Source organism: Mycoplasma collis ATCC 35278, from assembly GCF_000701825.1.
GTDB classification, from domain to species: domain Bacteria; phylum Bacillota_I; class Bacilli_A; order Mycoplasmatales; family Metamycoplasmataceae; genus Mesomycoplasma_A; species Mesomycoplasma_A collis.
Genome location: NZ_JNJY01000001.1, coordinates 57,672 through 115,342, shown reverse-complemented (window position 1 = coordinate 115,342; position 57,671 = coordinate 57,672). Strand labels below are relative to the sequence as shown.

Below are 57,671 nucleotides of genomic sequence, written 5' to 3'. Positions count from 1 at the left end.
ATAGAAAAAGGTATTGTATTAAAATACATTGTTGAATCTGGTGATAAAAAACATGAAAACGTAGTTTATGAGGAAAAATTTGATTTTAACACCATTAAAAAAGATGATAAAAATACTAAATATAATAAAAAATTTAGCCTTGAATTATCTAATGATAATAAAACTTCTTTCATGAAATTTTTAAATGAAAAAACAAATTATAATACTGCAAAAGCTGATGAAGAAATAAATTTATATTTATCTACCGACAGCACTTTATTAAATTTTTTTGATGAAATTATAGGTGAAAAAGCTAAAGAAGAAAAGAAAAATGAAAATAAAGATTGAACCGACGATATATCTCTTTTAAGCAAAGACGGTAAAAACAAAGTTGTATTTATCCATTCAAAATTCGTAAATTCAACAACAACTCATCCAAGATTTAATCTTAAACTAGAAAAACCAAACCCTACAAAAACATTGCAAAAAGAAGAAATTATAGCTTTAGAAGCTCCTTATTATGCAAAAAATGATCAAGTAGGAAATGATAATATTATAAAAAATATTACGCTTCAAGGCCCAAGTATTTTTGGAATGCACTCTAATAAAGAAGAAAATTTAGCTACACTTAAATTTTTAAAATGAATGTTAACCGACAAATATGATTGATCTAAAGATGATAAAGATTTTAAAGAAAATAATAAAAAAATTACTGAAAAAATGACAGCAATGAATTATTTTGTTAGAAAATCAGGATATATTCCATTAAGTGCTGATAGACCAAAAGTTGAAATTAAACAATTAACAGGTGCTGAAAGTTTTGCAACAATCGGTAAACAAATGTTTGAAAAAGCATTTAAAGATCCAAGTAAATATCGATTAAACCAAGACGCGGTTGAAGTTAGAGCTGATGCTTTCAGAAGTGCGATAGATGATAGTTTTGCAGATCTTAAAAATAGATTAGATTCAACAATTGATTCAAACGAAACTAAAGAAGTTAAAGATAGTAAAATAAAAGAAGAAGGAAAATTCAAAGAATTTCTAAAAAAATTCAAATTAAAATTAGGAACTAGATTTAAGTAATCAATATATGAAAAAAAAATTTTTAAAATTCTCACTTATTTTATCATTACCATTAGTGAGTGCAGTTGCTTTTGCATCTTGCGGTTATAATAAACTAGATGAAAAAGAATATGACGTTCAAAAATTAGAAGGTGTAAGCGCACTAAAGGCAAAAGTGATAAAGTGAATTGATGGAGATACATTAACAATTGAATTTTTAGATGATTCACTAGCATTTAAAAAAGGAAATAAAAAGAATGTAAGAATTGAAGGGATAGACACTCCTGAAAAAGGTATTGTAAGTAAAACGGGCTATATACCTACTGAAGGAATAGAAAAAGAATATGCAGACAAAGTCACAAAATTTGCTGAAAAATTAATTCCTAAAAATTCAAAAATTTTATATGTATTTAACGGAACTAAACCAGGGGAAACTTTTGATAGAATAGTTGGTCATATTTATTTCAAAGACAAAGATAATAAATATAAAAATTATTCAACAAAGATAATTAAAGAAGGTTATACCGTTCCAAATTGAGATAGAAAACTTTTTGATAGTGATGAAAAAGTTGGCTATTATGAAGCGCCTTTTGCATATAATGCATTTTTTGAAGCTTGAAAAAATCAAAAAAACATGTATAAAGATACAAAATTCTTGGATTTTTTATCACTCGATACAAAATTAAAAAAAATATATGTAAAACATGGTTATGGTAACGGTTTAAGTTATATGGATAAAAATCAAGAAGACAATTTTTATTCTGATTATAAATTTATAGAAAAAATTTTAAATGAAGAATAATTTAATTAAAATTAAATTTTTACTAAAAAGGTAAGTTATGAATCAAGAAATTGAAAATAATAAAAAAATAATAAAAAAAATTAAAGAATCAGCTGATGAAAGATTTAAAATAAGAAAGTCAATCAATGCAATAGAAATTAAAGATTTAGTTGTTGATTTTGGAGAAACAATTGCTATTAATAATGTTAATTTTGAAGTTCAAAAAGGTGAACTAGTTACTTTATTAGGACCTAGTGGTTGTGGTAAAACTACAATTTTAAATTCAATAGCTGGTTTGATAACTCCAACTAGCGGTCAAATTATTTTTGAAGGAATTGACGTTACTAAAGCATCGCCACAAGAAAGAAAAATTGGTGTTGTTTTTCAAAACTACGCTCTTTATCCCCATCTTAATTGTTATGATAATATAGCATTTCCACTTACAAATGATAAAAATTGAAAAATTAGTGTTCAAGAAAAATCATTAACAAGTTTTCACAAAGCTAAAGCTTTGGTTTACAAAAAAAATGGAGCAAGTGAGCAAGAAATAAATGAGTACAACAATGCTTTATATAACTATTTAGATGTATACAAACAATTAGAAATCGAAATAAACAATATCACTTCAAATTTATATAGACTTTTAAGTTACTTAGAAAAATTAAAAGAAATGATTCCACTACATAAGCAAGCTTCAATTGATAAAGAAATAGAAAAAGTAACAAAAACATTAAAAAATTCAACATCTGTTGAAGAAAAAAGTAAAATTAAAGCAATTTATAAAGAAAATATTATTAAAATCAAAAATAAATTTAAAAAACAAAAAGAATTTATTAAAGATCAAATAAAAGTTGAAAAAAATAGAATTAAAAATTCAAAAGAATTAGAAGAATTAAAACAAAAGAAAAAAGATTTAAAAATTTTACATAAATTTACAAAAAAAGAATATTTTGATTATGATAAAAATCTTAAAAATAAATATTCATTAAATTTAGATAAATTAGATCAAGAAGAATTAAAAAAATATAATGAATTAATGTTAAATAATAAAAGTGTTTCTAAATCAATCGAAGAGAGAGTGCTAGAGGTTGCTTCTAAAGTAGAAATAACAAAACAATTAGCAAAAAAACCAACACAACTTTCAGGTGGTCAGCAACAAAGGGTTGCTATTGCTAGAGGAATAGCTAGAGAGCCTAAAATTATATTATTAGATGAACCTTTATCCAATTTAGATGCTAAACTTAGGGTTCAAACAAGAGCTTGAATTAAGAAATTTCAAAAAACTTTAGATCTAACAACAATATTCGTTACTCACGATCAAGAAGAGGCGATGTCTATTTCTGACAAAATTATTTGTATGTCTAACGGTTTAATTCAACAAATTGGTTCACCAAGTGATTTATACAATAAACCTAAAAATGAGTTTGTTGCTAAATTCTTGGGAGTTCCAGAGATGTCAATTTTTGAAGCTTCTGTTGAAAACAATGAAATTAAAGCAAATAATATTATTATAAAAAAATTAAATAAAGACATAAAATTAGATAAAATTCATTTTGGAATTAGTGCTGAACATATTATCGAAGATGATAATGGCGAATTAGAAGGTCAAATTTTAAATGTTGAATTTTTAGGTAAAGAAATTTTCGCTAAAATCGAAGTAGAAAACATCGGTGTTTTTAACGCTTTTTTAAGAAAAAAAGATTTTTATAATGAAAATGAAACTATAAGATTTAAACTTTTAGAAAATAAAATTCATTTTTTTGACACAACAACAAAAGAAAGAGTGGAAATTTAAATGAATTTAAAAGATAAAATCTTTTTATATTGAAAATTTAAAAAATCCAAAAAAACTAAAGTAAATAACTTAGGTATCTTAAATAAAAAAGTATTTTTTGGTATTCCATTTAGTTTATTATTACCATCAATTTTAATAATTTTATTATTTACTATTTTTCCCTTTATATATTCTATTATTAAATCGTTTAGTTATAATGATGATCTAAATGACGCTTTTTCAGTAAAAGTTGGTTTTGAAGCTTATAGAATTGTAGCTAATGATCCATTTTTTCAAATTGCTGTAAGAAACTCATTAATATATGCTATTCTTGCATTGCCTTTATCATTGATTTGTTCTGTATTAATATCAGCTGTTATAGCTAATTTATATAAAAAATGAGCAAAAGGTTTTTGACAAACTGTTTTCTTTTTACCTTATGTAACTAATGCGGTAGCTATATCATTAGCCTTTGTTTATTTATTTGATCATGAAGTTGGAATAATTAATAGTGTTTTTGGATTAAATACAAAATGATTAGCAAGTGGAGAAAGCGCTTCGTATAAACCAATAATTATAATTTTAATTTATGGTATTTGAAAAAATTTAGCATTTCAAATTTTAATTATTACAACCGCAATGTTAAGTGTAAGTAAAAGCATATATAAAGCGGCAACTGTAGATGGAGCAAGTAAACTAAAACAATTTTTTAGAATAACACTCCCTTCTATTAATAAAACATTTAATTTTTTAATTACAATTGGAATTTTAGGTGGTATCAAAGTTTTCCCGTTAGCAATTTTTGAAAATAATATATCTAAAGCTGAAAGTAATGGTGGTATGACAATTATGTTATACATTTATAAAGCTGTAAAAAGTGGAACATATGATCTAGCGGGAGCTACAACAGTTATTTTGTTCTCGCTTGGAGTTGCCTTTTCAACAGTTTTAAAAAATAGTTTTAAATTAATAATTTACACATCTAATAAGTTAGGAGAAAGAAATGTTCTGAATAAAGTTAAAAATTCAAAATTCGTTTTCTAACTATATCAAAAAGAAAAAAACAGAAAAAATATTAGAAGAAGTAAAAAACACTTCTAAAGTTAATATTATTGCTGCTATTTTATTTAAATTGCTAGTTTTATTAACATTTGGTTTCATCATTTTAATTCCTTTTTACATAATGATTGTTTTATCAATTTCCCCTGATGATCAAGCCAATGATGTTTATCCTGTTATTATTCCAAATTCTATTAATTTTAGCGCTTTTAGTCGTGCTATTCAAGAAGATTATTGAAAATCACTTGGTTGAACATTTTTAATAACTGTTATTTCAGTTATTGTAAAAATATTCTTTTCATCAACATTTGGTTATGCCTTTTCAATTAGAAAATGAAGATTTAAAAAATTAACATGATTATTCTTTTTATCAGTGTTAATTTTACCAGAGGTTGCATTATTAATTGGGCAATATAGAACTATTATCATCTTACAATGAGAAAAAGAGCCAACATTTTTAGCACTAGCATTAATGATGCCTTTTGCTGCTTCAGTTTTTTCAGGTTATATGTATAGAAATGCTTTTGAAGCAATTCCTGATCGTATTAAAGAAGCTTCCATGGTAGATGGTTGTTCTGGAATTAAATACTTTTTTAAAATAGCTTTACCTATGGTAAGTCCTACAACTTGAACAGTAGGAATTTTAACAGCATTTGCTGCTTGAAATTCATTTTTATGACCATTATTATTATTAGGAAAAGATTCATCAATTAAACTAATTAATATTTATTTATTAGATGTAGGTATTAATCCAGATAATGATTCCCCAATTCAAGTGTTTAAAAATGTAAAAATGGCGGGAGCTATTATGGCGATACTTCCAATGTTTATAGCATATTTCTTATTTAGAAAAAGAATTTTAAACGCAATATCAAGACAAGGTTCAACAATTAAAGGATAATTATGAATTTAATTAAATTATTTAAATTAAAAAAAAGAACAAATAACATTTTTTCAATAATTTTAATTTCTATTGTTTTGATAATTGGATTAATTCTAACAGCTGTAGCACTTTATGGTGTCGGCATTATACTTAATTCAATTTTTACGGGTCAATTTTTATAGATATTCTTATTTTACAACCAAGCTTAAGCTTGGTTTTTTTATTTTTTTAAATAAAAAATAAACTTTACTTAAATGTTGTAATTTTAGTATTAAATAAATAATTTTATAAAAGAAATTGATTAAATTTTAATCATAAAAAAAAGGAAACATTTTTACAAATGAAAGACATAAAAAAAACAAATATTTTTTCAGATTTTGAATTATTTTTAAACAACAAAATTAAAATTTTTAAAAAGAATAATCCAAAAAATTTAGAATTAAAGTTAATTCTTAAAGGTAGTTATGTCTTAAAAAAAAATAATCAAATAAACAGAAATTTTAACGATATTGATATTTGCTTTTCGCACAATACAAAACAATCTACTAAAGAAAAATTTTTATTATTTTTGAAACAAGAAATCAAAGATTCTACTTATGATGAAAACTTGTTTGTTTTTTATTGAAAAAATATAAAAATTGAGTTTATAGCTTTAGAAAATATAAATTTAAAATTTTGTAAACAAATAAAAAACTCTGATTTATTTTTTCTAAAATTAAATTTCCATATTTTTCAAGTGTTTTTATCTTTAGCATATATTATGGTTCCTGTTTTTCAACATAATAGGGAACAAAAAATTTTAAATATTGAAAAAGATTTAACAAAGATTTTAAATTTTAATACATTAAATTTAAATATAAATGAAAAAATTAATGAAGAATTTTTAATGAGTCAAATTTATACATCTACAATTATTTCTTTTCACTACAATTATAAATATTTACCAATAAACAATTTTTTAAATAATTTTAAAAAATTTAATTTTTTAGAAAAAATTTTGAATTTTTGAGATTCTATTAATGTAAATATAAAATTAAAAAAAATAATTTCAAATTCAAATAATTTTCTATACATTTTATCTAACGAAAAAGAAAATATGATTGATTTTTTAAAATTTCCCAGTTTACCAGGTTTTGAAATCAGCATCATAAATAAATTTTTGAATAAGTTAGATTCATTAAAAGATAAAAATACTTATGATGTAGAAAATATCAATAATAATTTTATTTTGCTTTCTAATCAAAAAAATAAAATTTTATACACTATCAACAGTGATGAAGTAGGTGGCATTTTATTTAATAATAAAATTTATGATTTAGGGAAAATAAATTGAGGTTCTAAACCAATTTGCATTTACGACCAAAATAGTAATTATTTAAAAACAATATTAAGCAAAAAACAAAATGACGATATTTTTTCAGCAAAAAAAATTAAAAAAATAAATAAGTTTAATTTGCTTTTAACGAAAAAAAATGATTTTAAAAAAAACGAAATTTATCAAATTTTACCTGAAAGCAAATTTGATATTAATTCAAAAGAATTGTCATCAAGAAATTTAGATAATAGATTAAATTTACTTTTATTTTATTATTTTTTCATAACAAAAAAAGATTTTGTTTTAACAACTAAAAAAGAAGTAGGCTCAACCCCTTTTAAAGATGTTGAATTTAAAAATAAAATCAACGCATTTAACAAAATAATAAATTTAGAAATTTTCGAAATTCCTGATTGAGATACTGAAAAAATTTTAATAAAAGTAGCTGATAATTTTAGTGTTGCAAATATGAAACTTATCAATGAAATTAAAAATTTTTTAGATACATATTACATACCATATAAATTATTTTTCGACACTAAATCTGCACATATTACCGAATTTCAAAATTTCAACAATTCAATAACAATATCAATTGGAGCGAATAAAATTCATTCAACCTTTTCAAAAGCAACGCTTAAAAACTTTTTATATTTAATGAATTTTATTTGAGAATATGAAAGCTAATTTATTTAAATATATTTTTGCTATTTTTATTTCTTTAATAGGATCTGAAAGTTTTAAATTAGGATCTTCATTATATATATTTAGATTTCAAGGCAGTCAATGTTTTATTGTCTTAATGTATTTATTAATACAAGTACCCGCTTTTATTATTTATATTTTTAGTAAAAAATTATCAAAAATTAATTCAAAATTTTCATTAATTTTATCTGATATTTTGTCGATTTTTCTTTTATCTTTATCGATTGTTTTCTTTTTTACATTATCAAAAAATTTTGAAAAAGTTTTTTCAATTTCACTTATTGTTTTGAATTCTGCTTTAGCTTTTGTACACTCTTTTAGGTTTATACATTTAAAGAATATTTTATATTTTTGTACTAAAATTGAAGAAGAAGTAAAAAAATATAATTATGTAACTACATGAGCAACATCAATTGCATTTTTAATGTTTCCATTATTTTCTTTATTTTTCAATTATTTTAGCTATTATTATTTAATCTTTTTTAATATATTTACTTATTTATTAAGTGCAATTCTTTATTATTTAATTAAATTAAATAAAAACCCTATTATATTTTCAGAATTGAAAAAAGGGAATATAGTTAATATTAAAACAAACAAATATAATAAATGATTTTTCACAATATTTTTTTCAATAATTATAGGAGTTGTTTTATATCCAAAGCAATCGGGGATGTTTCAATATCTAGGTTATTCTAAGTTTGAATTCATTAGTTTAGAAACAGCAACTATAATCATTTCGATGGTAAGTTCCTTTTTTGGCTTTTTAGGCGCTATAGTTATTCAACTTTTAAATAAAAACAAAAAAAATGAATAATTTAATAATTTTTGTTTCAAGTTCATTAATAATGTCAATGATAGGGATTGTGTGAATTATTTTTGTAAAACAAAATAACTCATTAAACTCTTTTATAACTTATATTTTTGTTATTTCATTACAGCAATTCTTTTTTTCATTGTTGATTTCACTATATTATAATTACAATTATAGTTTTTTCACTAGAGAAAATAATTCATTTCAATTAGGAATTTCAATTATATTTAGATCTATAATTAGTTCACTAATTATATTTTTATTTACATTTTTTTCACAAAATTATAATTATCGAATTGCGTTTATTCTTTATATAATTATATTGATTTTTTTAAGCATCTTTACAAATTATTTTTTATATAAAAATATAAGTAAAAGAAAAAATAAAAAATGATATTAAAAAAATCCTCCACTTTACAGGAGGATTTTTAATTAATTATTCTTCGCTTGGTATGATGTGAATATGAGTGTGGAATACAACTTGTTTAGCTTCCGGTTCATTATTTACAATTAATCTAAAACCTTTAACATTTAATTTTTTGATTTGTAATAAAGCTAATTCTCTAGCTTTTAACATTGCATAACTTAAATCTTCGTCACTTATTGTAATTAAATTTCTAGAATAATTTTTAGGAACTACTAGAAAATGTCCTTTAGTAACAGGAAATTTATCCATGAAAGCAATAACTTTATCATCTTCATAAATAATTTCAGCAGGTAGTTCTTTTTTAATTATTTTTAAAAAAAGTTTATCCATTATTATTTCCTTGATTATCTTTATTTTGTTCTTCTAATTGTTTTAAAACACTATCAACTAATTCTAATTTATAACCTTTTTCTTCATAAAATTCTTTAACTTCATTAAATAAGTTAATTTCATCAGCTAAATAAAGATTATGGATTAATTTTTCTTTTTCTTCTTTAGTATTTCATGGTGTTTCATTGAATGAAAAATAAATTTTCTTTATTTTATTTTGAGTAACTTCTTTATTAAATAAAGGAGTGATAGGTAGAATATATGATAATGATAAGAAAGAATTATCGTTTTGTTCATCGAAAAATGAAACAAATTCAGGTAATTTAGATAATTCTTTTCCATTTTCTGGATATTGTGTGTTAGTAAAAATTGTTGTTGAATTTCAACTTAATCCTTCAGCTCAATAATAATTATTATATGTTTTTCCATTGCTATCAATAGTCATTTTAACTAATGCATCCACAACATTTGAAGAACTTGCGATAGGTACAATTCTTTCAATTTCGTATTTTACACCACTAACATCTGAAGAAGTTTTAATCTCTAAATCATCTTTAGTAACTTCACTACTTGTCTTTGTTAAATTAAAATTACTTTTAATTTTAACAGGGAATGCTTTTTTATCTTTTCAAAGATTGGCGGATTCTAAATCTTTCTTAGATACAAATTTTAAAGTATTTGTATCTAAAAACCCACTTTTAATATATGGTTGTTTTTTTAATTCGTTTATTCTGTAAGAAACACCATATTTAGAAAAACCATTTTGATTATATAATAAACCTTTATAACCAAAAAGTTTTTTAACATCTATACTATCATTGAGTTTGTATAATTCAAAATCTTTAATTAATTTAGTAGTTTCTAAATTTTGTTTATCTTTGGGAATAAAAAAGTTAAAGTCATTCTCATCTTTAACAGTGACAAATTTTAATGTATGAACATCTGATGGATCCTCAGATTTATATGATCAAGTTTGAGCAACTTTTTTATTTAAAAGCAAATTAATTAAGAAAAAATCTTTGGAATTTATATCAATGTTTTCAAAAATTTCTTTTTGATTAAATTGATTTTTCGTTTCATCAAAAGCATCTTTATAAATTTTTGAACTTTGAATATCTTCTTTATTAATATTTGATAGATGATTCAAATTCAAAAGCATTTTATTTATCTTGCTACTTATTTGACTTTCACTTATGTTAAATAGAATTTTAAAACTATTTTCGCTAAAAATCTTTTGTGGTCCCGCATCATTTAATAATGTTTGAATTTCATTGTCTTTTACAAGGTTTTTGCCGATTAAATCAGTTATAATTTTAGATGTAAAATTATCGTTGGTTTTTAAATTGAAATTTTGATAATATTCAAAAGCATTTTTAGCATCTTTATAATATTGACTGTTTGAATCTAAAAATTGCTGAGCTAAATTTTTATCGCTTTTGTATCATTTATCCATTAATATTTGTTCAACAACTTTGTTTTCTAAAAATTCTTTTACTTCATTAGATTTTAATTTTTCATCTTCTATTATTTTTGAAGATGAACTTACAGTTTGTGAACAAGAGGAAAGAATAAAAGGAGTTAGTAAAATTCCAGAAACAAAAATTTTATTTAATTTATTTTTTTTCATTTTCCCCCTTTTGTAATTTTAATTTATTTAGAATTGCTTCATAATTTGAGCGACTATCTAAAGTGTTAGGTTTATTTATAAACTGTCAAATATTATTTTTAAAAATTAAATCTTTTGAAGAATTATTTTTTTTCAATTTTTCAATATGATTATTAACTTTATCAGAGAAATCAATCCCTTTTAAAGTGTAAAAAGATTCTATGAAAACATTAGTTTTTCTTTTTAAATTATTAATGTATTTATCTTTTGTTTCAGGAGTTTGGTTTTTTAACAATTTATCTCTAATATGATTATCAAAACTTTTTTGATTTAATAAATTAGCAACAATTATTTCATTTTTTTCAATATCTTGGAAAATTTTATTTAAATTTAATCTTGGGTTTTTTGAAGTTTTAAAATTGTTATTTGCATCAACTTGTATATCATCTAATATTGCCTTTTGAATGTCGTTAAATTTATTTATTATTTTTTTGTTAAATAAAACAACTTGATTATTTACAATCGCCATATATAAATTATTTTGTTTATTAATTAAATATAATGTAGCTAATTTGGTATTTTCTTTAAATGAAAATGCCTCTTTAAATATTTTTCCAATTTCTTCTAAATTTTCATTTGTTAATGAATTTATAAATTCTACTATTTTATCATTATAATTTCTGATTTCATCAACATCTTTACCTTTTAATTGATCAACATCAACTAATAAATCTTCTTTAGCGTATTTTTTAAAAATATTCTCTTTAATTTTCATTAAAATAGTTTGGCTAAATACTTTTTCTTTTTCTTCAGCTTTGAACAATTCGTCCAAGAGAATAAAACCATTTTCAACATTTTCATCAAAAATTTGAATTATATTTTTAAAACTTTCTTGACCTAAATTTCTTCCATTTTTAGAATTTAAATCTTTACTTATTGTATTTAATAAAATTCTATCATTAGCATTATCTAAAGCTTCGTTAGATTGCGCCCCTTTAAAATTTTCAATTAAATCAAAAATAGTTTTTACTTCTTGAACTTTGTTCTTATCATCTAATTTAATTATTGAATAGCCAAGTAATTCTTTCAATGTTGTTTGATCTATTTTTCAATTTTGTTTTGGATTTAAAATATCAGCTGTTATTTTTAAATTAAGTTTTGAAATGTTATAAAATTCTAATTTATCTTTAAAAATAGCTTTATCATTGAAATAAAATTCATTAATTAAGTTAAAAGCATTCATATATTTTTTAACAAAAGATTCAGACATGAAAGCGCTTACAAAAGCATTTTCTATTATTTTATTTCTTTCATCTTCTGTTTTAGCATTATTCTCTTCACCTAAATCAGTTGCTAGTTTAGCATTCATAGGCGCTGTCGAATCGTTTGTATCGCTTAAAACAATAATATCTTTAAAAAGTCTTTCGCCTTGTTTAAAAATAACATTATTTTTATCATCTACTATATCTTTTTTTAAAACTCTATATTTAATATCTTTTAATCTAAAGTTCTTGCTGATAGAAGTTTTAAATCTAGAAAAAGCTTTATTTTTTATTTCTTCATTAACTAAAAAATTAATAGCTTGTTCTTCGCTTATTGCTTTATTAAATCTTGGATCAGTAGCTAAAAATTTATTAAATTCAGTTTCTCAATTATTGAAACCAAAAGTCTTTTGAATTCTTTCTTTTTCATCATCTATAATCTTTTGTTTTTGTGCTTTTATTTCATCTAAGCTTTTCAATTTTGTTTTAAAATCATCATTAGCACTAGTTTTGTTTTCAACAAAAGAATTATCTCATGCCTCTTTAAATTTTTGTTCAGCTTTTAATTCTTCATTGTATAAAAAAGTTACAAGCTCTTGTTCTACTTTGCTAAATTCATCATTTTCAATATTTTTTTCACTTTTTAAAAGTTGATGTAAATCAGCCATTATTATATTTTTGCCATTAACTTTAGCTACAATATCATTATCGCTTCTTTGTTCAATAACTTTAACTTTTGTATTTGTTACACCAAGTGGGATTCCAATACCCAATCCTAAAATAGTAGCAAAAGCTAATGTACCTAAAATAATTTTAATTTTTTTTCTTCTCTTTTTTTGCTCAGGAGTCAATTCTTTCTTTTCTTTTTTTTCAATTTTAGAATTTAATCTAGCTATTTTTTTCTTTCAGTTTTCTTTTCCGGCCATTTAATGCCTCCTATTTTTAAAATATTTTTTTTAAAACAAATATTATTAATAATTTAAAATTTAACCTATTTATTAAATATATTAAAAATTTTAACAAAAAAACAAAAAATTATAGTTTTTTATTTTTTATTATAAAAAATTACTTTATTAATAAAATATAATAAAATGAAAAATTGAATATAATGTTTTATATTAAATAAATTTATAAATTTTATTGAAAAGGGGAGAGATGTATAAAAAATTTTATAAAGGAATGATAGAGGTTATTGTTGGGCCTATGTTTTCTGGAAAATCTGATGAATTATTAAAAAGAATAAGAATTTTGAAATATGCAAAAATTAAAACATTAATTGTCAAACATTCTTTTGATAAAAGATTTTCAACAGATAAAATAATTTCAAGAACAGGAGCTGAAATTAAAGCTTTTAGCGTTTCTAATGCTGAAGAAATTGAAGAATTATTTTTAAAAGATAAATATAAAGCTATAGCAATAGATGAAGCGCAATTTTTTGATAAAAATTTAATAAAATTTATTAGTCAAAAAGCGGATGAAGGTATAAGGGTTTTAGTAAGTGGTCTTGATATGAATTATTTAAGGGAGCCTTTTGGAATAATGCCATATATTTTATCTATAGCTGAAAATATAACAAAATTACAAGCAATATGCTTGAAATGTTATAATGCAGCTTCTACAAGTTTTAGAAAAATTCCTGATAAAAATTTAAACATGCTTGGAGATAAAGATGAATATGAAGCAAGATGTAGAAGATGTTTTGTAGAAAGTTTTAGCAAGACAAAAAAATAAAAAAACATAAAAATGTGATTTTTCACATTTTTTTTCTTTTTTTACTTAAAAAAATAAGTTTTTTATATAAGAAAATATGAACAAAAAATTATTTAAATTTTTATTTTCTTTTTTACCTTTAGTTTTTAGTCCTTTTTTAATAAGTAGCTCGTATAACAATATTCCATACAATTCAAATAGCACTTCTGAAACAATGAAAGAAGAAGAAATCATTAATTTGGAAAAATTAAAAAGTAATATAAATTATGTTGATATTAAGTCAAATAATTATAATGCTGAAAATGCAAAACTAACTATTTTATACAATGAAAATGAATATCAATCAAGTAATAAAAATATCTTAAATTATAAGTTAGAATTTTTAAAAAAAATTTTTAATATATTAAATAATAAAATCCAAATTACTTTCTTACCATTTAATAATCAATTTGAATATGATGAACAAATAAAAACAATAGAAAAAAATAAAACTAAATATATTTTACATTTATATAAAAATATTGATGCAAATCAAAGTTCTGATAATGAATCGATTTCACTTTCTTATTTAAATAAATTAACAGTGGAAAATAGAATTATTAACTTTAGCCCCTGAACAAATGAAGAAAACATCTTTGATCATTTTTTAAACTTTTTTTCCATTTCCGCGCTTAATACTACAAAAACAACAGAAAATTTAAACAAAATTACAGTCCATGAATTTAAAACTCCTATAGAAACTAAATATAACAATTTTTACCGAAAACAAAATTCAGACATTAGCGTTAATATAGATGGTGTTATAAATAACAAAGTAAATCATAGTGCAAATGCTTCTTTTTATGCTTCGGCAATATTTATAAGTTCATTTTTTGACTTTTTAATTTATTCTAAATCTTCAAACATAAATAGTGATATCAAAATCATAAATTCATTCTTACTTTCTGCAAAAAAATATGATTTTTTTACTGAAAAATATTTTAATAATCAATATATAGGAATAGGTTCTGGTTTTATAGATTATGAAAATGCATGGAATACATATAATGATTTAAATTCATTTAGTATTAAAAAAACTAGAGAATTTTTGGAAAATGAAGTTATTTTAGAAAAAGACTTTTCCTTAAAAAAAGATGAAATAATAGCAATTAACACAAATTGGTTTTTAAACCTTGTTAATTTTAATTTCAGAACCGTCCATTTTGGAGAAATATTTTTAGATTCTTTGAACATTTTAACAACTATAGATATTTTAAAAAATCGGGAAAATAGTGAATTTATAAAAAAACATCTTAAAAGTAATGAACATACTTTTTTCATTGAAAATAAATTTAATAATAATCTTGATCTAGTATTAGAATTTTTTGATAATGACTGAAAAGTTGTTGCAATTTCTGAAGCTACAATTAAAAATTATGAAGAGATCAAATACAAAGTAAAATACGATGGTAGATATAAAATAAAATTAATCGCAAAAACAGATTTACCTTCAATAAATGAAATTCATCTAAATTTTGTACAAAAAAAATCAGATTCATAATTTAATCTGATTTTTTTAAATTATTAATGACAGTGTCCATCACTATGACAATGTTTTCCGCCTATAATTTTATTCATGCCATCAGCCATATCAGGAGTATCATGTGTATGGAATGCTAAAAGCATTACAGTAAGGATGATTCCTATTCCAAAAAAGACAAGCGAAAGATATCATTCTTTTTTACCACTATTCCTTAAGTGAATAAATTCAGGGACTAATTCAATAATAACAGCAAATGCCAATATCGAACCACCAAATGCATTAACAACTGGTAAAATTCATCCAGTTTGAACTGAACCTCTTAAATATCTATTAATATAAGCTCCTACAATCATAATAGGAATTATTAAAGCGATTGTAACAATGTTATATAAAACTGCTTTTTTAATAGTTTGCCCATATTGTACTTGTCTATAATGCACAATTAATATTTCAATAATAATATGAATATTAAAAGTAATAACCAATCCATAATTTAATTCTCTACCTTCAGAAACTCTAGCTACAGTAGCTCCTAAAATAAAACCATCAATAGTACGATGAGAAAGTAATAATAATATTGCTAATCAAGCGGCTTTAGGATTATCAATATCATTAAAACTTATAATATGATCATGATGACCATGTTCTTCATGATTTTTATGTTTTTCAATTTGAAAATGTTTTATAAAAATATGTCTTACTAAAAATAAAGTAGAAACCCCAAGTAATGAACCAAAAGTTACAATTCCAGCCTGAATTAATTGTTCATTAATATCAGTTAAATTAATAACATTTTTTTCACCCAAAAGATGTGCGTATTTTTCACCTTCTTCAAAAGCTTCTTTAAGTAGACCAGTGGTGGCAATCATTATTAAAATTCCAGAACTTAAAGCATATAAATAAGTATTTGTGCTTTTTTTAATTCGTGGTTTTACAAAAGCAACAAATAAAGCTAAAATAACTGGAAATGCTAATAAAACAAATATATATATTAGCAAATTTAAAGTAATGGCCACATTTAAATCGAAATTTGATTTAGTAAATGGAAACATTTTTTTCTTTCTACATATAAGTTAATTAATCATATACAATTTATATTATACATTTTTAAATTTAAAATACAAATTTAATCAAATATTTTTATTAAATAGAAAATAGTGTATAATGGACAAAATGGAAAATGTTAAAGCACTATTTTTAGATTTAGATGGCACTTTACTAGATGTAGGAATAGGCAAATGAGCAAAAATTAGTGATAATAATAAAAATGCAGTACTAGAATTTTCGCAAAAAGGAAAAGTAATAATTTCTACTGGAAGATCATTTAATTTAGAAGTTAAAAAAATAGCTCAAACAGTAAACGCTAGTTTTACAGTTTGTCAAAATGGCAGTCAAATTTATGATCAAAATTTTAATTTAATTAAAGATCTAAAAATATCTTATCCGTTAGTTAATCAGGTTTTTGAAATTGTAAAAGAGTGAAAAGCATCTTTTGTTGCTAATTCATCTATTTTTATTTATGGACCTTTTTTTTGAAATAAATTATTTTCGTTGTTTAGCAATTTTAAAGCAAAAAAATATAAATTTTTTAATGCCCATGATAGTAATAAAATTTTGATTATTCACAGAAATAAAACACAAGTTAGAAAAATTCATCAAAAAATTAATGAAAAATTTTTTAATGATTTAAAAGCTGAAATTGTGGGAAAAAACTGAGCAATAGAAATAACTGAAAAAAATTGTACAAAAGGTAAGGCAGCTGAATACATTTTAGATCTTTTAAATATAAACGCTAATAATTCAATTCACATTGGCGATTCAATGAATGATTCATCAACTAGCGGTATTGTAGGTAAATTAATTGCAATGAAATCCGGTTCAAATAAATTAAAAAAAATAGCTGATGAAATTGGTGAAAAAAGAAAAAAAGCCGGAGTGGCTAAAATTTTAAAAAATTTATCTTAAAAAAACTAGTTTAATATATAATATTTTTTATGGCGCCATAGCCAAACGGCCAAGGCATGGGTCTGCAACACCCTGATTACCGGTTCGAATCCGGTTGGCGCCTCCATGCGCCCGTAGCTCAATAGGACAGAGTGTTTGGTTACGGCCCAAAAGGTTGAGGGTTCGACTCCTTCCGGGCGCGCCAAATGTAAAAAACACCTTATTATATTGATATAAAAAATGTTCTACAATGTTATTTTTAACATTGTTTTTTTTATACTTTTTTCAAAACACAATTTCAGTTTTTAAACAATTTTTATATTTTTTATATAATTAAAAAATAAAATTAAAGGAATAAAATGACAAAATTTATAAATTTAAACACTCATACAGAATATAGTTTTTTAGAATCAACAATTAAAATAAATTCGCTTTTTGATTATGCTATTAAAAATAATTTAACAACTTTGGCAATTACTGATAGAAACAACATGTTTGGAGTACCCTTTTTTCTAAAAAAAGCCAAAGAAAATAATATAAAACCAATTATTGGAGTAGATTTAGATGTTGAAGATTATAGATTTATTTTATTAGCTAAAAATTATGCAGGGTACCAATTTTTATTAAAATTAGTTTCTAAAATTAATAAAGATAAAAAAATTGAACTTAGCGAAATTTATAATGAAAATATTTTTATTATTGATCATCCAGATTATGGAATTTTTGCAAAAACTGAAGAATCACTAAACTTTTCAAATTATTATATTTCTACAAATGATATAAATATTAATAATTCTATTTATTTAAATGAAACAAAAATATTAAATAATGAAGAAAAAGAGGTTTTAGATTTATTAAAATCTATTTCTAAAAAAGAATTTAACACAAATAAATATTTATCATTTGAACCTGTAAAAAAAATTGATGATATCATCATAAATAGAATAAATAAAATTATTTCAGAAATAAATATAATCTTTCCCGAAAAAGAAAATTTTTTACCTAAATTTGCCAATGATGAAAATTTAAGTTCTGATGAATATTTGAAAAAAATAATTTTTACAAATTTAAAAACTAAAGAATCAGAATTAAAAAAATATAAACAAACAATGGAAAGATTGAACTATGAATTTAATGTAATTAAAAACTTAAATTTTAGTGATTATTTTTTAATTATTTGAGATTTAATAAAATGAGCTAAAGAAAATAATATTTTAGTAGGTCCAGGGAGAGGAAGTGTTTCAGGGTCGTTAATTGCTTTTATTTTAAATATAACTGAAGTCAATCCGTTAAAATATAATCTATATTTTGAAAGATTTTTAAATCCAGAAAGAATTTCTATGCCTGATATAGATATTGATGTAGCTGATGATAGAAGAGATGAAGTTCTTTTATATCTTAAAAATAAATACGGTTTTGAGAATTTTTCTACTATTATAACTTTTCAAACATTAGGGGCGAAAATGTCTTTAAGAGATACTGCAAGGGTTTATAAATTACCAGTTTCTGAAGTTAATGAGCTTACAAAAAGGATGTTTAATGATTCATCTTCACTAGAAGTGAATTATGAAAAAAATGCTAAATTTAAAGCTAAAATCAATTCAAATGAGTTATATTTTAAAATATACAACATGGCTAGAAAAATTGAAAATTTACCTAGACAACACGGAACACATGCTGCCGGAATAATAATTTCAAAAACTGAAATTGAAAATGTTATACCCACTTTAATTAACGATAAAAACTTTTTAGAAACGCAATTTTCTATGGAATATTTAGAAGATTTTGGTTTTTTGAAAATTGATATTCTAGCATTAAAAAATCTTTCAATTATTAATGAAGTGTTAAATTTAATTAATGAGAAAAATAAATTAAATTTAACATTTAAAGATATTCCTTTATTTGATTTAAAAACTAATGAATTATTAACACAAGGAAAAACTGTTGGAATTTTCCAACTAGAATCTCCAGGGATGAAAAACACATTAAAAAATGTTGGTATCTCGTCATTAGAAGACTTAGCGTCTGTAATTTCTTTATTTAGGCCGGGGCCGATAGAATATATAAATGAATATGCTAAAAGAAAAAAAACTAATTCAGTGCCTCAAGTATCAGAAGAATATGATGCAATTTTAGCATCTACTTACGGAATAATTGTTTATCAAGAACAAATAATGGAAATATGTCAAAAAGTAGCTAATTTTTCATTTGCACAAGCAGATATTTTTAGAAAAGCTATTTCTAAAAAAGAATCAAATGAAATGTCAAAATACAAAGATATATTTATCGCTAATGCAATTAAACAAAATTATGATGAAAAATTAGCTTTAAAAATTTTTCGTGATATTGAATATTTTGCTGAATATGGTTTTAATAAAGCTCATGCTATTTCTTATGCTATGTTGGCGTATAAAATGGCCTACTTAAAATCCAAGTTTCCATTGTTTTTTTTCGCATCATTAATAAATAATGCAAGAGGCTCACAAGAAGCTATTAAAAAATATATAGATGAAGCAAAAGAATATAATATTAAAATACACTCTCCATCTGTGAACGCGTTTTTTAAAATTAATGATAATTCAATAATTGAAAATGATGAAATTTTTCTTCCTCTAATTACTATTAAAGGTTTAGGAAATGTAGCAACTAAAAAAATATTAGAAATAAGAAAAGAAAAAAAGTTTAGTAATTTGCAAGATTTTTTAATTAGAATGAATGAAAATAAAGTAACTAAAAACATTATTAATATTTTAATAGAATCTAATTCATTAAGAGAATTTGGAGTTCAAAAATATATTAAATCAATATTAAATATTTTTGATAATGAAGAAACAAATTTAGATTTTGATAAAGATCCAAATTTAGTAAAAGAGTATTTAGAAACCTTTAAAAAAGAAGCTATTTTTACTGAAGTAAACGATGAAAAAGATATTGAAGAAATTCAAAAAAATGAATTAAATTATCTAGGAATGACATTTACCACAAATTATAAAAAAAATTATGAATATGAAACAAGATTAATCGATCTTAAAAATAATAACAAATATGTTCTGCCACTAAAAGTTTTAAAAATCAGCCCTTTTTATGATAAAAATAAAAGATTGATGGCTAAATTAGAACTAATGGATAGTTCCAAACAAATAGTTGCTTTCATTTTTAGTAGTTATTGACAAATAATTGAAAATAAAATTGATGCAAATAAAATATATGAATTTGAAATAATGTTAAATTCTAGAGGTTATACTATATATAAAATGTTGAAGGAAATATATGAAAAATAAAATTTTATTAGTTGATGCTAATTTATTATTATTTAAATCATTTTACGCCAGCTATTCAATGCAACAAAATTTATTTCTGGATGAAATAAGCAGTGAATTTTCAGCGAATACTGTGCATATTTTTTTTAGTTCACTTTTTAATGTTTTAAAAACTTATAAGCCAACACATTTATATTTAGCTTTTGATTCAGCGACCAAAACTTATAGGCATAATTTAAATGAAAACTATAAAAGTAATAGAAAAAAAATCCCTGACGAAATTTGAACTCAATTTGATTGAATAAAAAAAATCCTCAGTTTATTAAATGTTAAATATGAAAATATTCCTACATTTGAAGCAGATGATTTAATTGCTAGTTTTAATTATAAATATAAACAAGATAATGCTATTATGGTTTGATCGGATGATAAAGATTTATTACAACTAGTAGATGAAAATACTTCTATTTTGTGTAAAAAACAAAACAAATTTTTTATAAAAAATTATAAAAATTTTGAAGAAGTGGAAGGAATTCAACCTTCTCAAGTAGTTGATTATAAATCTATGGTAGGCGATAAATCAGATAATTTAAAAGGAATAAATGGTATAGGTGAATTAACAGCTAAAAGACTTTTAAAAAAATATTTTTCTTTAAACAATATTTATAATAATTTAAATGACTTAACCCCTTCATTACAACTTAAGTTTACAAGTTATAAAGAAGAAGCTTATTTGTGCCAAAAATTAACAAAATTATTAATTGATGCACCAAGTATTTATGATTTAAAAGCGATAGAAATTGATTTAAAGTTTTCCCAAGAGCTCGAAAATTTATTAGTTAAATTAAATTTAAATAAAGTTTTATCTCAAATTAAATCTTTTTTAAATGATAGCGATAACAGGTAAATATGGCTCAGGGAAAACAACATTATTAAATAAAATTGCTAAATATAATTATAAAGTTTTGAATTGCGATGATTTTATAAAAGAATGTTATAAAAAAAATAACTTATGTTATTTAAAAATTAAAAAAAAATTGGGCGAAGATTTTATAAATCATGACGAAGTTGATAAAAATAAATTAAGAGAATTTATTTTAAAAGATAAAAGCAATATTAATATTATAGAGAAATTAGTTTACCCAATTTTAGAAGAGCATTTAAAAAATAATAAGTATGATTTTGTTGAAATAGCAAATATCAAAGGAGCAAATTTAGATTTTTCAAAATATTTTACCAAGATATTTGTTTTAATAACACCTGAAGAACAAAGGCAAAAAAATATAAATTCTAAAAGTGTCGATAAAAAAATTCAAAATATAAATAACTCTTTAAACAGTGGAATTGTAGGCGTTCCTACTGTTAATATAATGTGGAAAGATGTTGATAAAGAAAACTTTTTTGTGACTTTTTTTAAAAAAGCATTTGATATGTAATAGAATAATTTCACTAACAAAATTTAATAATTTTATTGGAGTAATTATGGAAAAGTTTAATGTAAAAGTGTCTAAAAAAATATCTGAATTTGATTTAGAAATAATTAATGATTTTTATTTACCTATTATAGGCGCAACATCATTTGTTGTTTATTTAAATCTTTATAATCAATTTAAAAAAAATAATTTTAAAATTTTTGAATTAAATTTAAAAACTTTTTTAAAAAAATTGAAAATTTCAGAACAAGAATGAATAGAAACAAGATCAACTCTTGAAGCCGTTTCTTTATTTCAAACATATTTTGACCAAGAAAATAATGAATTTTATATTGTATTGCAAAAACCATCTGAATATTCTTCATTTTTAAAAAATAGTTTGCTAAATTCCCAAATAAAAGAAAAAATTTCACAAGATGAATTTAAAAAATTATTATCAAAATATGATGAAGTTAATATCATTAAAAAAAATTTTAAGAATATAAGCAAAAAATTTTATGAAATTTTTAACTGTAATTTTAAAAAAGAAGATTATATTCTAGAAAATAAAAACGAAAATAATTTTATTATTAGTGAAACAAAAGTCACAAATAATTCAAAAAAAGAAGTGTTAAATACATCTAATTTTTTAAAAACTCTCACCAATAAAGATGCAAAACCTTCTTTAGTTAAAGCTGTAGACACATTTTTAGATAAATTATCTCAAGATTCAATAAATGAAATATTAAAATTTTGTTATTTATCAGATGGAAATAATCACATTTCTATTTCATATTTTAAAAAAATAGCTCAAGATTTAATAAATAAAAATGTAATTTTAGCAAATGAAATAAAAATTGAATTAAGCGAAACATTAATTTATAAACAAAGAAAAAATAAAAACCAAAACCAAATTAATGTTTTAGAAAGCGTTAACGATAAATTTTCTAATGTCTTTAATAATTCTCAACCTAAAAAAAGAAGAGTTTTAGATGAAACATTTAGCGGAGTTATAAATGAAGATTAATAATTTGAATGTAAATTCGTTATTTGATGAAAATCAATTAAAAAATGAAGATTATAAAAAAATAATAATAAAAAAAATATACGAAAATAAAAGAACGAAAAAAATGATTGATGATGAAAAAATAACTTATGATGAAGTATTGGAAAATATTTCGACATTCATACAAATGTTTAAAAGAAGATTTGAGTACTTTATTTATCTTAAAAGGCAAGAAGATGGTAAATTAAAAAAAGTTATTTCATTAAGCAACGAATTTAAACAAGCTTCATTTAAAAACAATTTTTGATTAACAGAAATAACAGAAATTAATTTCGATAATAAAATAGAAATAGTTATTGATAAACTTAAAAATTCTGCTATTAAAAATTTATTAAAATCATCTGATATTTTAAAAAGTTCTTTTTATTTATGTGGTGAAACAGGAAAAGGTAAAACATTAATTTTAGAAGCTATAGCTATCGAAAGAGCAAGAAAAAATAATGAAACTATTGCATTTATCAATATGAGCGATTTATTTTCGTTTGCATTTAAAAATATGATAGGCAAAAATTCATTATTTTTTCCAATAATAGAAAAATTTAAACAAGTAGATGTTTTGTTTTTAGATGATTTAGGCTCTGAAACACACAACAACTGATTTTTAAATTCGTTACTTACTCCTATCTTAAAATATAGACATAAGTTTAATAAAAACACTTATTTTTCATCTAATTATTCGCAAGATGATTTATTTAAATTATATTCATCAGATACAAAGAAAATAAGTCCCGAAGTAGTTAAAAGGTTTGTTTCAATAGTTAAAGATATTTCAAAAATTGAACTTTTTACAGAGTAAAAAAATTAATTTTAATATATAATAAAAAAATATGAATTTAAAGGTTTCACGTTTTAATAAATGAAAAAAATATAGAGAAGCTATTTATGGTTTATCTTTTTTTTATAGTTCTTTTTTAAATAAAGATAAAGCTAAAAAAAATAACTTGGAATTATTGACAAAAAACATTAATGATTTCAATTATGAAAAAATTATAAATTCTGAAGAAATAATAAATGATTTTCAAAAATCTTTAACTATAAATAAAATCCATTTAGAAAAGTGAAAAATTCCTGATTTAAAAAATAAAATTCAAAAATTGAATAAAGAATTTGAAAAGAATTTTTCTTTTTTTGAAGAAATTGAATTTAATTTTGATTTTTTTATTAAAGAAAAAGAAAGAATTAATAAAATAAAAATTCAAAAATATGAAAAGGAAAAAAATGAAAAAAATTAATGTAGCAATTGATGGACCTTCAGGTGTGGGCAAATCAACTATTTCAGAAAAAATAGCTAAAAAATATAATTTTATTTTTGTAAACACGGGTACTTTTTATAGAACAATTGCTTTTTATTTTCTTTCAGAGTTTAAAAATGATTTAAATGTAATTAAAAATAAAGATTTTGTTTTAAAAAATTGAAACATGGACAAAATAACATTAAATGAAAATAAAGAAGTTTTATTAAATAAAGAAAATCCCTCTGATAAACTAAGAACAGATATTGTTTCTCAAGGCGCTAGTATCATTGCTACATATAAAGAAATTAGAACACAAATTGTTAACTTTTTAAAAAACTTATCAAAAAAAGATAAAGGTTTTATTATGGAAGGACGTGATACAACTTTTTCAGTTCTTCCTCATGCTGAAGTGAAAATATTTTTATGAGCATCTCCAGAAGTAAGAGCTAAAAGAAGAGTTCAACAAAATAAAGAATTAGGAATAATAGAAAATTATGAAGATGTATTTTTAGCTATTAAAGAACGTGATTATCTTGATCAAAATCGTGAATTCGATCCTTTACATCAAACGCCAGATTCTTGATTTATCGATTCAAGTAATATGACAATGATGCAAGTTGTTGAAGAAATATCAAAATTAATAGAAAAAATTATTTATGAAAAATAATGTTGTAGCAATTGTTGGAAAACCTAATGTTGGAAAATCAACTTTTTTCAATAAATTAGTAGGAAAAAGAATATCTATTATTCACGATTCCCCAGGAATAACTAGAGATAGAATTTATGAAAATGTACAATGAGTAGGTAAAACAATCAAAATTATTGATACAGGTGGAATTGAAATTGAAAACAAACCTTTTCAAGAACAAATAAGGATTCAAACACAAATAGCTATTGAAGAAGCGCAAATAATTGTTTTAATGATAAATGGAAATTTAGAAATTGATAAAGATGATTTATTTGTGGCTAATTTATTAAGAAAAACTGGTAAAAAAGTTATAGTTTGTTGCAACAAATTAGAAAATAATAAAGGTATGGATGTAAGTATATATTCTTTAGGTTTTGATAAATATTTTAAAATATCAGCGATGCATTCTGAAGGAATTGGTGATGTTTTAGATGAGATTGTAAATAATTTAAATTTCACTGAACAAGAAGAAAAAAATGAATTTAAATTAGCTATTATAGGTAAGCCAAATGCAGGTAAATCTTCATTATTAAATACACTTATCAACGAACAAAGAGCAATAGTTTCGCCAATAGCCGGAACAACTAGAGATTCAATTGTTTCAAAAATAGTTTTAGAAAATCAAAAATTTGATATTATAGATACGGCTGGAATAACAAAAAAGTCTAAATTAGTAGAATCGGTTGAACATTATGCTTTGATGAGAGCTATGTTATCACTTGAAAATTCTAATTTATCACTTCTTGTTATTGATGCTACGAATGAATTAAGTCATTTCGATCAAAGACTTGCAGGATACGCGTTTGAACTAAATAAACCAATAATAATTGTTATCAATAAGTGAGACTTAATTAAAAAAAATTCTAAAACAATGATTGAGTTTGAAAAAGAAATAAGAAAAAAATATAAATTTCTTGCATGAGCTCCCATTGTATTTATTTCTAGTTTGTATTCTCAAAGAATTAACACTTTAAAAAAAACAATACTAGAAGTAAAGAAGAATTTAGAAAAAAGAATTTCAACAAATTTATTAAATGAAGCTATTATTGAAATTCAAATAGTGCAACCAGCACCTACATTAAAAGGAAAAAAATTAGAAATATCTTTTATTAAACAAGTAGAAGGAAAAATACCAACTTTTATTTTATTCGTAAACAATAAAGAGTATGCACATTTTACATATTTAAGACATTTAGAAAATAAAATAAGAGAATATTTTGATTTTACTGGTACTCCTATAAAATTTATACTAAAAAATAAAAAATAATAGTAGTAAGGAAAAAATGAATAAAAAAGAACTTATTTTAGAAATATCAACAAGAATTAATCAAACTCAAAAAAATGTTGAAGAAGTAATTGACTCATTTGTTAAAATAATTGCCGAAAAATTATCTGAAGATGAAAAGGTTAGTATAAGTGGTTTTGGAGTTTTTGAAAGTATTTGAAAAGAAGCTAGAGAAACTACATATTGAAAAACTAAAGAAGTTTTCAAAATCCCAAGACAAAGAGTACCTAAATTTAAACCATCTAAAGTTTTAAAAGAATTAGTTTTACAAGAAAAAGAAAAATAATTTAAATAATCACTACAACCTTTTTAATAGTGGTTATTTATTTTTTTTCTTCAATAATATCAATAAAATTTAAAATACCAGGATAATGTATCTCTAATTCATAACCATTATTTTTTAAAAATAATAAATCAATTTTTATTTTTTTAATATTCATTAAATTTTCGACAAAAAGTAAAAAAAATTTATCTGTATTTTTAAATAAAATGATAAAAAAAGCTATTCCACCCATTTGGTGAATTTTTTTTAAATATTTAAATTGATGTTCTTTAATATTATTTCAAGCTAAATAATTATCATTAGTACTTTTCGCTTCAAAGCAAACAAATTTTCCTTTATAAATTCCATAATAATCTACTGTGCTTTTCTTAAAAATAACACCATTTTCAATTTTTTTATTTTTTCCAACATCTTTAAATTTAACATCTAAATTTTTTTTATGAAAAATAGCTACATTATTTTCTTCATAAAATTTTATTGTTTTATTTATTAATGTTTCTAAAATCATTCCTCTATTTTTAGTTATCATAGTTAAAAATGTTTAATAAATAAAAAAATAAATAAAAAAAAACTAAAATATGAAAAATATTTTTTTTAATAAAAAATAAGATATTATATAATTTTTTAATATTATGGTAGGAATAGATTTAACGAATGTTTCAAGATTTGAAAAAATCACTTTTAAAACAATAGAAAGATTTCTTTCTAAAGAAGAAATCATAACTTTTAAGCAAACAGAAAATAAAAATAAATTTTTAGCTACAAGATGAGCTATAAAAGAAGCAATATTTAAAGCCGATAATTCGGAATATTCATTTAATAAAATAAACATTGAGAAAAAAAATAATATTTATGTTTATAAAAATTTTATTATTTCTACATCTTATGAAAAAGACACTATAATTGCTTTTGTTATAAAAAAGGAGAATTAAATGTTACCAAAAATTAAATTTTTACTATTATCACCAGTTTGATTGTTTAGGTTAAATAAAATTAGAAAAATAGCTAAAAAATATAGAAAAAATAAATTAGAGTGAAATGCGCAAGCAAGAAATAACTTTATTTTAAAATACTCAACAAAAATTTTAAAAATTTTCAATATAAAAATAAATGTTATAAATAAAGAAGCGATATCAAAAGGACCTGTTATGGTTGTATCAAACCATTTATCTAATGCTGATGCTTTTATATTATTTAATGCATTGCAAGCAAGTTTAGAAACTCCAGATGAACCTAAAAAAATTTTAACTTTTTTAGCTAAAAGTGAATTACAAAAGAAAAGAACTTTCAGAAATGTTTTAAACATAATTGATACATTTTTTATAGATAGAACTAAAATTAAAGAATCATTTAAAACTTTAGAGAATTTTGCTAAGTTTATAAAAGAAAATAAAACTATCGGCATTGTTTTTCCCGAAGGTACAAGATCAAAAGATGGTCAAATTCATGAGTTTAAAAAAACTCCTTTTGAATTAGCTAAAAAATCATTATTAAATATTCAACCTGTGACAATTAATTTTAGTGGCGACGCTTTTAATTCATCAAGATCAAAAAAATTAGAAGTTGATGTTCATATTCATCCTGTTATTAAATCTTCAATAGTTTCATCTTTAAGTTCAGAATCGCTTAAAAATAAAGCGTTTGATATTATTTCATCAAAATACATTGTTAGCGCTCCGGAAAAAAAATAAAAAGAATTTAATTTATGGAAAAAAATAACGAAAATCAAGATTTAATAAATAGCCAATATGTAAATATTAATATTGAAAATTTTAATGGACCATTAGATTTATTATTGAATTTGGTTAAAGAAAAAAATATGAATCTTTTGGAAATAAATCTTTTAGAATTGGCAAATGATTATTTGAGAATAATAAAAATTCTAAAAGAAAAAAATTTAGAAGTTGCTGCTGACTATTTAGTTATGTCTGCTACATTAATACAGATGAAAGCAAAAATGCTTCTAGCTGAAAAAGAAATAATTGACAATAAAGAAGTTGAAGAAGATAAGGCAAAATTAATTAAGCTTTTAGCTGAATATCAACAATTTAAATCAATTTTTGAATTTTTAAGACAAAAAGAAGACCAAAGATTAAAAATAAATATCAAAAAAATTTCAAATCTTGAACCTTTTATTAGGATTAATGATAAATCAAAAGTTGATGGAAGATCATCAAAAACAAAATTAAATCAAATTATTAAAATGATGTTTGAAAGATTGAGTGCTGAAAAATTAAAACAAATAAAAATCGATTCTATTAATGTAACGCCAGATGAGCAAAAAAGCGTGATTAGAAATATAGTTAAAGAAAAAACAAGTTTTTTATTTAACAAGGAAATCACTTTTCCATCATTAAAACATTATGTTATAACATTTTTAGCATTATTAGACATGTCGAGAAATGAAGAAATTATAATTAATCAACAAGAACAATTTAGTGATATAACAATCGAAAAAGGACAGTTGTATGAAAAATAAAATTATAGAAGCAATTTTATACTTACAAGGTGAAGAAGGGCTATCTTCAGAACAACTTAAAAATGTTTTAAAATTAAATAAAATAGATGAAGCTAGGATTTTATTAAAAAGATTTGCAGAAAATTTTAATAAACTAGAAAGAGGAATATTTGTAATTGAATTTAATGACATCTTTAAGTTCGCGACTAAAGAAATAGTTAAAGATTATATATCTGATTTTGTTTCAATAACAAAAAAACAAAAATTAACTAATGCCGCCATTGAAACCGCTGCTATTGTAGCATATAAACAACCAGTAACTAGAAGTATGATTAGTGAAATACGTGGTGTTTCTTCTGATTCTATTGTTGCTTCATTATTAATGAAAGGGATAATTGAAGAAGTTGGAATTTCTCCAACTGTAGGGCAACCTGTTTTATATGGAATAACTAATAAATTTTATGATTATTTTAGGTTAAAATCTTTACAAGACCTACCTAGTTTCCCTGAATTTGATCAATATAACGAAGACGAAAATACAACTGAAGAGCCATTGGAAGATGTTTTTGATCTTTTTGCATCTCAAAGGGAAAATGATTAATGTCAAATAAAACAAAATTTTCAAATGTGCTTAAAAATTCACAATTTTTTAGTATAACTTCTGAACATGAGATAAGTAATGATAATTTTAATAACTTATTAACTGATGATATTAAAAATTCAGAATTAATTTTAACATCACTAAAAACAACAGAAGATATAGATTTTTCACTACTTAATAAAAAAGCTTATTTGTTAAATTTATGATTGAAAAAAAACATCAAAACAAATAACAAAATTTTTATTTTTAGTAATGAAGATGAAATATGTTTTACAGTTCAAGAAATTTTTTCTAAAATTTTAGCTCAAAATAAAAAAAATCTTCTTTACAAATTCAAAGATAATAATATTTCATTGAATTTAGCGATAAATGAAATTATTAATAATGATTATGATTTGTCAATTTTTATTTTGAATTTATATAATAATAATTACAAAATATTTATTCGTAAAAAAGAATTTAATAAATTATCTAGCGACGATGAAGAGTTTTTAAATAAAAAAATATTAAATTTAAAAACACCTAACATAGATACAAATAAAAATTTTTCAAATATTTTTGTAAAAGAAAACAATAATAATTTATTTTTTGAAAAAGAAAAAATAAATTTAAAAAATAGCTATTATTTTTTCACTTCGCACGCTGATGAAAAAAATATTTTAAATTTTGTAAACAATAAAGATAATATAAAAATAAATTTAAATCAAAATTTTAATCCAAAATTAAATTTCAATATATTTCAAAAAATTAAATTTATTTTGAAAAATAAATATTCTAAAAATAAAAAAGATATATTTTTTTATATAAATCATTTTGAACGTAAAAAAATTATTTTTGCAAAAAATAAAAATAAATATGAAAAATTAGACTGAAACTCCATAAATTTATTGCTTTTTAACTACTTAAATAGCATAAATAAACTTAAAGATAAAAAAATTTATCATTTAAATCATGAACAAAATTTTTTAAATGATATTTTGAGTCAAAATTTTAACCTTGATTTTATAAAATTAAACGAACACTATCCATTGGAATTTATTTATAAAATAAAAAAATCTGAATTAAAAAATGAAAATTTTTATTTAATCAACAAAAATAAAGTTTATTTTTTATCAAAAGATATTAAAAATAATATTTTTGGACTAAACGATGTTAATAACACTTTATTGTTAATAAAAATGTTCGAATATTATAAAAAAAATAAAATTAATATTTTTGATAAATTAAACGAAATAAAAAAAGAATTATCAATTGAAAATATTTTTGAAAACAAATTATTTTTCTCTAATGATGCTTTTTTTAATTTAGTAAAAAATATTAAATTTACTAAACGATTTGGTGATTTTGAAGTTAAAAAATATTCCTTTATAAAAGAAGAACATTTTTTATTAGGTAAACAACTAAAATTTATTTTAGATTTAAACTCAAAACAAAAAATTAATTTATTATTTAATACAAACAATAACACTTTAACAACTTCGATAATTTCATTGCAAAATAAAAATGATGATTATAAAAAAATAATTTTTAATGAAGAAAAAATAATTAACTACTTATCAGAATATAAAATTTCTAAAAATAATTTTAAAAATAACAAAAAGAAAGAAATACTTAAAATAAGTTTTTCAATATTAATTATAATTTTAACAATTTTATTTTTATTATTTAACGTTTATAAATCTAATGGAGAAAATGTTTTAGGTATTAAAATTTTTGAAAATTTTTATAAAACATTTATGAGTTCAAATAAAAATAAAATTCAAACATTATTAATAATATTAGGGACAATTGCTTCTATTTTTATCGGGAATAGTCTGGTTATCTATAAAATAGCTAAATTTAATAATCAAAAAATAAAAATATCAGAGGCTTTTGCAGCATCTATTTTAGGTATTTTAGTGGCCAACTTAACACCTTTTGCATTTGGTGGAGAAATTATCTCATATTGATATTTACAAAAAAAAGGTCATAAAAAATCTATTTTAGCAACAATATTTACAATTACCGCTATGATGCACCAAATACTTATATTAATAATTTCATTAACATTTATGCCATTAGGTTTTGTTTATTATAAAAATGTTTTTTTAGAAAATATTGATGCAGCAAAAATAATTACATTTATTTTTACAATTTTAGGATTTATTTTAAATATTTCGCTTTTATTAATAATAATATTTATTTCTATGTTTAAAAAAATTCAAAAATTTATTATTTTAATTTGAATTTATATAATTTCATTTTTTGTTTTTGATATTGATATCGAAAGAAAAAGAAAACTTATTGAAATAAAAATGGATATTTTTAAAAATAATTACAAAAAAACATTAAAAAATAAAAAACTATTTTTAGAAATTATATTTTATAAAATTATTTCATATCTAATTTTCCCAATATTTATTGTTGCTTATATGATTGCTAATGATGGTGATTTTACAAGATTTTATATTAATTTTTTAACTGGTAATTCGCTTATTAATGCTGCTAATAACTTATCTCCTATTCCTGGCGGAATTGGGACGGGTGATTTATTAACTATCCAAATATTGAGTAAAAATATTTTTTCAGATTTAGATAATGTAAAGTTTTTTGCATTTAGCAAAAATATTTTCTTTTGATTGATTCCTAATATTATTTCACTATTAACAATAATCACTGTTTTTTTTGGTGAAAAAAGAATTGCCAAATATAAAATAATTAATAAATTAATTTTATTTAATCCAAAACTAAAAAATAGATATAAAAAAACAAAAAGTATTTATTTCAAACTAATTTTTGCTTTTTGAGTTATTTTTATAATTAGTTTAATATTTTTATTTATTTTTATTTAAAATAATTTATAATTTTTTTTAAATTATCTTTATAAAAATTGAAAAGTTTTAAAAAAGTTTTTTTTCATAAAAAAAACAAAAATAATAACATTTTTATTTGAACTATAATTTAAATTTGTAAATCAAAAGAAAAAGAGGTTTATATATGCCATTGGTAAATGCAAAAATAATGATAAAAAACGCATATAAGAAAAAATATGCGATCCCACATATTAACATTAATAATTTAGAATGAACTAAAACAGTTTTATTAGCGGCTCAAAAAATGAAATCACCTATTATAGTTGCTACTTCAGAAGGTGCTGTAAAGTATATGGGTGGTTATAAAACAGTTTATAATCTTGTAAGCGGCTTAATTTCAGATTTAAAAATCACCATTCCAGTTGCTCTTCACTTAGATCATGGAACACTAGATGGATGTTATAAAGCTATTGAAGCAGGTTATACCTCTATTATGTATGATGGATCACATGAGGATTTTAAAACCAATTTAAAAAATACAAAAAAATTATTAAAAAAAGCAGTAGTAAAAGGTGTTTCAGTTGAAGCTGAAGTTGGTTCAATTGGAGGTGAAGAAGATGGGATTATTGGGAATGGTGAAATCGCCAATCCTTTAGAAGCTAGAAAGATGGCTTTGACTGGAATTGATATGTTAGCTGCGGGAATTGGTAATATTCATGGTCCTTATCCAAGTAGTTGAAAATCTTTAAATTTTGATGCAATAAGAGAAATTAATCAAAAAGCAAAAATTGGTTTAGTATTACATGGTGGTTCTGGAATTCCTATTGATCAAATTCAAAAAGCAATATCACTAGGTATTTCTAAAATCAATGTTAACACTGAATTACAACAAGCAAATGCTGTTGCAATTACTGAGTTTGTAGAAAGCGGTAAAATTAAAATAGGTAAAAATTTTGATCCTAGAAAAATATATGCAAAAGCTAATGAAGCTATGGAAAATGTAGTTTTTGAGAAAATTAAACAATTTGGTTCTGAAAACAAAGCATAAAAGAAAAAAATCTAAAAAATTTTTAGATTTTTTTTCATCTATTTTTTTATTTTTTACTTTTTCCTTTTTTGTATCATGTAATTTTAATCAAAATAAACAAACAGTTAAAATTGGTGCAAAAAAGATTGAATTTAAAAATAAAAAATATTCTTTTAATGTTTATGATGGTGATACGTTTACAATTATTAATAATGAAAGTTCAAATATTAAAATAAGAATTTTCGGGATAGATACTCCTGAAATAAAAGATAAAAAAACTAACGAATTTACAAAAAATGAAAAATATTTATATGCTATTAAAGCAAAAAACTTTTTAAATTATTGATTAGAAAAACATTCTAATTTTGATTATGATGTAATAAAAAAAGATAAATACAATAGAACTGTAGCAAAAATTTTTGATAAAGATAATGATTATTCGATTGATATTGTCAATGAAGGTCTTGCTATTGTAAGATATATAAGCATAGATTCGAAAGACAATCTATATTTTACAAATGATCAAAATTACTATCAAAAACTATTAAATGCACAAAAATATGCACAAAAAAATAAAAAAGGTTTTTGGTCTAGATATAATAATTTAAAACAAATTTTAAAAGAGGTATATTAGTGAGTTTTACAAAAATTTATATTAAAGACAATGTTAGAATTTTTTTATCAGACTATACGCAAGTAGCTAATTCTACTATAGAAAAACAAAAAAGTTCAAATTTTTCATCATTAATTTTAGCGAATGCAATTACAATTTTTGGCGTTTTACCTTTTATTTTACAAGCTAAACATGGTAAAGTTATATCTTTTTTAAAATCCAATGGAACAATAAAAAATTTAATAGTCGAAGCAAATAGTGAAGGAGAAATCAAAGCACTAATTGGAAATCCGTTAATTGAAATAACTGAAAAAAAATTTGAAAATAAAAATATTCCACTTATTTTAGCTATTGGAAATGAAGGAATTTTAAGAATTACAAGAAAAAATAATAATGATTATTTTACTGGAGAAGTAAAATTAGTAAAAAGCGATTTAATCACTGACTTAGCTTATTATTTTCAAATTTCTGAACAAATATATACAGCAATAAAAACTAGCGTTTTTTTTGAAAATGAAAATAAATTTTCACGAGCTTACTCAGTTATATTTCAACTTTTACCTCAACATCAAGAAAAAGATATTTTGTGAATTGAAAATATCATAAAAAACCATGACATTAATAACTATTCTTTTGAAGAATATGAAAAAATTTTAAATGCTGATTTAATAAAAATAAAAAACACAAAATGAAAATGTTCATGTTCAAAAAATAAACTTTTAGAAAGTATTCAACTAATAGATAAAATAGAATTAGAAAAAATTTTATTAGAAGATAAAAAAATTGAAATTATTTGCGATTTTTGTCAAACTGAATATATTTTTTATAAAAAAGATTTTGAATAAAAAATATTTTTCTCATTTTTTTTCTTTTTTTCTTTTTTTTAAAAATATTAGCTATTTTTTAATGAGGTAAAAAAAAATGAAAAACGAAAATAAATTATTAAAATCAGCTTTTAATGAAATAGAAAAGAAATTTGGTAAAGAAGCAATTATGCTTTTAGGAGAAAAACCCGATATAAATCCTGAAGTTTTTTCCTCGGGTTCTATTTCTATTGATAATGCATTAGGTATAGGTGGTTTTCCTAAAGGTAGAATAATTGAAATTTATGGCCCAGAATCATCTGGTAAAACAACTATTTCATTACATGCAATTGCAGAAATTCAAAAACAAGGCGGAATAGCAGCTTTTATAGATGCTGAACATTCAATAGATCCTAATTATGCTATTAATTTAGGAATAAATATTGATAATTTGATAATTTCACAACCCGATTCAGGAGAACAAGCATTAGAAATTGTTGATACATTAGTTAAAACAGGGGCAATTGATTTAATTGTTGTAGATTCTGTAGCCGCTCTTGTTCCTGAAGCGGAATTAAATGGTGAAATGAAGGATCAAGTTATTGGAGCTCAAGCAAGATTAATGTCTAAAGCATTACGTAAAATAACAGGTTCGCTTAACAAAAATAAAACAACTGTTATTTTTATTAATCAAGTTCGTGAAAAAATTGGTGTAATGTTTGGTAATCCTGAAACAACCCCTGGTGGAAGAGCTTTAAAATTTTATTCATCAATCAGAATGGATGTTAGAAAATCAACGCAAATCACAACAAATGGGGACATATTAGGTAATATGGTTAAAATTAAAGTTGTAAAAAATAAATTATCCACCCCATTTAAAACTGCTAATGTGGAAATTATATTTTCACAAGGAATTTCACAATTTGCTGAAGTTGCACAATTAGCTGAAGATTTTGGAATTTTAATAAAAAAGGGGTCGTGATATTCATATAACGATCAAAATATTGCTCAAGGAAAAGTAAATTTAAAAAATTTATTAGAAAATTCTATTTCATTATTTGAAGAATTAAAAGCAAAAGTGTTAGAAAAATTTGAAAAAAAATAATTACAATTTAATATTTTAATTTTAGTGTTAAAATTTAAAATATGTTTTTTAATAATGAAAATAAAGAACTAAATGTTTTATTTATTGGAGATGTATTTGGTTATGTTGGTATTAATGCTATCAAAAAATTTCTACCAAATATTAAACAAAAATATAATATTGATGTTGTAATAGCTCAATGCGAAAATGTAACTAATCGGAAAGGTATGAATCAAAAAGATTACGAAACATTAAAAGAAATCGGTATAGATATAATTACTTTAGGAAATCATGTTTGAGCAGATGAAGATATTTATAATATCATAAATAATAAAGATATATTAAGACCATACAATGTTTCAGATAATTATCCTGGACATGGTAGTGAAATTTTTAACATAAAAGGAATTAATTTAAGAGTAACTTCTATGCTAGGACAAATTTTTAATAAATTACTCAAACCATGAGAAGAAGAAATTGCAGATAATTTTTTTGATGCTTATGATCGAATAGAAGAAGAAGATTTAAAAAATAATAATGTAGATTATCATATTATTGATTTTCATGCTGAAACAACATCAGAAAAAAATGTTTTTGGTTTATATTTAGATGGGAAAGTATCGGCTTTATTAGGTACACATACACATGTTCAAACTAATGATGCTAAAATTTTACCTAAAGGCACATTATATATAACAGATGTTGGTATGAGTGGGCCATCTAATTCTGCTATTGGTGCAAATTATGAAGAAATTTATCAAAAAATGCGTTTTGGAAAACATACAAAATTTAAAACTTCTAATAATAAAGAACAATTTAATGCAGTTTACTTATTTTTAACTAAAGAAAAAAAACTTCAAAAAATTAAAAAAATTTCACTTTAAAAAAATATTTATATTAATTTTATTTTTTTTAATTAAAAATCCACCATATGGTGATTTTTTTTTATTTTTTTTGACTATATATATTAATTAAATATAAGTGTTAATACAATATATAATATAATAAAAAAATATTCTAATTGCATTTCTTTTTTGTTAATCAACATCAATAATTAAATTTAAATATTTCTTCGAAAAAATTTTTTTAAAAAAATGTTTTGACTTTTTTAATTTTTATGTATAATAACTTAGCATTGATTTTTTCATAGAAACAAATTTTAAAAAAAATAAAAAAATATTTGTTTTTTAAAAAAAATAATGTATAATAAATAAGTTAGTTTTTTTAACTAACTAAAAAATATAAATTTATAATTTTATAGAATTTATATTACATTAGATCTTTCAAAACTAGATACAAAAACCATAATACTCAATTCAATTTTCGAGAGTTTGATCCTGGCTCAGGATGAACGCTGGCTGTGTGCCTAATACATGCATGTTGAACGAAGTAATGAAGCAATTCATTGCTTAGTAGCGAATGGGTGAGTAACACGTACCTAACCTACCTTTAAGATTGGGATAACTACTGGAAACAGTTGCTAATACCGAATAATAAATTTTTTCGCATGAAAAAATTTTAAAAGAAGCTTGAATTATAGGCTTCACTTAAAAATGGGGGTGCGGAACATTAGTTAGTTGGTAGGGTAATGGCCTACCAAGACAATGATGTTTAGCCGGGCCGAGAGGCTGTCCGGCCACACTGGGACTGAGATACGGCCCAGACTCCTACGGGAGGCAGCAGTAGGGAATTTTCCGCAATGAGCGAAAGCTTGACGGAGCGACACAGCGTGCAGGATGAAGGCCTTCGGGTTGTAAACTGCTGTGGTAAGGAAAGAAAAAATAGAGTAGGAAATGACTCTTAATTGACGGTACCTTATTAGAAAGCGATGGCTAACTATGTGCCAGCAGCCGCGGTAATACATAGGTCGCAAGCGTTATCCGGAATTATTGGGCGTAAAGAGTTTGTAGGTGGTTTGTTAAGTCTGAAGTTAAATCCAAAAGCTCAACTTTTGCCCGCTTTAGATACTAACAAACTGGAATTGCAAAGAGGTTAGCGGAATTCCTAGTGAAGCGGTGGAATGCGTAGATATTAGGAAGAACACCAATAGGCGAAGGCAGCTAACTGGTTGTATATTGACACTAAAGAACGAAAGCGTGGGGAGCAAACAGGATTAGATACCCTGGTAGTCCACGCCGTAAACGATGATCATTAGTTGGTAGAAAAATTTACCGATGCAGCTAACGCATTAAATGATCCGCCTGAATAGTATACTCGCAAGAGTGAAACTTAAAGGAATTGACGGGGACCCGCACAAGCGGAGGAGCATGTGGTTTAATTTGAAGATACGCGTAGAACCTTACCCACTCTTGACATCCCTTGCAATATTATAGAGATATAATGGAGGTTAACAAGGTGACAGATGGTGCATGGTTGTCGTCAGCTCGTGTCGTGAGATGTTAGGTTAAGTCCTGCAACGAGCGCAACCCTTGTCTTTAGTTACTAACATTAAGTTGAGAACTCTAGAGAGACTGCCAACGAAAGTTGGAGGAAGGTGGGGACGACGTCAAATCATCATGCCTCTTACGAGTGGGGCAACACACGTGCTACAATGGTTGGTACAAAGAGAAGCGAAATAGTGATATCAAGCAAATCTCAAAAAACCAATCTCAGTTCGGATTGAAGTCTGCAACTCGACTTCATGAAGTCGGATTCGCTAGTAATCGCAGATCAGCTATGCTGCGGTGAATACGTTCTCGGGTCTTGTACACACCGCCCGTCACACCATGGGAGTTGGTAATGCCCGAAGATGGTTCAGCTAACTACGGAGGCAACTATCTAAGGTAGGACTGATGACTGGGGTGAAGTCGTAACAAGGTATCCCTACGAGAACGTGGGGATGGATCACCTCCTTTCTACGGAGTACACATCTTATAATTTGGTTATTTAAAAATCCTTTATTTTGATTTATTTTTATATTAATAAAGGTTATTATGGGCTTACCAAAAAGTTTTGTATCTAGTTTTGAAAGATTTAATCTTTCTATAAATTATATTTTTAAATATAGTTCTTTGAAAACTGAATAGCAAATATTGAAATTTTAAATTTCATAATATTTCAACAACGACATTACAAAAAACCGAGTCTAACTGTATTAAACAGTTAGTACAATTTAAATACCTTAGATATTAATCTAAAACAATAGGCTTAAAAAATAAGTTATATTAGCTTTTAAATAAGTAAGAGTATATAGTGGATGCCTTGGGTCTGGAAGTCGATGAAGGACGTGATTACCTGCGATAAGCCTCGTGGAGCTGGAATAAGCTATGATACGGGGATTTCCGAATGGGGGAACCTAACTAGACAAACTCTAGTTGATTTATAATGAATACATAGTTATAAATGCGAGACACCTTGTGAATTGAAACATCTTAGTAGCAAGAGGAAAAGAAAATAAATAATGATTTCGTTAGTAGTGGCGAGCGAATGCGAAAGAGCCCAAACCATCATTTTGATGGGGTTGTAGGACATTCTACATAAAGTTACAAAATTTTATTATAGTTGAAAAAGTTGAAAAGCTTTAACATAGAAGGTTATATTCCTGTAAACGAAATAATAAAATCTTTTGAATGTATCCTGAGTAGGGCGGGGCACGTGAAACCCTGTCTGAATCCGCCGGGACCACCCGGTAAGGCTAAATACTAACCAGACACCGATAGTGAAACAGTACCGTGAGGGAAAGGTGAAAAGAACCCCGGGAGGGGAGTGAAATAGATTCTGAAACTGTATACTTACAATTAGTCAGAGCCCGTTAAAGGGTGATGGCGTACATCTTGCAGTATGGGCCGGCGAGTTATGTTAACATGCGAGGTTAAGTGGAAAAAAACGGAGCCGTAGGGAAACCAAGTCTTAAATGGGCGAATTTAGTATGTTGATATATACCCGAAACCAGGTGATCTATCCATGAGCAGACTGAAGCTTAGGTAAAACTAAGTGGAGGGTCGAACCGTAGTACGCTGAAAAGTGCCCGGATGACTTGTGGATAGCGGTGAAATTCCAATCGAACCTGGAGATAGCTGGTTCTCCTCGAAATAGCTTTAGGGCTAGCGTGTAGTGTTAAGCATTGGGGGTAGAGCACTGAATATGGAATGGCGGCGCCTAGCTGTACTGACTATAATCAAACTCCGAATACCAGTGTGTATTACTATGCAGTCGGAATATGGGTGATAACGTCCGTATTCGCGAGGGAAACAACCCAGATCGTCAGCTAAGGTCCCAAAATTATGTTAAGTGAGAAAGGTTGTGAGTTTTCATAAACAACTAGGATGTTGGCTTAGAAGCAGCCATCATTTAAAGAGTGCGTAATTGCTCACTAGTCAAGAAGACTTGCGCCAATAATGTAACGGGACTAAACATAATACCGAAGCTACGGGTAGTGATAAACTACGTTAGAGGAGCGTTCTAATTGCGATGAAGTTAAACCGTGAGGATTGGTGGAGCGATTAGAAGTGAGAATGCCGGCATGAGTAACGATTCAGAGTGAGAATCTCTGACGCCTATTGGGAAAGGTTTCCTGGGGAAGGTTCGTCCACCCAGGGTTAGTCAGGACCTAAGATGAGGCTGAAAAGCATAGTCGATGGATGATAGGTTAATATTCCTATACTTCCTATAAAAGTGATGGAGTGACGGAGAAGGATAGTATTACCACTTATTGGATTGTGGGGTAAGCGTTCAAGATGGTTATGTAGGCAAATCCGCATAACAATACATTTAGACGTGATGCATAGTGAAAGAGTGATCAAGTAACGAATTATATGATTTCATGCTTCCAAGAAAAGCTTCTAAACTTAATTTTATAGGAACCTGTACCGAGAACGGACACACGTTCCCAAGATGAGTATTCTAAGGCGAGCGAGAAAACCAATGTTAAGGAACTCTGCAAAATAATCCCGTAAGTTCGCGAGAAGGGATGCCTAATTTATTAGGCCACAGTAAAATGGGGGGGGTGACTGTTTAGCAAAAACACAGCTCTCTGCTAAGTTGCAAAACGATGTATAGAGGGTGACGCCTGCCCAGTGCCCGAAGGTTAAGTGGAGCTGTTAGCATTAGCGAAGCAGTAAAATGAAGCCCGGGTGAACGGCGGCCGTAACTATAACGGTCCTAAGGTAGCGAAATTCCTTGTCAACTAATTATTGACCCGCACGAAAGGCGTAACAATCTCCCTACTGTCTCAACATTGGACTCGGTGAAATTATGGTCCCAGTGAAAACGCTGGGTACCCGCATCAAGACGAAAAGACCCCGTGGAGCTTTACTATAGCTTCGTATTGAAAATTGGTCTAACATGTGTAGGATAGGTGGGAGACTTTGAAGTAACGACGCTAGTTGTTATGGAGTCAACCTTGAAATACCACCCTTGTTATATTGATTTTCTAACCTGCTTCCATTATCTGGAAGGGAGACAGTGCGTGGTGGGTAGTTTGACTGGGGCGGTCGCCTCCTAAAGAGTAACGGAGGCGTTCAAAGTTACACTCAATATGGTCAGAAACCATATGTAGAGCGCAAAGGTAAAAGTGTGATTGACTGTGAGACTTACAAGTCGAGCAGGTGCGAAAGCAGGACTTAGTGATCCGGCGGTACATTGTGGAATGGCCGTCGCTCAACGGATAAAAGCTACCCCGGGGATAACAGGCTTATCTTCCCCAAGAGATCACATCGACGGGAAGGTTTGGCACCTCGATGTCGGCTCATCGCATCCTGGAGCTGGAGTCGGTTCCAAGGGTTTGGCTGTTCGCCAATTAAAGCGGTACGCGAGCTGGGTTCAGAACGTCGTGAGACAGTTCGGTCCCTATCTGATGTGGGCGTTGGAATATTGATGAGAGCTGCTCTTAGTACGAGAGGACCGGAGTGGACGTACCACTGGTGCTCCAGTTGTTTCGCCAGAAGCATAGCTGGGTAGCTAAGTACGGAAAGGATAACCGCTGAAAGCATCTAAGCGGGAAGCCTCCTCAAAGATGAATATTCCCTTGAAATTCCTTATAGACGATGAGGTTGATAGGTTGGGTGTGTAAGTGTAGTAATACATTAAGCTAACCAATACTAATAAATTGATCGATTTAATAGCTATAATAGGTATTTAAATTTAATTAGTAATAATGATTTGCTATTCAGTTTTCAAATAACTATTTTAAAAAAATCAAAAGTCTGAAAAGACTTTTTTTTATTTTTTTTTAATTAAAAATTTGCTTATAATAACTTGATTTTAATAGATAAAATGCTTTTGTTTTTCAAAAAATAATATATAATTTAAAAGTATTTTTAGACTGTGACACATAAGGTTGTGATATTCCAAGATTAGTTGTTTTATTGAATATCAGTTTTTTATGTAGAGTCTTGTTCAATAAGAGCAGAAAGGATAAACAACATAATGACAAAACTTAAAGTAAAAATTAAAGCTTTCGATCATAAAATAGTTGATAGTGCTACTTTAAAAATTGTTACTTTTTTAAAGGAAAATAAAACAAGTTTTGATGGACCTGTCCCACTTCCAACAAAAAAAGAAATAATTACTATTTTAAGATCAGTTCACATTAACAAAAAATCACGTGAACAATTTGAAAGTAGAACTCACCAAAGACTAATTATTATTAATTCATTAGATAATAAATTAGTGGATAAAATTAAAAGAATTGAATTACCAATTGGTAGTCACATTCAAACCACAATTATTAATAAAAAATAAATTTAAGGAGAAATATGAAAGGAATCTTAGGTAGAAAAATTGGAATGACTCAAGTATACTCAATTCATGGACAATTAATTCCTGTTACAGTAATTGAAGTTAAACCAAATGTTGTAGTTCAACTTTTTAATCAAGAAAAAGATGGCTATACAGCTACTCAACTAGGTTTAGAAGATAAAAAACAATCAAGAACTAATAAACCTAGCATAGGACATTTTAAAAAAGCTAATACAACTCCTAAGCGCTTCATTAAAGAAATTAGAAATATGGAAGGTCACAACATCGGTGATTTAATTGATGCTTCCATTTTTAATGTTGGTGACTTAGTTGATATTTCTGGGACATCTAAAGGAAAAGGTTTTGCTGGTACTATTAAAAGACATAATCAAACCATCGGGCCAAAAAGTCATGGTGGAGGTGGAGGATCTAAACCTATTAGACAAACAGGTTCTATAGGTGATATTTCCGGAAATAAAGTTGTTAAAGGTATGACAATGCCAGGACAAATGGGAAATGTTAAAAGAACTGTGCAAAATCTTGAAATTATAGACATTGATACAAAAAACAATTATATCTTAATTAAAGGTTCTGTTCCAGGAGCTAACAAATCATTTATTGTTATTAAAGAAGCTATCAAAAAACTTGCTTCTAAAACACCAGTTACATTAATAAATACTAGTGATAAAGAAAAAATCGAAGGAGATAAAAATTAATTATGAATTCAACAAATAATTCAAACAATGTAGTTAATTCAACTTCTTCAACACTAGATAAAAAATTTAACTTACCAAAAAATGTTTTTGGTTATGAAAAATTTAATAGCCAAACTGTTTTTGATGTTATTTTAGCTGAAAGAGCATCAAAAAGACAAGGGACACATAAAGTTAAAAACAGAGCTGAAGTAAGTGGTACAGGTAAAAAACCATGAAGACAAAAAGGAACTGGTAAAGCTAGAACCGGTTCATTAAGAACACCTGTTTTCGTAGGTGGTGGTAGAGCATTTGGACCTACTGTTGAAAGAAACTATACATTAAAAGTTAATAAAAAAGTTAGAAATTTAGCTTTTAAATCAGCATTAAGTCAATTAGGATTAAATAATCAAGTAGTTGTAACTAAAATTAATTTAGAAAAAATCTCAACTAAATCATTGTTAGAAGAATTATCAAAACTAAACATTGATTTAAAAACCTTAAAAAATGTTTTAATTATTACCAGCGATAAAAATGTTTATTTATCAGGTAGAAACTTACAAAAAATTAGTTTTTCTAAAGTTACATCAATTTCAGTTGAATCATTAATTAGAACTGATTTAATGTTAATTAGTGAAGAAGATATTAAATACCTAGAAGGAATTGTAAAATAATGAAAATTAACGAAATTATTAAATATCCAATATTAACTGAAAAAAGTTATCAATTAATGGCTGATGGTGTTTATGTTTTCGCAGTGGATAGAAAAACTAACAGAGCTGAAGTTAAAAAATCAGTTGAAATTATTTTTGACGTTAAAGTTGTAAAAGTAAACATTTTTAACGTTCCAAAAAAACCAGCTAAATTAGGAAGATTTAAAGGTTTTGCAAACGCTTATAAAAAAGCTTTTGTTACTTTAGCTGAAGGACATTCAATCAATTTATTAAATGAAGAAGTAGAAGAAAAACAAACAAAAGATAATTCTGAAGATGTAACTGAAGTTAAAACTCAAAGTCCAAGAGAAACTAAAGATGCTAGTGAAATTGAGAAAAAAGTTGCTGAAAAATTAGCATCTAAAGCTAATAAAGAAAATTAAAACTTTAAAGATTAACTATTTTAAAGTAAAAAACGAAAGGTAAATATGGCAATTAAAAGTTATAAGGCTACTACTAATGGACGTCGTAATATGACTTCACTTGATTATAAAATCAATTTAACAAGCCATAGTCCTGAAAAATCTTTATTAACAATATTAAAGAAAAAATCAGGTAGAAATAATCAAGGGAAAATCACTACAAGACATAAAGGTGGTAGAAATAAAAGAAAATATCGTTTAATTGATTTTAAAAGAAATAAAGATAATATTCCAGCAGTTGTAAAATCAATTGAATACGATCCAAATAGATCAGCGAATATTTCTTTATTAGTTTATGCTGATGGAGAAAAACGTTACATTTTAGCTCCTAAAGGATTAAAAGTTGGTTCAACTGTTATTTCAGGAGAAAAAGCTGATATTCTTCCAGGAAATGCACTTGCATTAGCTAATATTCCAGAAGGAACATTTGTACATAACATTGAAATGCAGCCAGGAGGAGGAGGGATTATTGCTCGCGCAGCAGGTTCTTCAGCACAAATTCTTGGTAAAGATGAAGATGGTAAATATGTAATGTTAAAATTAAAATCTAATGAGGTTAGAAAAATTTTAGCTAGATGTAAAGCTACAATTGGAATTGTAGGAAACGAAGAACATTCACTTGTTAATATAGGTAAAGCTGGTAGAAATAGACATTTAGGAATTAGACCAACTGTTCGTGGTTCTGTAATGAACCCAATAGACCACCCACATGGTGGAGGGGAAGGTAAACAACCTATTGGTAGAAAATCACCTCTTACACCTTGAGGTAAAAAAGCTCTTGGTGTTAAAACCAGAAATAATAAAAAATCTTCAACTAAATTAATTATCAGAAGAAGAAAGGCTGGTAAATAATGGCTAGATCATTGAAAAAAGGTCCATTTGCTGATGAACATTTACTAAAAAAAGTCGAAAAAATGCTTGAACAAAAAAGTAAAAAACCAATAAAAACTTGATCTAGAAGATCAACAATCTTTCCAGATTTTGTAGGTTTAACATTTCAAGTTCACAACGGTAAAATATTTCATGATGTTTTTGTAACAGATGATATGGTAGGGCATAAATTAGGGGAATTTTCTCCAACCAGAACATATACAGGCCATGGAGCTGATAAAGGGAAGAAGAAATAATGGAAGCAAAAGCACATGTAAAAATGCAAAGAATTTCAGCGCAAAAAGCACGTTTAGTAGCTGAATTATTCCGTTATAAAAACACATCTCATGCTTTATCAATTCTTTATAATACTAATAAAAAAGCATCAAAAATATTTATTAAACTTTTAAATTCAGCAATTGCTAATGCAGTTAATAATCACGGAATGGATGCAAATGCATTATTTGTTAGTGATGTTACAGTTAACGAAGGTCCAACTTACAAAAGATTTCAACCAAGATCCAAAGGATCTGCATATTCAATTTTAAAGAGAACTTCTCACTTATCTATTACAGTAAAAGAAATAGAAACAGAAAAATTTAACAAATCAGAAGAATAAGGAGCATAATTATGGGACAAAAAGTTAATCCAAATGGTTTTAGATATGGTATAACTAAAAAACATGAAGTAAATTGATTTGCAACAAAAGAAAATTTTGCAACTTATTTACTGGAAGATGTAAAAATTAGAGAATATGTTGAAAAATTTGTAAGAGAATATCAAATTGGAAAAGTTGAAATTAAAAGAGATTATAGAAATAAAGTAATTTTATTAATCCACACTGCTAAACCAGGTCTAGTTTTAGGACAAGGTGGCGAAAATGTTAAAAAAATGGTTGTTGATATTCAAAAATTTGTAAAAAATAAAAAACTTAATTTATCGATTGAAGTAATTGAATTAAGCCAACCAGAATTAAATGCTCGTTTAGTTGCTGAGCAAATAGCAATTAAAATTGAAAATCGTGGATCATTTAGAGTAGCACAAAAATTTGCAATTAGAAACGCTTTAAAAGCAGGAGCTAAAGGAATTAAAACTCAAGTTTCAGGAAGACTTAATGGTGTTGATATGGCTAGAACAGAAGGTTATAATGAAGGTGAAATGAAATTACACACAATTAGACAAAATGTTCATTATGCTCAAGCAACAGCAAGAACAACCTATGGTGCTTTAGGGATTAAAGTTTGAATATCTTTAGGTGAATATAAAGAAGGTGACAAATAATGTTACAACCAAAAAGAACTAAACATAGAAAAAATTTCAGACTTCATCACGATAAAAGAAAAGCTTTTAAAGGAAAAAATGTTTCTTTTGGTGAATTCGGGCTTCAAGCTACTACATCGAATTGAATTGATTCTAGACAAATAGAATCAGCAAGGATTGCTATTACAAGAAGAATGGGGCGTGAAGGACAAGTTATTATTAGAATTTTCCCTCATTTATCACTTACTTCTAAACCAATTGGTGTAAGAATGGGATCAGGAAAAGGTTCACCGGAAAAATGAGTTGCAGTTGTTAAAGAAAATACTATGATGTTTGAAGTATCTGGTGTTAAACCAGAAATTGCAAAAGATGCTTTAAGGTTAGGTGGAAATAAATTACCTGTTAAATGAAAAATAGTACAAAAAACAGAAGAAGGAAGTAATAACTAATGAAATTTATTGAATTAAAAAATAAATCTCTTTCAGAACTTAATACCCTTTTAGAAGAATTGAAAAATGAACTATTTTTATTAAGATTTAAAAATTCGACTTCAAAACAAGATAAAACTCATAAAATTCCCGAAATAAGAAAAGATATAGCGCGTGTTTTAACAGCAATTAATGAGAAAAAAATACAAGATAAAGAGGTTAAATAATGGAAGCTAATCAAACAATAAGAAAAAATGCTAAAAAAACATTTCAAGGTAAAGTTGTATCAGTAAAAAGAGATAAAACTGCAACTGTTATTGTTGATACTTATATTAAACACCCTTTATATCATAAAAGATTTAAAAAGAGTAAAAAATTCTCAGTTCATGATGAAACTAATGAGGCATCATTAGGAGATATCGTTAAAATAAGTGAAACAAGACCTATTTCAAAAACCAAAAAATTTAGAATTTCTCAAATTGTTGAAAAAGGAAGAGAAGGTGTTAAATAATGGTATTGGAACAAAGTAGATTAGTTGTTGCTGATAATTCAGGTGCTAAAGAAGTTGGACTTATTAGAAATTTAGGTGGTTCAGTTAAAAAAACATCTAATATTGGTGATATTATTGTGTGTTCTGTAAAAAAAGCGCTTCCAAACGGAATTGTTAAAGAAGGGCAAGTTGTTAAAGCTGTTATAGTGCGTACTAAATATGGTATTAAAAGAGCAAATGGTTCTCATATTAAATTTGACGATAACGCTGTTGTTATTATTAAAGATGATAAAACACCTAGAGGAACTAGGGTTTTTGGACCAGTAGCACGTGAAATTAGAGATAAAGGATATTCTAAAATAGTTTCACTTGCTCCTGAGGTTTTATAGAAAGGAATAATTATAAATTATGAAAATTAAAAAAAATGATCAAGTTGTTATTATTTCTGGAAAAGATAAAGGAAAAACTGGTCAAGTTTTAGAAGTATTGCCAAAACAACAAAAAGTTATTGTTAAAGATGTTAATAAAATAACAAAACATCACAAACCATCTCAAGCTAAATCAGAAGGTGGAATTGAAATATATGAAGCACCAATTCATGTTTCTAATGTTGCGCTTTTAATTAAAAAAGAATCAAAAGGTAAAAAAGCTGAATTTTCAAAAATTGGATATAGATTTACTAAAGATAACAAAAAAGTACGTTTTGTTAAAAAAACTAATAAGGAAATATAAACTAATTAATTATGAATTTAAAAACTAAATACAAAGAACAAGTTTATCCACTTTTAAAAGAAAAATTTAATTACTCATCAGTAATGGAATATCCAAAAATTGAAAAAATAGTTTTAAATATGACAGCTGGTAGAGAAGTTACAAATTCTAAAGCAATTGAAGAAGTAATGAATGAAATTCAATTAATTTCAGGGCAAAAACCTTTTCAAACTGTAGCTAAAAAATCACTTGCATCTTGAAAATTACGTGAAGGAATGCCAATGGGAGCTAAAGTTACATTAAGAAAAGATAAAATGTGAGATTTTTTAACTAAATTAATAAATGTAGCAATTCCAAGAATTAGAGATTTTAGAGGCCTAAATCCTAAAGCATTTGATGGAAGAGGAAATTATTCTTTAGGTATTAAAGAAGAAATTATCTTCCCAGAAATTAGCTTTGATAAAATTAGAAAAATCAAAGGTTTAGATGTTATTATTGTAACTAGTGCAAAAAGCGATAAAGAAGCAAAATTTTTATTAGAAAAATTAGGAATGCCTTTTGCTAAGGCTGTTAAATAGAGGTAAAAATGGCAAAAAAATCATTAAAAGTAAAAGCAAAAAAACACCCAAAGTTCAAAGTAAGAGCATACACTAGATGTGAAATTTGTGGTCGTCCACATGCTGTTTTAAGAAAATTTAAAATTTGTCGTATTTGCTTTAGAAAATTAGCACATGAAGGTAAAATTCCTGGAATTAAGAAAGCGAGTTGATAATTATGGCAAATTTTCAAAAATCCATGACCAAAAGACTTACAGATCCAATAGCAGATATGATCACTAGAATTAAAAATGCTAATATAAGAAAACATAAATTTGTTGAAATTCCTCATTCAAATAAAAAAATTAAAATTCTTGAAGTAATTAAAAAAGAAGGTTATATTAAAGAATTTGAAGTTTCTGGTGAAGGAGTTCAAAAAAGAATAGTTGTTGAATTAAAATATAAAAATACAACAAGTGCTATTACTGATATTAAAAGAATTTCTAAACCAGGATTAAGAGTTTATAGTTCAGCTAGTGATATTCCAGAAGTAATTTCAGGATTTGGTACTGTAATTATTTCAACCTCAAAAGGTATTTTAACTGATAAAGAAGCAAGAAAGGAAAATGTAGGTGGTGAAATCATCGCTTACGTTTGATAATAGTTTATGTCAAGAGTTGGTAATAGAGCATTAATAATTCCTGAAAATACAAATGTAACTATTGATAATACACTTGTTACTATAGCTGGAAAATTAGGGCAATTAACAAGAGAATTTTCACCTTTAATTGCAATCAAAGTTGTTGAAAATAAATTATATACCGAAAGATCAAACGAACTTAAAACTACAAAACAATTACACGGAACTACTAATTCACTTATCAGTTCTATGTTAAAAGGTGTAAGTGTTGGTTTTCAAAAAGAAATCGAAATTAAAGGGGTTGGATATAAAGCCGCTTTAAAAGGTAAACAAATCGAAATATCAGCTGGTTATTCACATCTTGTTTATATTGATATTCCTGATGAATTAAAAATTGAAATTCCTAAAGCTACAACTATTATTGTATCTGGAACTGATAAACAAAAAGTAGGACAATTAGCAGCTAACATTAGAGCAGTAAGACCTCCAAGTCCATATTCTGGAAAAGGAATCATGTATAAAGATGAAAAAATTAGACGTAAAGAAGGGAAAAAATCTTCTAAATAATTTTAGATGATTAAATAAACTAATATGGCAAAATTATCAAGAAATAAAAAGAGAATTAATAAACATTTAAGAATTAAGTCTAAACTTAATCTTACAAGTGGAATTCGTCTTTCAGTATATAAATCATTAAAAAATCTTTATGCACAATTAATTGATGTTGAAAATGGTAGAACTATAACCTCTGTTTCAACACTTAATTTTGACACTTACGGCGGAAATATTGAAGCAGCTAAAAAATTAGGAACTTTAATGGCTAATAAAATTAAAGAATTAAATTTATTAGAAACTAAAATTGTTTTTGATCGTTCAGGTTATATTTACCATGGAAGAGTAAAAGCTTTTGCCGAATCAGTTAGAAACGAAGGAGTTAAATTTTAATTATGGAAACTAAAATGGAAACTAATAATAAAAATCCTAAAGCAGCTCCAACTAAAGAAATTAAATTCACACCTAAATTTAATAATAAAAATACATCAAGAGCTGGGCAAACTAATAATAAAATTGATAAATTAAAAACTGAACTAAAATCTAAAACAAATAAACCTTTCGCTCGTAGAAATCACGATTCTAATAAAGAAAATGTTGCATCTAATAAAGAGAATAATCAATTTAATAATCCTAATTTTACTCAAAAAAGAAACTTCAAAAAAAGAGAAAATGCACCGCAACAATTTGTTAATGAATTTGAAGAAAAAGTTATTCACGTTGCTAGAGTTACAACTGTTGTAAAAGGTGGAAGAAGATTTTCATTTTCAGCCTATGCTGTAGTTGGTAATAAAAAAGGTAAAGTGGGATTTGGACATGGAAAAGCAAATGAAGTACAAGATTCAATTAAAAAAGCAATTAAATCCGCACAAAATAATTTAATTAGTGTACCAATTGTTGATTCAACTGTACCACATAGTATTCAAGAAAAATTCTTAGCATCTAAAGTTTTATTAAAACCTGCTCCAAAAGGAAAGGGGATAATTGCTTCTGCTTCTGTTAGAGCAGTTGTTGAATTAGCTGGTTATTCCAATATTTATACCAAAACTTATGGTTCTAGAACTAAAGCTAACATTGTAAGAGCTACTATTAATGCATTAAGTAAATTAAGAACTGCTGAAAAAATTGCTGAACTTAGAAACATTCCTGTTGAAGAGTTAAAAAGAAAATAATCGAGGTATTATTAATGAAATTACATGAATTACAAAGTACAATAGGTTCTAGAAAAGAAAAACACCGTAAAGGTCGTGGACATGCTGCTGGTAAAGGAAAACAAGCAGGTAAAGGTCAATCAGGGCAAAGAAAAAGATCATCTGTTAGACCTGGATTTGAAGGGGGACAAAACCCTTTATTTAGAAGAATACCTAAAATTGGGTTTAATAATGTTAATAAAGTTGAATATCAAACTGTTTCATTAGCAAAACTTGAAGAAAAATATAACAATAATGATGTTGTTACTTTAGAGAGTTTATTAGAAAAAAGAATAATTAGAAAAAAAACATTACCTGTTAAAATTTTAGCTTCAGGTACTTTAACAAAAACTTTAACTGTGCAAAGTCACGCTTGCTCACTCAAAGCAAAAGAAATTATTGAGAATCTTAAAGGAAAAGTAGAACTAATTTAAAATGTTTAAACAAATTTTCAAATTTTTAGTTTTTATTTGATTTTTAATTACAAAAATCTATATTAAAATCAAAACTAAAATTGAATTTTTTTTAAGAGAAAAAGTATTAACAAAAAAGATAATATTCACTTTATGATTATTATCTATTTTTGTTATTTGTACAACTATTACACTTCCAGGAATTAAAATTAATCAAAGAAATTTAGATCCTAATTCATTTTTAGGGATTATTGATATTGTAGGTGGTGGAGGTCTTAGCAACTTTTCAATTGTAGCTTTAGGTATAGGACCATTTATAACAGCATCGTTAATTATGATGATTGCTCAAACTAAATTATTCCCCCCAGTTCATCAATTAGCAAATTCAGGCCCTTTAGGAAGAAAAAAAATTAATATAATTACCAGACTTTTAACAATATTTATCGCAATTATTCAAGCTATTGTTTTAGTTAGAACTGTTATTGACAATCCTCAATTTAATTTTTTAGTTCTTGAAGATACATCTTTTGGCTATAAATATATAGCTATACCATTGATTTTAATTGGCGGAAGTTTGTTTTCTTTATTTTTAGGGGAACAAATTACTGAAAAAGGTGTAGGAAATGGAACATCATTAATAATTTTTTCAGGAATAGCTACAAGATTACAATCTACATTTAGAGCTGCTTTTAATCATTATTTAGGGGATACATCTTCTGGGCTTGTTGGGAATGTTATTTTATTTAGTATTTATATAATTTCCTTTTTGGTTTTAATTTTTATTATTGGAATTTTTCATCTAGCTGAAAGAAAAATTCCAATCCAACAAACTGGAGCTGGAATGACTAAAAATGTTAAAGACATTTCATATTTACCAATTAAAATTAATCCAGCTGGAGTAATGCCTGTTATTTTTGCGCTTATTATTTTATCTTTCCCAACCTTAATATCTAATTTATTAAATCCTAATACTTCTGCAGTAAGAAATTGAATTGAAAATAATTTAAAAGTCACAGATCCGATCGGATTTAGTATTTTTATTGTTTTAGTTTTTCTTTTAGCGATAGGAATGGGATTACAACAATCAAGAGTAGACAAAATAGCTGAAGATTTTTCTAAAAATTCTACTTTTATTCCTGGAGTAAGACCTGGAGAGCAAACAGAAGATTATTTAATTTCTGTAGTTTTAAGATTATCATTTTTTTCAGCTATTTTTTTAATTGTATTAGGTTCAATTCAACCAATATTAATTTTTATTGGGCTACCACCACAAATTTCAATCAGTGGAACTTCATTAATTATTTTAGTAACTACCGCACTAGAGACAATTAGTCAAATTAAAGCTCGAAGAGAAAGTGAAAAAATTACTAAAAAAAGAAAATTAATGACAAAAGTTATTGATCAAAAAATTAATAACAAAAAAAATAATAAAACAGAGCAAGGAACATTTTCACTATGATAAAAAAAGTTAGTAAAAATTTAATATTTTTAGGAGCTCCAGGTTCAGGGAAAGGAACTTTAGCAAGCGCCCTTGCTAAAGTTACTAATTTAATTCATTTATCCACTGGAGATATTTTTAGAAAAACTATTCAAGCGCAAACTCCATTAGGCTTAGAATTAAAATCGATAGTGGAAAAAGGTTTTTATGTTCCTGATAGTATTACTAATAAGATAGTCGAAGAACAATTAAATGACTTAAATAAAAATAATAAAAATTTTATTTTAGATGGTTATCCAAGAACAGTTAATCAAGCTGAATTTTTAGCTACTTTAGCAACATCTAAAATTGCTAAAGTAATTCTTTTAGATGTTGCTAAAGATGTAATAATTCAAAGATTAACAAAAAGAAGATATTGTCCTAAATGCCAAAAAACTTATCATTTAATTTTTAAACCTTCAACTAAGGGTGAATTATGTGAAATTGATAATACTCCTTTAGCTCAAAGACAAGACGATCAAGAACAAGCTATTTTTAAAAGATTAGAAATATATGAGTCAGAAACTAAAGTTTTAGTTGAATTTTATAAATCTAAAAACTTACTTGTAACTTTAGATGCTAGTGATAATCCAGAAAAATTAGTAGATAAAGTATTGGAAATTATTAATAATGGCTAAATTAATTAAAAGTGAACAAGAAATTGAGTTAATTAGAAAATCTTGCGAAATTCTAAAGCAAGTAAAAAAAATTTTATACAATTTCATCAAACCAGGGGTTAGTTTATTAGAAATTGATAAATTAGCTTATGATGAAATTGTTAAACGAGGTGGCAAACCTGCTTTTTTAAAATATTATGGTTTTCCCAACACAATATGTGCTTCATTAAATGAAGAGCTTATCCACGGCATTCCCGATAATAGAATTTTAAAAGATTATGATTTAATTTCAATTGATGTTGGGGTAATTTATAAAGGTTATTATAGTGATTCAGCTTTTAGTAAAAGTGTTGGTAAAAGCAATTATGAAAATGATCGTTTAATTGAAGCTGCAGAAAAATCATTTAAAGCAGGAATTGATGCAATTAAACCTAAAGCAAAAATAAGTGATATATCAGCTGCAATTTTTAATGTAATTAAAGAATATGAATTTTACACTCCAATTGAATTTACTGGTCATGGTATTGGTAAAAATCTTCATGAAAAACCAGAGGTTCCAAATCATATTTTTACAACTAATGTTGGACCAATGTTAAAAGATAATATGGTTATATGTATCGAACCAATGATTTTACAAGATTCACCAAAAATAAAAATTTTAAATGATGGTTGAACTGTTGTTGCGCAAAGCAACAAAAAAGCAGCGCATTATGAGCATACAGTTTTAATTAAAAATGGCAAAGCTGAAATATTAACTTAATTTTATTTAAACTAATTATAAAAGTAAAAATATGTTATAATTGTTAACTATATTTATATAAATTTCTTGGCATTAAATTTATTTTTTGTAAGTCCAGGTGTTTATTTAAAAGTAGCAATTTCTTTTAAATAAACAAAAAATAAATAAATTGCATATTTTATTAATATTAATAAACAAACTTTTAATTTGAAATGAGGTATTTGTTTACAAAATGGCAAAAGACGCAATTAAATTGACTGGTAAAATTGTTGAAGTATTTAATGCAAATGAATTTTTAGTTCAACTAGATGATAACAATCTTACAATCAAAGGACACATTTCAGGAAAAATGAAACTTCACCACATTAAAATTATTTTAGGTGATAAAGTTGATGTTGAAGTTAGCCCTTATGATTTAACAAAAGGTAGAATCGTTTACCGTCATAAATAAAAGGAGAACTATGAAAGTTAGAGCATCAGTAAAAAAAATCTGTAAAGATTGCAAAATTATTAAAAGAAACAGTGTAATTAGAGTAATTTGTTTATTACCAAAACACAAGCAAAGACAAGGGTAATAATTAAGAAAGGAATAAAATGGCAAGAATTTTAAATATTGAAATTCCTAATAATAAAAGAGTAGAAATTTCTTTGACATACATTAAAGGAATTGGAAAAGCTACTTCACAAGAAATTTTAAGATCAACAAATATTGATCCGAATATTAGAGTTAAAGATTTAACTGAAGAACAACTAAGTAAAATTAGAGATGCTGCAGCTAAATATACAACTGAAGGTGATTTAATTCGTGAAGTTGCAATGAATATCAAAAGATTAATGGAAATTAAATGTTACAGAGGTATTAGACACAGAAAAGGGCTTCCAGTTCGTGGTCAAGTTACACAAAAAAATGCCCGTACTAGAAAAGGTCCAAGAAAAACTGTAGCTGGAAAGAAAGGTAAATAATCATGGCGAAAGATAACAAAAAAAAATCTAAAGCAAAAAGAAAAAATGTTGTTTCTGGAATTGCACATATTCATTCAACACATCAAAATACAATCGTGACTTTTTCTGATTTAGATGGTAATGTTATTGCTTGATCTTCTTCAGGTGCTATTGGTTATAAAGGGACTAAAAAGAAAACCCCTTATGCAGCAGGACTGGCAGCAGCGGCAGCTTCTGAAGCGGCTAAAGAACACGGAATTAAAGAAGTAAAAGTTAACTTAAAAGGTTTAGGCGCTGGGAAAGATGCAGCTAGAAAACAAATTGAAGTATCTGGAATTACAGTTACTGAAATTAAAGATGTAACCCCTATTCCTCATAATGGAACTAGACCTCCAAGAAAAGTATTTAAAAGAGAAACTAAAAGATAATATCATCATCAGGAACAAATATGCAAAAATTAACAAAAATTTTTTATAAAGAGAATTTAGATAAAAAAATATCTGATCATCAATCAACATTTGTTCTTGAACCTTTAGACCGTGGGTTCGCTAATACAATTGGTATTGCACTTAGAAGAACATTATTATCTTCAGTAAGTTCTGTAGCACCTTTCGCTGTCAGAATTGAAGATGTTAATCACGAATTTAGTGCAATTGATTATGTAGAAGAAGATGTTGTTAGAATTTTAAATAATATTAAAAAAATTAAATTTATTTTCAATCCTGAAATTTTTATTGAAAAAGAACCAGTTAAAGTATCTTTAGATAAAGATCTTGATGGTGAAATAACAGCTAATGATTTAACTTTACCTCCAGGGGTTAAAATTATAAATGGTGATCAAGTTATTGCAAAAGTTAAAAAAGTTGGTGTTCTTAAATTGGAAATCTTTCTTTTAATGGGACGTGGCTTTGTTTCATTTGAAGAAAATAAAAAAACAATTTTAGAACTTAGTCCAAAATTTGAATCCAAATTAAAAAGTGGTAAATACATTGCAATAGATTCAGATTTTTCTCCAGTTATTAATATTAATTTTGATGTTGCAGAACTTAATTCAGCTTCTAATATCATTCAAGAAAAATTAGAATTTCACATTCAAACTGATGGAACAGTTTCTGCTAAAGAAGCAATTAATGAAGCAGCTAAAATTTTAATGGTACATTTAAAAATAATTTCCCAAAGTGAACATTTAGAATTTGATGAACAAGAATTTTTTGAAAAAGAAAAAGTAAAAGAAGAAATTCCTAAAGCTAAATTAATCGAAATTACAGAACTTAATTTAACCGTTAGATCTTTAAATGCACTAAAAAGAACAGGATTTAAAACATTATTAGATTTAGAAAAAATTGATGAAGAAGAATTACATAATATTAAAAATTTAGGTAAAAAGTCAATTCAAGAAATTATTGATAAATTAAAAGAACATGGAATTGTTCTAAAAAAGAAAGGAGATTAGAAAATGGCAAATCCTACACAATTATTTAGAAGAAATTCAGCATGAAGAAAACATGTTTTACGTTCATTAGCTACTGATATTATAGTTCATGGTAGAATTACAACAACATTAGCAAGAGCTAAAGAATTAAGAAAGCATGTTGATCGTTTAATTACTAGAGCTAAAACTAATACTTTAGCTTCTCGTCGTTTAGCAGCAGCATTTTTAAGAAATGTTGAAACTAAAAATAATAAAAGCGCTTTAAGTCATTTATTTGATGTTTTAGGTCCAAAATATAAAGAACGTAATGGTGGTTATACAAGAATTTTAAAATTACCTAACCGTTCTGGTGATAATGCACCAATCGCTATTATTGAATTAGTATAACAAGAAAGGAGAATAAAAATTATGATGAGACAAACTACTATTGTAAAACATTTAGAAGTTGAAAAAAAATGATTTGTTGTTGATGCCGAAGGTCAAATTTTAGGAAGATTAGCAACATTTGTTGCTAATCGTTTAAGAGGAAAACATTTACCTACTTTTACTAGAAATGTTGATATGGGTGATAACATCATTATTATCAACGCTGAAAAAGTTATTTTAAGCGCTAATAAAGAAGAAGATAAAATTTACTATTCTCACTCAGGTTATCCAGGTGGACTTAAAAAAATTAATGCCGCTAATTTAAGAAAGAAAAAACCTGCTGCATTATTAGAAAAAGCAATCAAAGGAATGATTCCACATACAAAATTAGGGCGTAGACAAATTGTTAATTTATTTGTTTATCCAGGACCTGAACATAAACATCAAGCACAAAAACCAGAAAAACTAGAGGTGGTATTTAAATAATGAATGACAAAATTATTTATAAAGGAACAGGAAGAAGAAAATCTTCAACTGCAAGAGTAACTTTAACTTCAGGAACTGGTAAATTTACAATTAATAAAATCGAAGCTAAAAAATATTTAATGCAAGATTTATTAATTAAAGATGCTTTACAACCATTTGCTATTACTGAAACTGAAAACACTTTCGATATTAATGTTATAGCTAAAGGTGGAGGGCTTTCAGGACAAGCTGGGGCTA

66 protein-coding genes, 2 tRNA genes and 2 rRNA genes (2 of these 70 cut by a window edge) are annotated in these 57,671 nt (G+C 25.2%); 65 read left to right on the top strand and 5 right to left on the bottom strand.

The window, feature by feature from the left end; genetic code table 4:
- From T403_RS0100610 to T403_RS0100580, 8 genes are all read left to right on the top strand, one after another.
- Positions 1-1,062 carry the final stretch of a P68 family surface lipoprotein gene (locus T403_RS0100610; protein WP_033160877.1) on the top strand. 1,296 nt of this gene lie to the left of the window's left edge, so only the last 1,062 of its 2,358 coding nucleotides appear in the window; its start codon lies off the left edge, out of view; it ends in the stop codon at positions 1,060-1,062.
- Between the two features lie 7 nt (positions 1,063-1,069).
- Entirely contained in the window at positions 1,070-1,843 is a 774-nt protein-coding gene (locus T403_RS04200; protein ID WP_051619015.1) for a thermonuclease family protein, read from the top strand.
- Positions 1,844-1,880: 37 nt separating this feature from the next.
- A complete protein-coding gene (locus tag T403_RS0100600; protein ID WP_051619014.1) occupies positions 1,881-3,617 on the top strand; it encodes an ABC transporter ATP-binding protein in 1,737 nt (578 codons plus the stop codon).
- A complete protein-coding gene (locus tag T403_RS0100595; RefSeq protein WP_033160876.1) occupies positions 3,618-4,640 on the top strand; it encodes a carbohydrate ABC transporter permease in 1,023 nt (340 codons plus the stop codon). It begins immediately after the preceding gene.
- Positions 4,600-5,556 (top strand): carbohydrate ABC transporter permease, encoded by a 957-nt coding sequence (locus T403_RS0100590; RefSeq protein WP_033160875.1) that lies wholly within the window; start codon positions 4,600-4,602, stop codon positions 5,554-5,556. Before T403_RS0100595 ends, T403_RS0100590 begins: the two co-directional genes overlap by 41 nt.
- Positions 5,557-5,558: 2 nt before the next feature.
- Entirely contained in the window at positions 5,559-5,720 is a 162-nt protein-coding gene (locus tag T403_RS04400; RefSeq protein WP_156933524.1) for a hypothetical protein, read from the top strand.
- A gap of 158 nt (positions 5,721-5,878) precedes the next feature.
- Positions 5,879-7,540, top strand: a complete 1,662-nt coding sequence (locus T403_RS0100585) for a hypothetical protein (protein ID WP_033160874.1) — start codon at positions 5,879-5,881, stop codon at positions 7,538-7,540.
- Positions 7,530-8,375, top strand: a complete 846-nt coding sequence (locus tag T403_RS0100580) for a hypothetical protein (protein ID WP_033160873.1) — start codon at positions 7,530-7,532, stop codon at positions 8,373-8,375. The genes T403_RS0100585 and T403_RS0100580 overlap by 11 nt, the downstream gene beginning before the upstream one ends.
- Positions 8,376-8,808: 433 nt before the next feature.
- On the opposite strand, the gene hinT is transcribed toward T403_RS0100580, so the two are convergent.
- Genes hinT through T403_RS0100560 form a run of 3 tightly spaced genes read right to left on the bottom strand, consistent with a single transcriptional unit; the run spans position 8,809 to position 12,923 of the window.
- On the bottom strand, positions 8,809-9,129 hold the full coding sequence (gene hinT, locus T403_RS0100570; RefSeq protein WP_033160871.1) for a histidine triad protein HinT: 321 nt from the start codon (positions 9,127-9,129) through the stop codon (positions 8,809-8,811).
- Positions 9,122-10,756 carry a HinT-interacting membrane complex lipoprotein P60 gene (locus tag T403_RS0100565; RefSeq protein WP_033160870.1) on the bottom strand — a complete coding sequence of 545 codons (1,635 nt, stop codon included), beginning with the start codon at positions 10,754-10,756 and terminating at the stop codon, positions 9,122-9,124. Before T403_RS0100565 ends, hinT begins: the two co-directional genes overlap by 8 nt.
- The gene (locus T403_RS0100560) at positions 10,743-12,923 is read right to left on the bottom strand and encodes a HinT-interacting membrane complex protein P80 (protein ID WP_033160869.1); all 2,181 of its coding nucleotides are present in this window, start codon (positions 12,921-12,923) and stop codon (positions 10,743-10,745) included. Before T403_RS0100560 ends, T403_RS0100565 begins: the two co-directional genes overlap by 14 nt.
- 229 nt (positions 12,924-13,152) lie before the next feature.
- On the opposite strand from T403_RS0100560, the gene T403_RS0100555 reads away from it, so the two are divergent.
- The gene (locus T403_RS0100555; RefSeq protein ID WP_033160868.1) at positions 13,153-13,728 is read left to right on the top strand and encodes a thymidine kinase; all 576 of its coding nucleotides are present in this window, start codon (positions 13,153-13,155) and stop codon (positions 13,726-13,728) included.
- A 76-nt stretch (positions 13,729-13,804) separates the two neighbouring features.
- On the top strand, positions 13,805-15,247 hold the full coding sequence (locus tag T403_RS0100550; protein WP_033160867.1) for a hypothetical protein: 1,443 nt from the start codon (positions 13,805-13,807) through the stop codon (positions 15,245-15,247).
- A gap of 23 nt (positions 15,248-15,270) precedes the next feature.
- On the opposite strand, the gene T403_RS0100545 is transcribed toward T403_RS0100550, so the two are convergent.
- Positions 15,271-16,281 (bottom strand): ZIP family metal transporter, encoded by a 1,011-nt coding sequence (locus tag T403_RS0100545; protein ID WP_240532051.1) that lies wholly within the window; start codon positions 16,279-16,281, stop codon positions 15,271-15,273.
- Between the two features lie 121 nt (positions 16,282-16,402).
- Between T403_RS0100545 and T403_RS0100540 the strand changes: the two genes are divergently transcribed.
- From T403_RS0100540 to T403_RS0100485, 12 genes are all read left to right on the top strand, one after another.
- The gene (locus tag T403_RS0100540) at positions 16,403-17,194 is read left to right on the top strand and encodes a Cof-type HAD-IIB family hydrolase (protein WP_033160866.1); all 792 of its coding nucleotides are present in this window, start codon (positions 16,403-16,405) and stop codon (positions 17,192-17,194) included.
- A gap of 31 nt (positions 17,195-17,225) precedes the next feature.
- Positions 17,226-17,300, top strand: a tRNA-Cys gene (locus T403_RS0100535).
- 1 nt (position 17,301) lies between these two features.
- Positions 17,302-17,378: transfer RNA gene (locus T403_RS0100530), tRNA-Arg, on the top strand.
- Between the two features lie 154 nt (positions 17,379-17,532).
- Positions 17,533-20,454, top strand: a complete 2,922-nt coding sequence (dnaE, locus tag T403_RS0100525) for a DNA polymerase III subunit alpha (RefSeq protein WP_033160865.1) — start codon at positions 17,533-17,535, stop codon at positions 20,452-20,454.
- Entirely contained in the window at positions 20,444-21,340 is an 897-nt protein-coding gene (locus T403_RS0100520; RefSeq protein WP_033160864.1) for a 5'-3' exonuclease, read from the top strand. The genes dnaE and T403_RS0100520 overlap by 11 nt, the downstream gene beginning before the upstream one ends.
- Positions 21,321-21,869, top strand: coding sequence for a dephospho-CoA kinase (gene coaE, locus T403_RS0100515; RefSeq protein ID WP_033160863.1), 549 nt, complete (start codon positions 21,321-21,323; stop codon positions 21,867-21,869). The genes T403_RS0100520 and coaE overlap by 20 nt, the downstream gene beginning before the upstream one ends.
- A gap of 46 nt (positions 21,870-21,915) precedes the next feature.
- The gene (locus T403_RS0100510) at positions 21,916-22,872 is read left to right on the top strand and encodes a replication initiation and membrane attachment family protein (protein ID WP_169734594.1); all 957 of its coding nucleotides are present in this window, start codon (positions 21,916-21,918) and stop codon (positions 22,870-22,872) included.
- Positions 22,862-23,707 (top strand): DnaA ATPase domain-containing protein, encoded by an 846-nt coding sequence (locus T403_RS0100505; RefSeq protein WP_033160861.1) that lies wholly within the window; start codon positions 22,862-22,864, stop codon positions 23,705-23,707. Before T403_RS0100510 ends, T403_RS0100505 begins: the two co-directional genes overlap by 11 nt.
- Before the next feature lie 31 nt (positions 23,708-23,738).
- Positions 23,739-24,143, top strand: coding sequence for a hypothetical protein (locus T403_RS0100500; RefSeq protein WP_033160860.1), 405 nt, complete (start codon positions 23,739-23,741; stop codon positions 24,141-24,143).
- A complete protein-coding gene (gene cmk / locus T403_RS0100495; protein WP_033160859.1) occupies positions 24,130-24,813 on the top strand; it encodes a (d)CMP kinase in 684 nt (227 codons plus the stop codon). Before T403_RS0100500 ends, cmk begins: the two co-directional genes overlap by 14 nt.
- On the top strand, positions 24,803-26,101 hold the full coding sequence (der, locus tag T403_RS0100490; protein WP_033160858.1) for a ribosome biogenesis GTPase Der: 1,299 nt from the start codon (positions 24,803-24,805) through the stop codon (positions 26,099-26,101). Before cmk ends, der begins: the two co-directional genes overlap by 11 nt.
- Before the next feature lie 16 nt (positions 26,102-26,117).
- Positions 26,118-26,405 carry an HU family DNA-binding protein gene (locus T403_RS0100485; RefSeq protein ID WP_033160857.1) on the top strand — a complete coding sequence of 96 codons (288 nt, stop codon included), beginning with the start codon at positions 26,118-26,120 and terminating at the stop codon, positions 26,403-26,405.
- 37 nt (positions 26,406-26,442) lie between these two features.
- Here the strand turns inward: T403_RS0100485 and recU are convergent, their stop codons facing one another.
- On the bottom strand, positions 26,443-26,931 hold the full coding sequence (recU, locus tag T403_RS0100480) for a Holliday junction resolvase RecU (RefSeq protein WP_033160856.1): 489 nt from the start codon (positions 26,929-26,931) through the stop codon (positions 26,443-26,445).
- A gap of 103 nt (positions 26,932-27,034) precedes the next feature.
- On the opposite strand from recU, the gene T403_RS0100475 reads away from it, so the two are divergent.
- From T403_RS0100475 to rpsI, 43 genes are all read left to right on the top strand, one after another.
- Entirely contained in the window at positions 27,035-27,334 is a 300-nt protein-coding gene (locus T403_RS0100475; RefSeq protein ID WP_033160855.1) for a 4'-phosphopantetheinyl transferase superfamily protein, read from the top strand.
- A complete protein-coding gene (locus T403_RS0100470) occupies positions 27,335-28,093 on the top strand; it encodes a lysophospholipid acyltransferase family protein (protein WP_033160854.1) in 759 nt (252 codons plus the stop codon).
- 14 nt (positions 28,094-28,107) lie between these two features.
- Entirely contained in the window at positions 28,108-28,881 is a 774-nt protein-coding gene (locus T403_RS0100465; protein WP_051619013.1) for a segregation/condensation protein A, read from the top strand.
- Positions 28,871-29,461 carry an SMC-Scp complex subunit ScpB gene (gene scpB / locus T403_RS0100460; RefSeq protein WP_033160853.1) on the top strand — a complete coding sequence of 197 codons (591 nt, stop codon included), beginning with the start codon at positions 28,871-28,873 and terminating at the stop codon, positions 29,459-29,461. Before T403_RS0100465 ends, scpB begins: the two co-directional genes overlap by 11 nt.
- Positions 29,461-32,292, top strand: coding sequence for a lysylphosphatidylglycerol synthase transmembrane domain-containing protein (locus tag T403_RS0100455; protein WP_033160852.1), 2,832 nt, complete (start codon positions 29,461-29,463; stop codon positions 32,290-32,292). Before scpB ends, T403_RS0100455 begins: the two co-directional genes overlap by 1 nt.
- A gap of 145 nt (positions 32,293-32,437) precedes the next feature.
- Positions 32,438-33,301: a class II fructose-1,6-bisphosphate aldolase gene (gene fba / locus T403_RS0100450; protein WP_033160851.1), complete on the top strand. Its 864-nt coding sequence runs from the start codon at positions 32,438-32,440 to the stop codon at positions 33,299-33,301.
- Complete coding sequence (locus tag T403_RS0100445; protein ID WP_169734593.1) at positions 33,279-33,914, top strand: thermonuclease family protein; 636 nt, start codon at positions 33,279-33,281, stop codon at positions 33,912-33,914. Before fba ends, T403_RS0100445 begins: the two co-directional genes overlap by 23 nt.
- Positions 33,914-34,738 (top strand): Hsp33 family molecular chaperone HslO, encoded by an 825-nt coding sequence (locus tag T403_RS0100440; RefSeq protein WP_051619012.1) that lies wholly within the window; start codon positions 33,914-33,916, stop codon positions 34,736-34,738. Before T403_RS0100445 ends, T403_RS0100440 begins: the two co-directional genes overlap by 1 nt.
- A 76-nt stretch (positions 34,739-34,814) precedes the next feature.
- Complete coding sequence (gene recA, locus T403_RS0100435; protein ID WP_033160848.1) at positions 34,815-35,801, top strand: recombinase RecA; 987 nt, start codon at positions 34,815-34,817, stop codon at positions 35,799-35,801.
- A gap of 41 nt (positions 35,802-35,842) precedes the next feature.
- A complete protein-coding gene (locus T403_RS0100430) occupies positions 35,843-36,664 on the top strand; it encodes a TIGR00282 family metallophosphoesterase (protein WP_033160847.1) in 822 nt (273 codons plus the stop codon).
- Between the two features lie 435 nt (positions 36,665-37,099).
- Positions 37,100-38,635: ribosomal RNA gene (locus T403_RS0100425) — 16S ribosomal RNA — on the top strand.
- Positions 38,636-38,949: 314 nt separating this feature from the next.
- Positions 38,950-41,843, top strand: a 23S ribosomal RNA gene (locus tag T403_RS0100420).
- Together the 16S and 23S rRNA genes form the textbook arrangement of a ribosomal RNA operon.
- Positions 41,844-42,146: 303 nt before the next feature.
- Complete coding sequence (rpsJ, locus tag T403_RS0100415; protein ID WP_033160846.1) at positions 42,147-42,461, top strand: 30S ribosomal protein S10; 315 nt, start codon at positions 42,147-42,149, stop codon at positions 42,459-42,461.
- A 14-nt stretch (positions 42,462-42,475) separates the two neighbouring features.
- Positions 42,476-43,174: a 50S ribosomal protein L3 gene (rplC, locus tag T403_RS0100410; RefSeq protein ID WP_033160845.1), complete on the top strand. Its 699-nt coding sequence runs from the start codon at positions 42,476-42,478 to the stop codon at positions 43,172-43,174.
- A gap of 2 nt (positions 43,175-43,176) precedes the next feature.
- Positions 43,177-43,824, top strand: coding sequence for a 50S ribosomal protein L4 (gene rplD / locus T403_RS0100405; RefSeq protein WP_033160844.1), 648 nt, complete (start codon positions 43,177-43,179; stop codon positions 43,822-43,824).
- Positions 43,824-44,246 carry a 50S ribosomal protein L23 gene (rplW, locus tag T403_RS0100400; protein ID WP_033160843.1) on the top strand — a complete coding sequence of 141 codons (423 nt, stop codon included), beginning with the start codon at positions 43,824-43,826 and terminating at the stop codon, positions 44,244-44,246. The genes rplD and rplW overlap by 1 nt, the downstream gene beginning before the upstream one ends.
- Positions 44,247-44,291: 45 nt before the next feature.
- Entirely contained in the window at positions 44,292-45,137 is an 846-nt protein-coding gene (rplB, locus tag T403_RS0100395; RefSeq protein WP_033160842.1) for a 50S ribosomal protein L2, read from the top strand.
- Positions 45,137-45,412: a 30S ribosomal protein S19 gene (gene rpsS, locus T403_RS0100390; protein WP_033160841.1), complete on the top strand. Its 276-nt coding sequence runs from the start codon at positions 45,137-45,139 to the stop codon at positions 45,410-45,412. Before rplB ends, rpsS begins: the two co-directional genes overlap by 1 nt.
- Complete coding sequence (gene rplV / locus T403_RS0100385) at positions 45,412-45,774, top strand: 50S ribosomal protein L22 (protein ID WP_033160840.1); 363 nt, start codon at positions 45,412-45,414, stop codon at positions 45,772-45,774. Before rpsS ends, rplV begins: the two co-directional genes overlap by 1 nt.
- Before the next feature lie 11 nt (positions 45,775-45,785).
- Positions 45,786-46,436: a 30S ribosomal protein S3 gene (gene rpsC, locus T403_RS0100380; protein WP_033160839.1), complete on the top strand. Its 651-nt coding sequence runs from the start codon at positions 45,786-45,788 to the stop codon at positions 46,434-46,436.
- A complete protein-coding gene (gene rplP / locus T403_RS0100375) occupies positions 46,436-46,864 on the top strand; it encodes a 50S ribosomal protein L16 (RefSeq protein ID WP_033160838.1) in 429 nt (142 codons plus the stop codon). The genes rpsC and rplP overlap by 1 nt, the downstream gene beginning before the upstream one ends.
- On the top strand, positions 46,864-47,070 hold the full coding sequence (gene rpmC / locus T403_RS0100370; RefSeq protein WP_033160837.1) for a 50S ribosomal protein L29: 207 nt from the start codon (positions 46,864-46,866) through the stop codon (positions 47,068-47,070). Before rplP ends, rpmC begins: the two co-directional genes overlap by 1 nt.
- On the top strand, positions 47,070-47,354 hold the full coding sequence (gene rpsQ, locus T403_RS0100365; RefSeq protein WP_033160836.1) for a 30S ribosomal protein S17: 285 nt from the start codon (positions 47,070-47,072) through the stop codon (positions 47,352-47,354). The genes rpmC and rpsQ overlap by 1 nt, the downstream gene beginning before the upstream one ends.
- Entirely contained in the window at positions 47,354-47,722 is a 369-nt protein-coding gene (gene rplN, locus T403_RS0100360) for a 50S ribosomal protein L14 (protein ID WP_033160835.1), read from the top strand. Before rpsQ ends, rplN begins: the two co-directional genes overlap by 1 nt.
- Positions 47,723-47,741: 19 nt before the next feature.
- On the top strand, positions 47,742-48,065 hold the full coding sequence (rplX, locus tag T403_RS0100355) for a 50S ribosomal protein L24 (RefSeq protein WP_033160834.1): 324 nt from the start codon (positions 47,742-47,744) through the stop codon (positions 48,063-48,065).
- 11 nt (positions 48,066-48,076) lie between these two features.
- Positions 48,077-48,622, top strand: coding sequence for a 50S ribosomal protein L5 (gene rplE, locus T403_RS0100350; RefSeq protein WP_033160833.1), 546 nt, complete (start codon positions 48,077-48,079; stop codon positions 48,620-48,622).
- A gap of 8 nt (positions 48,623-48,630) precedes the next feature.
- On the top strand, positions 48,631-48,816 hold the full coding sequence (locus tag T403_RS0100345) for a type Z 30S ribosomal protein S14 (protein ID WP_033160832.1): 186 nt from the start codon (positions 48,631-48,633) through the stop codon (positions 48,814-48,816).
- Between the two features lie 23 nt (positions 48,817-48,839).
- On the top strand, positions 48,840-49,241 hold the full coding sequence (rpsH, locus tag T403_RS0100340; RefSeq protein WP_033160887.1) for a 30S ribosomal protein S8: 402 nt from the start codon (positions 48,840-48,842) through the stop codon (positions 49,239-49,241).
- A gap of 6 nt (positions 49,242-49,247) precedes the next feature.
- Positions 49,248-49,787: a 50S ribosomal protein L6 gene (rplF, locus tag T403_RS0100335; RefSeq protein WP_033160831.1), complete on the top strand. Its 540-nt coding sequence runs from the start codon at positions 49,248-49,250 to the stop codon at positions 49,785-49,787.
- Between the two features lie 24 nt (positions 49,788-49,811).
- Positions 49,812-50,165, top strand: a complete 354-nt coding sequence (gene rplR, locus T403_RS0100330; RefSeq protein ID WP_033160830.1) for a 50S ribosomal protein L18 — start codon at positions 49,812-49,814, stop codon at positions 50,163-50,165.
- A 131-nt stretch (positions 50,166-50,296) separates the two neighbouring features.
- The gene (rpsE, locus tag T403_RS04680) at positions 50,297-50,944 is read left to right on the top strand and encodes a 30S ribosomal protein S5 (protein ID WP_408631971.1); all 648 of its coding nucleotides are present in this window, start codon (positions 50,297-50,299) and stop codon (positions 50,942-50,944) included.
- A gap of 14 nt (positions 50,945-50,958) precedes the next feature.
- The gene (rplO, locus tag T403_RS0100320) at positions 50,959-51,396 is read left to right on the top strand and encodes a 50S ribosomal protein L15 (RefSeq protein ID WP_033160829.1); all 438 of its coding nucleotides are present in this window, start codon (positions 50,959-50,961) and stop codon (positions 51,394-51,396) included.
- Position 51,397: 1 nt separating this feature from the next.
- A complete protein-coding gene (secY, locus tag T403_RS0100315; protein WP_211246927.1) occupies positions 51,398-52,837 on the top strand; it encodes a preprotein translocase subunit SecY in 1,440 nt (479 codons plus the stop codon).
- The gene (locus T403_RS0100310) at positions 52,831-53,490 is read left to right on the top strand and encodes an adenylate kinase family protein (RefSeq protein WP_033160828.1); all 660 of its coding nucleotides are present in this window, start codon (positions 52,831-52,833) and stop codon (positions 53,488-53,490) included. Before secY ends, T403_RS0100310 begins: the two co-directional genes overlap by 7 nt.
- Complete coding sequence (gene map, locus T403_RS0100305; RefSeq protein WP_033160827.1) at positions 53,483-54,229, top strand: type I methionyl aminopeptidase; 747 nt, start codon at positions 53,483-53,485, stop codon at positions 54,227-54,229. Before T403_RS0100310 ends, map begins: the two co-directional genes overlap by 8 nt.
- Positions 54,230-54,440: 211 nt before the next feature.
- Positions 54,441-54,659, top strand: a complete 219-nt coding sequence (gene infA, locus T403_RS0100300) for a translation initiation factor IF-1 (RefSeq protein WP_033160826.1) — start codon at positions 54,441-54,443, stop codon at positions 54,657-54,659.
- Positions 54,660-54,669: 10 nt separating this feature from the next.
- Complete coding sequence (gene rpmJ, locus T403_RS0100295) at positions 54,670-54,783, top strand: 50S ribosomal protein L36 (protein ID WP_033160825.1); 114 nt, start codon at positions 54,670-54,672, stop codon at positions 54,781-54,783.
- Between the two features lie 19 nt (positions 54,784-54,802).
- Complete coding sequence (gene rpsM, locus T403_RS0100290; protein WP_033160824.1) at positions 54,803-55,171, top strand: 30S ribosomal protein S13; 369 nt, start codon at positions 54,803-54,805, stop codon at positions 55,169-55,171.
- Positions 55,172-55,173: 2 nt separating this feature from the next.
- Positions 55,174-55,578 carry a 30S ribosomal protein S11 gene (gene rpsK / locus T403_RS0100285; protein WP_033160823.1) on the top strand — a complete coding sequence of 135 codons (405 nt, stop codon included), beginning with the start codon at positions 55,174-55,176 and terminating at the stop codon, positions 55,576-55,578.
- A gap of 20 nt (positions 55,579-55,598) precedes the next feature.
- Positions 55,599-56,603: a DNA-directed RNA polymerase subunit alpha gene (locus T403_RS0100280; protein ID WP_033160822.1), complete on the top strand. Its 1,005-nt coding sequence runs from the start codon at positions 55,599-55,601 to the stop codon at positions 56,601-56,603.
- A 3-nt stretch (positions 56,604-56,606) separates the two neighbouring features.
- Positions 56,607-56,969, top strand: a complete 363-nt coding sequence (gene rplQ, locus T403_RS0100275; RefSeq protein WP_033160821.1) for a 50S ribosomal protein L17 — start codon at positions 56,607-56,609, stop codon at positions 56,967-56,969.
- A gap of 24 nt (positions 56,970-56,993) precedes the next feature.
- On the top strand, positions 56,994-57,434 hold the full coding sequence (rplM, locus tag T403_RS0100270) for a 50S ribosomal protein L13 (RefSeq protein ID WP_033160820.1): 441 nt from the start codon (positions 56,994-56,996) through the stop codon (positions 57,432-57,434).
- Positions 57,434-57,671: the 5' portion of a 30S ribosomal protein S9 gene (gene rpsI / locus T403_RS0100265; protein ID WP_033160819.1), read on the top strand. 158 nt of this gene lie beyond the right edge of the window; the window shows 238 of its 396 coding nt (coding positions 1-238); its start codon is at positions 57,434-57,436; the stop codon falls past the right edge of the window. The genes rplM and rpsI overlap by 1 nt, the downstream gene beginning before the upstream one ends.